This is a genomic window from Paenibacillus alginolyticus DSM 5050 = NBRC 15375 (genome assembly GCF_000422905.1).
In the GTDB taxonomy this organism is placed as follows: Bacteria; Bacillota; Bacilli; order Paenibacillales; family NBRC-103111; genus Paenibacillus_E; species Paenibacillus_E alginolyticus.
In genome coordinates, this window is record NZ_KE383949.1 from 1 (window position 1) to 57671 (window position 57671).

The 57671-nt window shown below is 46.0% G+C and carries 61 protein-coding genes (1 of these 61 running past the window's edge); 36 read left to right on the top strand and 25 right to left on the bottom strand.

Going from position 1 to position 57671, the window contains the following annotated elements:
- On the top strand, nt 1–279 hold a 279-nt coding region (locus G519_RS46860; RefSeq protein WP_036635700.1), incomplete at its 5' end, for a transposase.
- 129 nt (nt 280–408) lie between these two features.
- On the opposite strand, the gene G519_RS0139215 is transcribed toward G519_RS46860, so the two are convergent.
- Both G519_RS0139215 and G519_RS0139220 read right to left on the bottom strand, forming a co-directional pair.
- Complete coding sequence (locus G519_RS0139215; RefSeq protein WP_244280367.1) at nt 409–1077, bottom strand: DNA-binding response regulator; 669 nt, start codon at nt 1075–1077, stop codon at nt 409–411.
- Nucleotides 1078–1395: 318 nt separating this feature from the next.
- On the bottom strand, nt 1396–2679 hold the full coding sequence (locus G519_RS0139220) for an NAD(P)-binding domain-containing protein (RefSeq protein WP_029199169.1): 1284 nt from the start codon (nt 2677–2679) through the stop codon (nt 1396–1398).
- 205 nt (nt 2680–2884) lie between these two features.
- Here G519_RS0139220 and G519_RS0139225 point away from each other — a divergent pair, with 205 nt between their 5' ends.
- From G519_RS0139225 to G519_RS46865, 7 genes are all read left to right on the top strand, one after another.
- Nucleotides 2885–4240, top strand: coding sequence for a glucose-6-phosphate isomerase (locus G519_RS0139225; protein WP_029199170.1), 1356 nt, complete (start codon nt 2885–2887; stop codon nt 4238–4240).
- A 167-nt stretch (nt 4241–4407) separates the two neighbouring features.
- Nucleotides 4408–5049 (top strand): YigZ family protein, encoded by a 642-nt coding sequence (locus G519_RS0139230; protein ID WP_029199171.1) that lies wholly within the window; start codon nt 4408–4410, stop codon nt 5047–5049.
- Between the two features lie 64 nt (nt 5050–5113).
- A complete protein-coding gene (locus tag G519_RS0139235; protein WP_029199172.1) occupies nt 5114–5755 on the top strand; it encodes a TetR/AcrR family transcriptional regulator in 642 nt (213 codons plus the stop codon).
- A gap of 112 nt (nt 5756–5867) precedes the next feature.
- Nucleotides 5868–6092 carry a DUF1128 domain-containing protein gene (locus G519_RS0139240; RefSeq protein ID WP_029199173.1) on the top strand — a complete coding sequence of 75 codons (225 nt, stop codon included), beginning with the start codon at nt 5868–5870 and terminating at the stop codon, nt 6090–6092.
- A 191-nt stretch (nt 6093–6283) separates the two neighbouring features.
- Nucleotides 6284–6589 carry a hypothetical protein gene (locus tag G519_RS0139245; RefSeq protein WP_029199174.1) on the top strand — a complete coding sequence of 102 codons (306 nt, stop codon included), beginning with the start codon at nt 6284–6286 and terminating at the stop codon, nt 6587–6589.
- 149 nt (nt 6590–6738) lie between these two features.
- Complete coding sequence (locus G519_RS0139250; RefSeq protein ID WP_029199175.1) at nt 6739–6981, top strand: spore germination protein; 243 nt, start codon at nt 6739–6741, stop codon at nt 6979–6981.
- 20 nt (nt 6982–7001) lie between these two features.
- A complete protein-coding gene (locus tag G519_RS46865; protein ID WP_036635704.1) occupies nt 7002–7262 on the top strand; it encodes a hypothetical protein in 261 nt (86 codons plus the stop codon).
- Nucleotides 7263–7283: 21 nt separating this feature from the next.
- On the opposite strand, the gene G519_RS46870 is transcribed toward G519_RS46865, so the two are convergent.
- The 7 genes from G519_RS46870 to G519_RS46880 form a co-directional block, all read right to left on the bottom strand.
- Entirely contained in the window at nt 7284–7619 is a 336-nt protein-coding gene (locus tag G519_RS46870) for a hypothetical protein (protein WP_064743636.1), read from the bottom strand.
- A gap of 26 nt (nt 7620–7645) precedes the next feature.
- Complete coding sequence (locus tag G519_RS48320) at nt 7646–8203, bottom strand: hypothetical protein (RefSeq protein WP_051254143.1); 558 nt, start codon at nt 8201–8203, stop codon at nt 7646–7648.
- Between the two features lie 8 nt (nt 8204–8211).
- Nucleotides 8212–8430 carry a hypothetical protein gene (locus tag G519_RS0139270; protein ID WP_029199176.1) on the bottom strand — a complete coding sequence of 73 codons (219 nt, stop codon included), beginning with the start codon at nt 8428–8430 and terminating at the stop codon, nt 8212–8214.
- Between the two features lie 210 nt (nt 8431–8640).
- The gene (locus G519_RS0139275; RefSeq protein WP_029199177.1) at nt 8641–9084 is read right to left on the bottom strand and encodes an Hsp20/alpha crystallin family protein; all 444 of its coding nucleotides are present in this window, start codon (nt 9082–9084) and stop codon (nt 8641–8643) included.
- 99 nt (nt 9085–9183) lie between these two features.
- Entirely contained in the window at nt 9184–9477 is a 294-nt protein-coding gene (locus G519_RS0139280; RefSeq protein WP_029199178.1) for an alpha/beta-type small acid-soluble spore protein, read from the bottom strand.
- Between the two features lie 20 nt (nt 9478–9497).
- Complete coding sequence (locus tag G519_RS0139285) at nt 9498–9944, bottom strand: GtrA family protein (protein ID WP_029199179.1); 447 nt, start codon at nt 9942–9944, stop codon at nt 9498–9500.
- Between the two features lie 7 nt (nt 9945–9951).
- Complete coding sequence (locus tag G519_RS46880; protein WP_127527879.1) at nt 9952–10959, bottom strand: glycosyltransferase family 2 protein; 1008 nt, start codon at nt 10957–10959, stop codon at nt 9952–9954.
- A 216-nt stretch (nt 10960–11175) separates the two neighbouring features.
- Here G519_RS46880 and G519_RS0139295 point away from each other — a divergent pair, with 216 nt between their 5' ends.
- Nucleotides 11176–12444, top strand: a complete 1269-nt coding sequence (locus G519_RS0139295) for a mannosyltransferase family protein (protein WP_161632992.1) — start codon at nt 11176–11178, stop codon at nt 12442–12444.
- A 361-nt stretch (nt 12445–12805) separates the two neighbouring features.
- Here the strand turns inward: G519_RS0139295 and G519_RS0139300 are convergent, their stop codons facing one another.
- Nucleotides 12806–13411, bottom strand: coding sequence for a DUF2087 domain-containing protein (locus tag G519_RS0139300; protein WP_029199181.1), 606 nt, complete (start codon nt 13409–13411; stop codon nt 12806–12808).
- Between the two features lie 211 nt (nt 13412–13622).
- On the opposite strand from G519_RS0139300, the gene G519_RS0139305 reads away from it, so the two are divergent.
- Nucleotides 13623–14261, top strand: a complete 639-nt coding sequence (locus tag G519_RS0139305) for a futalosine hydrolase (protein ID WP_036635707.1) — start codon at nt 13623–13625, stop codon at nt 14259–14261.
- 1 nt (nt 14262) lies between these two features.
- Nucleotides 14263–15147 carry a 1,4-dihydroxy-6-naphthoate synthase gene (locus G519_RS0139310; RefSeq protein ID WP_029199183.1) on the top strand — a complete coding sequence of 295 codons (885 nt, stop codon included), beginning with the start codon at nt 14263–14265 and terminating at the stop codon, nt 15145–15147.
- 455 nt (nt 15148–15602) lie between these two features.
- Here the strand turns inward: G519_RS0139310 and G519_RS0139315 are convergent, their stop codons facing one another.
- The gene (locus G519_RS0139315; RefSeq protein ID WP_029199184.1) at nt 15603–16559 is read right to left on the bottom strand and encodes a D-2-hydroxyacid dehydrogenase; all 957 of its coding nucleotides are present in this window, start codon (nt 16557–16559) and stop codon (nt 15603–15605) included.
- Nucleotides 16560–16581: 22 nt separating this feature from the next.
- On the bottom strand, nt 16582–17592 hold the full coding sequence (locus tag G519_RS46885; protein WP_036635710.1) for an RluA family pseudouridine synthase: 1011 nt from the start codon (nt 17590–17592) through the stop codon (nt 16582–16584).
- A 252-nt stretch (nt 17593–17844) separates the two neighbouring features.
- Between G519_RS46885 and G519_RS46890 the strand changes: the two genes are divergently transcribed.
- The gene (locus G519_RS46890) at nt 17845–18069 is read left to right on the top strand and encodes a hypothetical protein (protein WP_036635713.1); all 225 of its coding nucleotides are present in this window, start codon (nt 17845–17847) and stop codon (nt 18067–18069) included.
- Between the two features lie 92 nt (nt 18070–18161).
- Nucleotides 18162–19925, top strand: coding sequence for a B12-binding domain-containing radical SAM protein (locus tag G519_RS0139330; RefSeq protein WP_029199185.1), 1764 nt, complete (start codon nt 18162–18164; stop codon nt 19923–19925).
- Between the two features lie 46 nt (nt 19926–19971).
- Here the strand turns inward: G519_RS0139330 and G519_RS0139335 are convergent, their stop codons facing one another.
- Nucleotides 19972–20352: a c-type cytochrome gene (locus tag G519_RS0139335; RefSeq protein WP_029199186.1), complete on the bottom strand. Its 381-nt coding sequence runs from the start codon at nt 20350–20352 to the stop codon at nt 19972–19974.
- A gap of 154 nt (nt 20353–20506) precedes the next feature.
- Here G519_RS0139335 and G519_RS0139340 point away from each other — a divergent pair, with 154 nt between their 5' ends.
- The 5 genes from G519_RS0139340 to G519_RS0139360 all read left to right on the top strand — a co-directional run bounded on the left by G519_RS0139340 (nt 20507) and on the right by G519_RS0139360 (nt 25804).
- Complete coding sequence (locus G519_RS0139340; protein WP_029199187.1) at nt 20507–21274, top strand: gluconate 2-dehydrogenase subunit 3 family protein; 768 nt, start codon at nt 20507–20509, stop codon at nt 21272–21274.
- A gap of 36 nt (nt 21275–21310) precedes the next feature.
- Entirely contained in the window at nt 21311–23032 is a 1722-nt protein-coding gene (locus tag G519_RS0139345; RefSeq protein WP_029199188.1) for a GMC family oxidoreductase, read from the top strand.
- 40 nt (nt 23033–23072) lie between these two features.
- Complete coding sequence (gene tatC / locus G519_RS0139350) at nt 23073–23801, top strand: twin-arginine translocase subunit TatC (protein ID WP_029199189.1); 729 nt, start codon at nt 23073–23075, stop codon at nt 23799–23801.
- Between the two features lie 37 nt (nt 23802–23838).
- On the top strand, nt 23839–24036 hold the full coding sequence (locus G519_RS0139355; protein ID WP_029199190.1) for a twin-arginine translocase TatA/TatE family subunit: 198 nt from the start codon (nt 23839–23841) through the stop codon (nt 24034–24036).
- Between the two features lie 268 nt (nt 24037–24304).
- Nucleotides 24305–25804 carry an IMP dehydrogenase gene (locus G519_RS0139360; protein ID WP_029199191.1) on the top strand — a complete coding sequence of 500 codons (1500 nt, stop codon included), beginning with the start codon at nt 24305–24307 and terminating at the stop codon, nt 25802–25804.
- A gap of 501 nt (nt 25805–26305) precedes the next feature.
- On the opposite strand, the gene G519_RS0139365 is transcribed toward G519_RS0139360, so the two are convergent.
- From G519_RS0139365 to G519_RS50985, 3 genes are all read right to left on the bottom strand, one after another.
- Complete coding sequence (locus G519_RS0139365) at nt 26306–27271, bottom strand: type I phosphomannose isomerase catalytic subunit (protein ID WP_029199192.1); 966 nt, start codon at nt 27269–27271, stop codon at nt 26306–26308.
- Nucleotides 27272–27347: 76 nt separating this feature from the next.
- Entirely contained in the window at nt 27348–27926 is a 579-nt protein-coding gene (locus tag G519_RS0139370; RefSeq protein ID WP_029199193.1) for a class I SAM-dependent methyltransferase, read from the bottom strand.
- A 30-nt stretch (nt 27927–27956) separates the two neighbouring features.
- Nucleotides 27957–28274 (bottom strand): c-type cytochrome, encoded by a 318-nt coding sequence (locus tag G519_RS50985; protein ID WP_064743640.1) that lies wholly within the window; start codon nt 28272–28274, stop codon nt 27957–27959.
- Between the two features lie 88 nt (nt 28275–28362).
- Between G519_RS50985 and G519_RS50990 the strand changes: the two genes are divergently transcribed.
- Nucleotides 28363–28545, top strand: a complete 183-nt coding sequence (locus G519_RS50990; protein WP_127527883.1) for a hypothetical protein — start codon at nt 28363–28365, stop codon at nt 28543–28545.
- 96 nt (nt 28546–28641) lie between these two features.
- On the opposite strand, the gene G519_RS0139380 is transcribed toward G519_RS50990, so the two are convergent.
- Entirely contained in the window at nt 28642–29607 is a 966-nt protein-coding gene (locus G519_RS0139380; protein WP_029199194.1) for a TIGR01212 family radical SAM protein, read from the bottom strand.
- A gap of 103 nt (nt 29608–29710) precedes the next feature.
- Here G519_RS0139380 and G519_RS0139385 point away from each other — a divergent pair, with 103 nt between their 5' ends.
- The 3 genes from G519_RS0139385 to trmB all read left to right on the top strand — a co-directional run bounded on the left by G519_RS0139385 (nt 29711) and on the right by trmB (nt 31428).
- Nucleotides 29711–30286 (top strand): WGxxGxxG-CTERM domain-containing protein, encoded by a 576-nt coding sequence (locus G519_RS0139385; RefSeq protein WP_244280368.1) that lies wholly within the window; start codon nt 29711–29713, stop codon nt 30284–30286.
- A gap of 134 nt (nt 30287–30420) precedes the next feature.
- The gene (locus G519_RS51520) at nt 30421–30621 is read left to right on the top strand and encodes a hypothetical protein (protein ID WP_029199196.1); all 201 of its coding nucleotides are present in this window, start codon (nt 30421–30423) and stop codon (nt 30619–30621) included.
- 75 nt (nt 30622–30696) lie between these two features.
- A complete protein-coding gene (gene trmB / locus G519_RS0139395) occupies nt 30697–31428 on the top strand; it encodes a tRNA (guanosine(46)-N7)-methyltransferase TrmB (protein ID WP_029199197.1) in 732 nt (243 codons plus the stop codon).
- 87 nt (nt 31429–31515) lie between these two features.
- Here the strand turns inward: trmB and G519_RS0139400 are convergent, their stop codons facing one another.
- On the bottom strand, nt 31516–32646 hold the full coding sequence (locus tag G519_RS0139400) for a UDP-N-acetylglucosamine--LPS N-acetylglucosamine transferase (protein ID WP_029199198.1): 1131 nt from the start codon (nt 32644–32646) through the stop codon (nt 31516–31518).
- A 4-nt stretch (nt 32647–32650) separates the two neighbouring features.
- The gene (locus tag G519_RS0139405; RefSeq protein WP_029199199.1) at nt 32651–33178 is read right to left on the bottom strand and encodes a phosphatase PAP2 family protein; all 528 of its coding nucleotides are present in this window, start codon (nt 33176–33178) and stop codon (nt 32651–32653) included.
- A 195-nt stretch (nt 33179–33373) separates the two neighbouring features.
- Here G519_RS0139405 and G519_RS0139410 point away from each other — a divergent pair, with 195 nt between their 5' ends.
- From G519_RS0139410 to G519_RS0139455, 10 genes are all read left to right on the top strand, one after another.
- Nucleotides 33374–34552 (top strand): glycosyltransferase family 4 protein, encoded by a 1179-nt coding sequence (locus G519_RS0139410; protein WP_029199200.1) that lies wholly within the window; start codon nt 33374–33376, stop codon nt 34550–34552.
- Nucleotides 34553–34901: 349 nt separating this feature from the next.
- The gene (locus G519_RS0139415) at nt 34902–36137 is read left to right on the top strand and encodes a glycosyltransferase family 2 protein (RefSeq protein ID WP_029199201.1); all 1236 of its coding nucleotides are present in this window, start codon (nt 34902–34904) and stop codon (nt 36135–36137) included.
- 227 nt (nt 36138–36364) lie between these two features.
- Nucleotides 36365–36865 (top strand): translation initiation factor IF-3, encoded by a 501-nt coding sequence (gene infC / locus G519_RS0139420; protein WP_029199202.1) that lies wholly within the window; start codon nt 36365–36367, stop codon nt 36863–36865.
- A 33-nt stretch (nt 36866–36898) separates the two neighbouring features.
- The gene (rpmI, locus tag G519_RS0139425; protein WP_029199203.1) at nt 36899–37102 is read left to right on the top strand and encodes a 50S ribosomal protein L35; all 204 of its coding nucleotides are present in this window, start codon (nt 36899–36901) and stop codon (nt 37100–37102) included.
- 40 nt (nt 37103–37142) lie between these two features.
- Nucleotides 37143–37502: a 50S ribosomal protein L20 gene (gene rplT / locus G519_RS0139430; protein ID WP_029199204.1), complete on the top strand. Its 360-nt coding sequence runs from the start codon at nt 37143–37145 to the stop codon at nt 37500–37502.
- A gap of 682 nt (nt 37503–38184) precedes the next feature.
- Nucleotides 38185–39930: a biosynthetic-type acetolactate synthase large subunit gene (ilvB, locus tag G519_RS0139435; protein WP_029199205.1), complete on the top strand. Its 1746-nt coding sequence runs from the start codon at nt 38185–38187 to the stop codon at nt 39928–39930.
- On the top strand, nt 39927–40418 hold the full coding sequence (ilvN, locus tag G519_RS0139440) for an acetolactate synthase small subunit (RefSeq protein ID WP_029199206.1): 492 nt from the start codon (nt 39927–39929) through the stop codon (nt 40416–40418). Before ilvB ends, ilvN begins: the two co-directional genes overlap by 4 nt.
- A gap of 151 nt (nt 40419–40569) precedes the next feature.
- Nucleotides 40570–41562, top strand: a complete 993-nt coding sequence (gene ilvC / locus G519_RS0139445) for a ketol-acid reductoisomerase (protein ID WP_029199207.1) — start codon at nt 40570–40572, stop codon at nt 41560–41562.
- Nucleotides 41563–41923: 361 nt separating this feature from the next.
- A complete protein-coding gene (locus G519_RS0139450) occupies nt 41924–43471 on the top strand; it encodes a 2-isopropylmalate synthase (protein ID WP_029199208.1) in 1548 nt (515 codons plus the stop codon).
- A 96-nt stretch (nt 43472–43567) separates the two neighbouring features.
- The gene (locus tag G519_RS0139455; RefSeq protein ID WP_029199209.1) at nt 43568–44764 is read left to right on the top strand and encodes an aminotransferase-like domain-containing protein; all 1197 of its coding nucleotides are present in this window, start codon (nt 43568–43570) and stop codon (nt 44762–44764) included.
- 229 nt (nt 44765–44993) lie between these two features.
- Here the strand turns inward: G519_RS0139455 and G519_RS0139460 are convergent, their stop codons facing one another.
- The 6 genes from G519_RS0139460 to G519_RS0139485 all read right to left on the bottom strand — a co-directional run bounded on the left by G519_RS0139460 (nt 44994) and on the right by G519_RS0139485 (nt 54095).
- Nucleotides 44994–47513, bottom strand: coding sequence for a beta-mannosidase (locus tag G519_RS0139460; RefSeq protein ID WP_029199210.1), 2520 nt, complete (start codon nt 47511–47513; stop codon nt 44994–44996).
- A 30-nt stretch (nt 47514–47543) separates the two neighbouring features.
- Entirely contained in the window at nt 47544–49124 is a 1581-nt protein-coding gene (locus G519_RS0139465) for a response regulator (protein WP_029199211.1), read from the bottom strand.
- Entirely contained in the window at nt 49105–50871 is a 1767-nt protein-coding gene (locus tag G519_RS0139470; protein WP_029199212.1) for a cache domain-containing sensor histidine kinase, read from the bottom strand. The genes G519_RS0139465 and G519_RS0139470 overlap by 20 nt, the downstream gene beginning before the upstream one ends.
- A gap of 38 nt (nt 50872–50909) precedes the next feature.
- A complete protein-coding gene (locus G519_RS0139475) occupies nt 50910–51788 on the bottom strand; it encodes a carbohydrate ABC transporter permease (RefSeq protein ID WP_029199213.1) in 879 nt (292 codons plus the stop codon).
- Between the two features lie 19 nt (nt 51789–51807).
- Entirely contained in the window at nt 51808–52683 is an 876-nt protein-coding gene (locus G519_RS0139480; protein ID WP_029199214.1) for a carbohydrate ABC transporter permease, read from the bottom strand.
- A gap of 80 nt (nt 52684–52763) precedes the next feature.
- Nucleotides 52764–54095, bottom strand: a complete 1332-nt coding sequence (locus tag G519_RS0139485; protein ID WP_029199215.1) for an extracellular solute-binding protein — start codon at nt 54093–54095, stop codon at nt 52764–52766.
- A gap of 141 nt (nt 54096–54236) precedes the next feature.
- Here G519_RS0139485 and G519_RS51525 point away from each other — a divergent pair, with 141 nt between their 5' ends.
- The 4 genes from G519_RS51525 to G519_RS0139505 form a co-directional block, all read left to right on the top strand.
- Nucleotides 54237–54527: a hypothetical protein gene (locus G519_RS51525; protein WP_029199216.1), complete on the top strand. Its 291-nt coding sequence runs from the start codon at nt 54237–54239 to the stop codon at nt 54525–54527.
- A gap of 77 nt (nt 54528–54604) precedes the next feature.
- Nucleotides 54605–55432, top strand: coding sequence for a VanW family protein (locus tag G519_RS46900; RefSeq protein ID WP_036635726.1), 828 nt, complete (start codon nt 54605–54607; stop codon nt 55430–55432).
- A gap of 171 nt (nt 55433–55603) precedes the next feature.
- Complete coding sequence (locus G519_RS0139500; RefSeq protein ID WP_029199217.1) at nt 55604–57139, top strand: spore germination protein; 1536 nt, start codon at nt 55604–55606, stop codon at nt 57137–57139.
- On the top strand, nt 57136–57671 hold the 5' portion of the coding sequence (locus tag G519_RS0139505; RefSeq protein ID WP_029199218.1) for a GerAB/ArcD/ProY family transporter. The gene runs 565 nt beyond the window's last position; only the first 536 of its 1101 coding nucleotides appear in the window; the start codon lies at nt 57136–57138; its stop codon lies beyond the right edge, outside the window. The genes G519_RS0139500 and G519_RS0139505 overlap by 4 nt, the downstream gene beginning before the upstream one ends.

Genomic DNA, 57671 nt, shown 5'->3' on the forward strand with positions numbered 1-57671 from the left:
TGCAAGAAAGTGATAAAAATTAAAGTATCCGATAATCGCCGCAAGTACACGTTTCCAGCACGGGGTAGTGAAGCCCATGAGAAACTGTATGATCAACGAACAGCTGTTGAACGTGTATTTGCCTATCTCAAAGGACAGTTCCAACTTGATAATGTTCGTCATCGTGGAGGTAAAAAAGCCAAAATGAATATGGAGCTAGCCTGCTTACTTTATACATCCTGTAAACTTTCAGTTGATCGAATTAACCAAGCAATGAATACCCCTCAGCTTTCTGCTTAATTTTTTTGAAAAGTACCGATTCAAATTGGAGAAGCAGATTCTCAAATAAATTACATTGTGAAACGTACTCCTAAAGGCTTCTATTTTGAGGAACCGAGCTATTTTGGCCATCAACGTCTCTAAATTAGCCTAAACGAACAATTTCCGCCCTGCAGGATCCAGAATGTAAGAGCGAATTCTCTGCTCGCCACTGGCTGGCATTATTATGCCTTTGCTGTGTAGGCTATGAAGCCACTTTCGTGCATGCTCAACACGGATGCCAAGATGATCAGCCACTACCTGCGGTTTAAGCGGATCGATGGTACTTGCGGCCAGCCGAGTGATTTCTTTTTTTCGATGTGTAAGTGAAATAAGTTGAGTTTGATCGCCATACCATCGCGCCATTATGTTGAGGACGACTTGTTGGCAGCGTCCCGGATGCTGGGTGATATCATCGAGTGAGAACCGAAAAACCTTCCACTCGTCCAGAACCAACTGATTCTGCCGCATTAAATTGTCCCCGAAACGGGAGCGGTCAATGTCTCTCGCATGTGGACCATACCCGTCGATCTCGAAACAAATTCGATGCGGAGGACGGAGATAAACAAAGTCGAAGAACCTTGTGTTGTCTTGAAAATCCCTTACTTCATACTCGGGATGTAGATGGCGAAAATGTCCAATGAGCGGCCACCAGATATGATGCATAAATTGTTTTTCAGCATAGCCATGCCCCTCCTTTAATCGGCGCAGGCGCTCTCCTGAACGTTTCTCCTCATGGAATCTTACAAAGTTTTCATGCTCTTTTACAAACTCCATCATTCCAACCTCCGACTATAAAGTGTTTTTTCTTATTTTCTCGCTATGTTCAACTTTGATAATTTAAGCTGAGCTGTGGTATGGCCTGGCCTGGCCTGGCATGGTGTAGTTTTGTGTTGTAGTGCAGTGCAGTTTGGTCTAACGTGGTGTGTGAAGTGAAATGAAATGAAATGAAGTTCTGCACCTCCCTGGAAAATAAAAATACCGCCTCTCCCAAAAGGGAAAGACGGCATGTTCTTCACGCGTCGCGTAAATCTATATCACTAATTCTTTAATGTATAATTAATTTTACTTTAATGTATTATCACTTTTACGGTTCTCCTACAAAGCATACTGAATATGATCCTCAATATACTGCTCCAGCTTAATCCGCACATAAGGCGGCAACGCTGAAAGCATGCAGCCATAACGGAAGTTGCGGCCTTCGGACTCGATGCGAATCACGCGCGCAGTGATTGGCGGCAGATCCGCTTCCTGCGGGAAGTGGATGACGATGAACATGTCCGGCGCAAGCGGGGCGGCAGATGTAATCTGCAGTCCGCTCTCGGACAAGTCGAAGAGGGTGCCGTCGATGTTTTGGCCGGAGAAGGAACCTTCCTGCTCCCATTGGTAGATGGACAGCTTCAGGCTAATGTCCAGCTTCACGCGCGTGTTCCGGCGGCGTTCGCGGCCAGAAAGCGGCGATGCCGGCTTCTCTTTAGCAACGACAGGCTCACTAGGCCTGACGACCCTCTCACCCATCCATTCTTCATAACACTGAATGACGGAACTCAAATCATCTTCACCGAGGCCTTTGCTTAGGCCGATTTGGAATAAGTTGGAAGCCGATTGCAGCATAGGAGTCGGGAGTTGGAACTTGCCCGTGATTTCCTGAGCAAGCTGCAGATCCTTCAGCATCAGCTTCAGGGAGAATTGATTGCTGAAATCGCGATCGATAATCTTATCGCCTTTCAGTTCAACCATCTTGCTGTTCGCTCCACCGGAGCGAACGATTTCTAAGAATTGAGCAGGGTTTACACCTGCTTTAGTTGCAATCGATAAGCCTTCGGCTAAGCCGGCTAAATTAATGCCCACCATCGTGTTGTGGGCAAGCTTTGCGTACGAACCGGAACCGCTCGGACCGAGGTAAAGTGCTTTGCTGCCAAGTGCGAGGAATACATCCTGATGCTCGTCGAACACTTCTTGGCTGCCGCCGACCATGAAAGTAAGCGTACCTGCTTCGGCAGAAGGTTTACTGCCAGTGACAGGTGCGTCGAGGAAGTCGACGAAATGCGCTGCGAGCTCCTCGGCCAGCTTTTTACTTGTTTGTGGGGCTACGGTACTGGAATCAATAATCGTCAGAGCGGGATGAATGCCACTCAGAATGCCTTGCTCACTATAGAACGTTTCAAGTAGTGAAGCGTCATTGCTAAGCATTGTAATCAGAACATCTGAGCTGCGAGCTACCTCAGATGGGGTCAAACCCACTTCAGCACCAAGATGGGCCAGCTCGTCCGCTTTTTCAGCAGTCCGATTATATACAGTTACCATAAAACCTTTTTGAATAAGGTTAGCAGCCATGGGTTTGCCCATAGTGCCAAGTCCAATAAAGCCGATACGTTTCATGATCCTTCACCTCTAGATTCATTTTATCATGGGTATTATAACCTGTGAATTACTTTATATGAATCTTTGGTCGGAGACCAAAGTCTCTCCGCTTACGCGATCGCTCATCGTTGAATATCATTCAATATAGGATCGCTTACTTGCTTTTGGACAGGCAAATAAGTATGCTAGGAAAAGGAAAAAAATAGAGATGGAGGCGAACATAGTGAGTAAGAAAATACAATTTGATTACAGTAAAGCACTATCCTTTTTATCCCAGCATGAGGTTGATTATTTGGCGGCTCAAGTAGAGCTTGCGCATGAACAACTGCATAACAAAACAGGTGCAGGCTCCGATTATTTAGGATGGGTTGATCTTCCTGAGAATTATAATCGTGAGGAGTTTGCTCGTATTCAGGCTTCCGCTAAACAAATTCAATCCGACTCCGAGGCGCTAGTTGTTATCGGTATCGGTGGTTCCTATTTAGGCGCGCGCGCGGCGCTGGAAATGTTGTCTCATTCTTTCTATAATATTTTGCCAAAAGATAAACGTAAGACGCCTGAGATTTATTTCGTGGGAAATAACATCAGCTCTACCTATGTTACGCATTTGCTTCAACTGCTTGAAGGCAAAGATTTCTCCGTGAACGTGATCTCGAAGTCCGGTACAACAACCGAGCCAGCGATTGCTTTCCGTATTTTCCGTGAATTGTTAGAAAAGAAATATGGCAAAGAAGCTGCGCGCAAACGTATCTATGCTACAACGGATCAAGCGAAAGGTGCGCTCAAAACACTCGCTACAGCAGAAGGTTACGAAACTTTTGTCATTCCAGATGATGTAGGTGGACGTTATTCGGTATTAACAGCTGTTGGTTTATTGCCAATCGCGACAGCAGGCATTGATGTGGAAGCGATTATGAAAGGCGCGGCGGATGCGCAGCACGAGTTCTCTAATCCGAAGTTGAGCGAGAATCAAGCTTATCAATATGCTGCCGTTCGAAATTCGCTCTACCGCAAAGGGAAAACAATCGAAATTCTCGTCAACTACGAGCCTTCCCTGCATTTCGTATCGGAATGGTGGAAGCAGCTGTTCGGTGAAAGCGAAGGCAAAGATTACAAAGGTATTTATCCAGCATCGGTAGACTTCTCGACGGATCTGCACTCCATGGGTCAGTTCGTTCAAGATGGCAACCGGATTCTGTTCGAAACGGTCATTCAAGTAGATCAAGTGGCTGATCATATTACAATTGGTACAGATCCTGATGATTTGGATGGACTCAACTTCCTGAGCGGGAAAACGATGGATTTCGTGAATAAAAAAGCTTTCCAAGGCACGATGCTTGCTCACACGGACGGTAACGTACCGAACCTGATCGTAACGCTGCCGGATATGACGCCTTACTCCTTCGGATATATGGTGTATTTCTTCGAAAAAGCATGCGGTATCAGCGGTTACCTGATGGGTGTGAATCCTTTTGACCAACCAGGTGTTGAAGCTTATAAAAAGAACATGTTTGCCCTCTTAGGCAAACCGGGTTACGAAAAGGAAAAAGCCGAGCTGGAAGCACGCTTGCAGAATTAATTCATAATGCCAAGCAGAAAAACGATCAATCCTATCGGATTGGTCGTTTTTTCCATGGATAATTTCCATTATTTGTGTGGTAAATTTTCTTTCTATATTGTCGAAGTCAAAGGATGTGTGTAGAATATAATGAAACAGATGTTTCCTTCTACCAAGAAAGGTCGGCTATGCTAGCACATTTCAAAACTATCCAATCGTACGGATCGTCGGAAATCATCATCAAGAAGTCGCGTTTCATCGGTCATGCCAAACCGGTAGAGTCAGAAGAAGAAGCTACCCTATTTATTGAAGCTATCAAGAAGGAACACAGGTCGGCAACACATAACTGCAGCGCCTATGTCATCGGAGAAAGGGATCAGATTCAGAAGCAATCTGATGATGGGGAGCCGAGTGGTACAGCAGGAAAGCCGATTCTGGAAGTGATTAAGCATCAAGGACTTAAGAATATCGTTGTTGTCGTTACCCGTTATTTCGGCGGCATTATGCTTGGCGCGGGCGGACTCATTCGGGCTTATACGGATGGAGCCGTGGTAGGCATTGAAGCAGGACAGCCAATTTATAAAGTCAATCATCAGCAAGTGCTGATTGAGGTGGATTATACGTGGTATGGCAAACTCGAGAACGAACTAAGAAGTCAGGGGATGCTCCTAGGGGACATTCAGTTTACGGATAAAGTGACTGTAGCATGTTATCCTTTGGCAGCGGCAGCGGAAGCATTTATCAACTGGGCAACAGATTTTACACAAGGTCAAGGCATTGTTATTGCAGGAGAGAACGAATACTTGGTTCATAAGAGCTTGCCGGAATAGGCAGGCTCGGGACTTTGAGAGGCACAACTAATTTCATAGAAGCTAAGGATGCGGAGGGATAGGAATGGCTAGGAAAGCAGTCGCGCAAGAGCTTAGCAGAGAACGTATACTTGCGGAAGCGCGGGAATTATTCGCTACTTTCGGTTATCGCGCTTTAACGATGCGCAGCATCGCAAAAGCAATGGGGTACAGCCATGGTGCGTTATATTACCATTTTAATGAGAAAGCTGAACTGTTTTATGCGTTAATTAAGGAAGATTTCTCCGAATTAGTACAGCGTCAGCGGGAAATGATTGTTCGTGAGCAAGGGTTTAGCGTGAATCTGCTTCAAAAGTTGATGATGGAGTTCGTGCGATTTGGTTTGAATAATCCACATCATTACGAAATGATGTTCATGATTAACGAGCCAGAGCTGCAGCAATATTCGCGTACCGAGCAAGCCCAATCTCTGGAAATGTTTGCTATCGTCATTCGTCAAGTGATGGCCGACCAACCGGGAGCCGAGAGCAGGAAGTTTACACTTCCATGGAATTTGTTTATGTCCTTACATGGCCTAATTTCGTATTGCATTCAGTTTAAACAATCCTATGAGGAAGCGCGGAAACTGGCTGAAGAGCATATCCGCCTCATCTGTGTCAGCTTGGATTTAGATTCCTATGAACAGCAGCGTCCGCGTGTGACACTTGTTAATACAGAATCTGCATAAATCAGTAAATGGATTTCATTTTACAACATCCGATAAGTGCTTTAGAATAACAAAAGGGGAGCTTGCTCCTTAATGTGGCACAAGCGCTTAGAGGAAGGAAGAACATAAAGCTATGGATTTGAACATTTGGTCGGAAGAAAACGTGGAATATATGTTTGAAGAAATTAAGAGAAAGCTGCGCATGGCTACCGGTGGGTCGATTAAAGCCTCGAACGTCAAACAGGAAGTATATGAGGACTTGAAGGACTTGTACGACTTGGTCATCAGCAAAGATAATTTCAGTATTAGCGAAATTGATGCGATTACCACAGAGCTTGGTAAAATTCGTAAAGCATAAGCACTTTTTGCCCATAAAATTGTCGTTATCTTGGCCTTAGTGCTGGAGATGCGGCAATTTTTTTGCGTTGAACGGTAGGAGGACAACTGCGTATTTTTACCGGAGAGTGGACAGCTATCCAAGCGATGTGACTTAAACATCCGTACACTGTAGAGCAATGTATCTCAATTGGTTGAAGGAGGTGGACGTTTGTGGCATCAAAAATTCGTAAAGACGACGTTCGGAAATTGGTCGGGAAAAATATCGTGGCTCTTAAGAAAGACGGAACTCAAGTAACTGGTAAATTGGTGCGGATCAGCGGTAACACGTTGATTGTTGCTCCGCAAAAAGGCAAAAAAGTTCAAGTAAAAGCGATTATTCCATTGGTTTTGTTTGATCTGTTAGCGATTGGCACAGCACCTTATGCTTATGGTGGATTTGGATACGGTGGTGGCTTTGGTTATGGCGGTGGCTTTGGTTATGGTGGTGGCTTCGGTGGTCCAGGATTCTTCTGGTAAAGGAGGACTCTTTCCCAATTTGGGAAAGGGTCTTTTTTTTTTGGAACCATTTCAGCTCTGGATGAATAGGCTAAGATACATCTCCGGCCAAAGTCCGTCAAGCTGGGCTGAAGAAGCTGAAAGTTATCCAAGGACAGGGAGTGAGCAGTGTGCCGAGTTCCATCGTTTTTAACATGATTAATATAAATAGTCAAAATACGAATGCCACCGTCGGGATCGGTGAGAATGCGCAATCCAGCTGGGATTCACACAGCAAAAACAATTACGGGACGGGTCAATTTATCGGAAATACCTTCTCCGCCAATATTGTTAATTTCATCTTTGACAACGATTTTATTGATGCACCAATTAATGATCAGGATTTTAAACCAGCTGTTACTAATCAAGTATAGTTGAATGGTGGGTGAATGTCGTGCTGAAATTACCGTGCCCGCTAGAGCCTCCGCTCATTGAATTTGATTCTATCCATGTTAATTCCATAGCCGATGCATCCGGTATTTTTATCGGCACCAACATACAAGTAAATTGGTCTACAAGTGGGAAAGCAAACAATGGCCTTGGAGAGATAAACGGTGATCATAATTACGTGCTTTATAATATCAACACGGTTTATGACAATGACATCATCGATGCCCCTTATACCAAAGGGGACTTGATCATTGGCCGTGTATAAAAAGAATGCTCCGCAGCTGCTCTAATCAGCAGTTTGTGGAGCATTTGTCGTATCTTCAGCCTGCGGGCTGACGGGAGCAGGGGTAAAGCCGGACGTCTGAGCCTGGTTGGCAATCATGTCCTGCAGCCACTCGGGTGTTTCGTTATCTCCGATGTTGAGCATATCAAGGAAATCGGAATCGTTGAGCATAGAGCGGGTTCCAACTAACTGATTGTTGTCGCCTTCGACAGCGCCAAAGCCTTGAACCGTTTTCTGATTGCTTTGAAAATCGGTCGGCCAATTATTGCCCATATTGAGACAGGACGCGCTTTGTACCGATCCGATGCGGATGGAGCCGATAATGAATGTTGGGGACATGAAGGAGGACACCTTGTATCACCTCTTTATGAATTAGACTGCGGTGGTGTGTATTTATAACCGGTCGAGGTTCGCTCTGTTTTCGAAGCGGCAGCAGCCTGTGAAGCAGCATCTACACCTTCAGTGGAAGTACGAGAGCTAGCGGTTTTACTTTCTTTTGACACATTTGCACGTTTAAAAGCTTCATCAACCGGTACACTTTTCTCACTTGGCTTGGCAGCGAAATTGTTACCTAGATTCAATGAACCGCTCAGTTCCTTAATATCGAGATGATCCAGCCGAAAGGTTAAGTTTTCTAAAACGGGTTGATGGATATGCAGGGTATCAATATGTATCTTCGGGTGTTTGGCCGTAAGATCAGCCAATTCTTCTTCCAATTTGCGAAGACGCCGTTCTAATTGCTGAACGTGTTGATCCTGGGGAGATATGGCTCCAGTTTTAACTTCTGGTTTAGCGGCAGGACTAGCTCCAGAACTAGCTTCAGTTCTAACCTCAGCTCTGGCTGGGGTTGATGTTTTAGCATTAGCTGTACCTCTAGTTGGCTGCGTTTTGGGCGGGGCCGATTTCTTTTTTTGAAACCACATGGGTAATCTCAGCTCTCTCGTGTAGATGGTTTAACATCAAAGGTGTCGCCATCTTGGACAGTATGCTTGCCACCCAGAATAATATTATGCTCCCCGCTTATTTCCCCAAGCCCTTGATTAAGCTTCTCGGAATGACGCTTTCCGATGATCCGATTCGTACCCCTGTTCACACTGGATGTTTCCGCGATTCCATCGATGTGTATAGATTGAAATTGTATGCGCACCACAGTAATCCCTCCAATCCTGCATTTCCGAACGCTCTCTTTTATTTATATGGGGACAAAGGAAGATTCATTTCTCTTTTCGGTAAAGATTCATTTTTGAATATAAAAAAGATTACCGACCAATCGGCGAGAAAGGCCGTTTAGAGGGTAATCTTTATTTGGTTCGTAACCATCAACCATGACGAATGTAAGCTAAACTCCTGATTTTGCTCATTACGTGAACTGTATAGGAATAACTTTCTCTCCATCCGGAGGAGCAAGCGGGATTCGAATGATGAGCAAACCGTTGTGATATTGCGCCCGCATTAGATCGGTCATCGCATTGCCGGGTAGGCGGAAAACTCTCTCGAATGCACCGAAATATCGCTCAGACAACCGCATTTGTTCATCGAGTACTTGGTAGGGCCGAACGAGCATCCCGCGCATAAGTAAGGATTGGTCACGGAAAGAAAGCTGAATCTGCTCGGGTGAAGACAATCCGGGAACTTCAGCCACAACAACGAGTTCCTGCGGTGTCTCATACATATCAACTCTTGGCCCGGTTAGCGGGATGATACTGGCAATATCGTGCCAGAATTCGGGGCCCAGCACATCGCCAGCTTGCGCCGACAGCCCTTTCCAATCGGGCTTAGGCGTTCGGTTGCCTGGGGGATTCATCGGCCATCATCACCTGACTTCTACATAGAAAGTAGCGCTGCGAGCAGCTTGCTACTAGTTTATGTACACCCGCGGCGGAATATGGCTGTCTCTCATGACCTATCGCTGCGGTGGCCGCTGATTCGCAAGCTGCTGCTGCGCCATGCGCACGAGCTCACGCACCATAGCCCCGCCAATCGGACCGCCGACCTTGCCAGCGTCTTCTGAGCTAAGCTGCCCGTTGTAGCCTTGCTGAAGGGGAACGCCAAGCGTTCGGGCTACTTCATATTTGACGAGATCAGGTCGTTCTGGGTTGACATTATACCCCTGATTCTTCATGACTTGCGCCTTGAGCAGTCCCAGGCCGTGTTCCGATCCGGGCACGATGGCCCGGTTGCTTCTTCTTCGTGCCATTAGGCATCACCTCTTGGTGATTAGGATACCCCAGGGTTGTCCGTGACATGAGTTCGGAATGTAAAATATTTATGTCCCAAATAATTTCCAATCGTATAAAAGCCATTACCAACCAAAATAGCAGCATTGTGCAGAAAATCTGTCCGCACGGATGGCAGGAAAGAGCTTGCTGCTTCTGCAAGTACCCAACTTAACCCATAAGAGACGCCATAACAGCTCAAAATAACAACAGCAAATTTCCACCAACTGCTGCCGACGCTAACGTTGGAACGAAACGTAAATGTACGATTCAGCGTGTAGCTAACAATAGCGCCTATGGTATTTCCTGCGAAAGTAGATATCCAATAATTGAGGTGAAGCAGATTAAAGAAAGCAAAGCTGGCTGACAGACCGACCAACGTATTGAACAGACCGACAAGTAAGAAGCGCGCGAAGCTGCTAGTCAACAAAGCTTTTATCCGTTTCATTGAATCATCACCGGCTGGAGCTTACTTGATTGGATGGCGTATGGACTAATTCGTGATCCCGTCCAGTTGCTGTCAAATCCTTCTCGATGACGAAAAGCGGACGGTGCTTCACTTCTTTATATATTTTGCCTATGTATTCACCAATTAAGCCGAGCGCGAGAAGCTGAACGCCGCCAATGAACCAAACCGAAAGAACAAGCGATGTCCAACCGGTAACGTTCGCTCCGAGAATTTTGCCTACAATGGCATATAATCCGGCAACGACACTCAACGCGAATAGAAGGAAACCCATGATAGTGACGAAGCGAATAGGGGTTACACTGAACGACGTGATGCCATCGAAGGCGAATGCGAGCATTTTGCGAAGCGGATATTTGGATTCTCCGGCAAAACGTTCTTTACGGTCATAATAGACCTGAGTGGAGGGGAAGCCGAGTAGAGGCACCATACCGCGAAGAAATAAATTAACCTCTTGAAATTTCTCCAAATTTTCGAGGGTACGCTTGCTCATCAAGCGGAAATCCGCATGATTGTAGTGAAGTTTGACACCAAGCGAATTCATGAGCCTATAGAAACCCTGGGCCGTAACTCGCTTGAAAAACGTATCCGTCGAGCGATCCTGTCGGATGCCGTAAACGATATCGTAGCCTTCGTGGAATTTGACGATAAACTCGCGAATGACACTCGTGTCGTCTTGCAGATCTGCATCGATGGAAACGACGCAGTCCGAATAGGTCTTGGCTTTCATAAGCCCGGCAAGCAAAGCGCTTTGATGGCCTGCATTTCTTGCAAGCTTAAGACCAGTAATCAAAGGACTGGAGTCGTGGAAGCTCTCAATAAGCGTCCAAGTTGCATCCTTGCTGCCATCGTCGACAAACAGCACCGTGCTTGTGGTGGCGATTAATTTATCCGAGATGAGAGTTTGTAACACAGTGGTAAGTTGGAATACTGTTTCTGGGAGTACTTCTTCTTCGTTATAGCAGGGGACCACAATGGTCAATACGGGATGAACCACAATTCTCGTCTCCATTCTGCAAAGAGGATTGAAAGGATGATATGGCTTTCATTATATCGTAATGTATGTAAAATATTAATTTTTTAACGAAAATTAAACATTTTTAACTTACAAACGTCCTTATTAATAGTTCTTTACGAATCCTTAACTTGGTAAAACAGGGGTAATCAGGTAAATTTACAGGAAAGATATATGATGTTCGGATTGGAGAGATGGATGATGGAACCACTGCAAGAGAAAGTGCCAAAAAGAAGGAAGGTCAATGTGATACTGTCGATTGTCTTGCTTGTCCTATTTTCTCGGGCACTCATGCTATTTACTGGATATATCGGGATGAATTTGTTCACTAAGTCTTCTCAGGTGCCGATGTATATGCAGAATGTGCCAGGCACCTTGTCCAAGTGGACGCTGAAGCTTCCTGGGGAACTAGCTTCTACGGAGAAGCTGAAGTTAGAGGATTTTATCAAGTTTGATACGTATTCTTACTTAAAAATAGCCACACAAGGCTATGATAAGTTTCGGATGGACGAACCTCATACAGCTGCGAATTGGGTGTTTTTTCCATTGTTCCCGCTGATGATATTCTTGCTTGGTAAAATATTTTGGTTTGAACCTGCAATAGTCGGTATGATCGTTTCGAATCTATGTTTGCTTGGCGCCTTAATTTATATCTATTTTATTGCTCTGCAGCGGGGATTCAGTGAACGTCAGGCGGGAACTGTGCTGCTGCTAATAGTGATTTACCCATCGTCGCTTTACTATACCCTACCGTATACAGAGAGTCTATTTCTGCTGTTATCGGCAGCTTCCATCTATTATGCAGGCAGCAAACAGTATGCACTCGCCTTTATAGCTGCCAGCTTATCTACCGTAACTAGGGTACCAGGGTTTATTAACCTTGCATTTGTGATGGGTTCCGTGTTTATGGACGAAGGGTTCAAATGGACCTGGCGTTATCTGAAATGGTCGTTATACAGCCTATTATCACTTATCCCAATAGGTATATATCTCCTACATATGCGAATCGTCACCGGTGATTTCTTGGCTCCTTTTCATGAGCAGAGCTTGCACTGGTTCCGCTATACAACAATACCATTTATCAATTATGTTCGTTATTTGAAAAAGCCTTACTTCTCTACACCTGATGGCTGGGATAACGGCTTCATTGCTTTTACCGTATCGACAGCTGTATTTGTCGTTTTTTTGAGTTACCTCTTTGCTCATTTAAAAAAGCTTATGACAAATAAGCATGAGCTTCTATTTTTCGTTTATGGCTTGCTGCTCATTGTCATCCCATTTTCAAGTCAACCTTTATTTCTCGTAAGCGTCGTACGCTATATGATGGTGAGTATACCGTTTTATTTTTACTTAGTGAAGTTGACCGAAAAGTGGGAAAATGCTCGAATTTTCTATATGATGCTGTTTATGATACTACAGGTTTTCGAGACGATTGGCTTTTTTAATGGGTACTATTTTGTTATCTAAAAGGGTTGAATAACGAAAAGCGGCCGGATCACGAATCATCGTCCCAGCCGCTTATTACTTTTATTACCATCCAAATCCGAAAGTACAAAGCACGATAACCAAAAGGACGTATAAAACGAGGACAATAGAAGTGTTTGAATAAGGTACAGCAGGACCGCAACCACAACTCATTTCAATCCCTCCCTTCACAAAATTACTATATGTCATTCAACTAGAGGGCGTATGGATGAATGTCCTGATTCTGACATTAAAATCGGGTAACGTGTCCAGGAATACGTTTCTTTTAAAAGAATAAGGCTAGGAAGGCAAGGACGAGTTCTTAAGTCGTGTAATCGACTGGGAACCGTCCTTTTTTTTAGAATTAGGATAAGTTCTCCCATTTGGCCCACATCTCCGTTGGATTGAGTTCGTATATCTCGTTATCGCGAAACATGAACTGGTGCATAATGAATTCTCGTCGAATCGTTGCGAAATCAGGATGGTAATTCTTAATGAAGGCATTCAGTTCCTTCTCTGTGTAGGTTCGTCCTTGTTCAAGCTGCTCGACTAGATGTTCTAGGACGATAAGTTTTTTCTTGAGCTGGGCAGGGATATGCTTGAGTTTGCCATCTAAGGTTATAAAGTTTCGAATGACAGATTGCTTGAGGTTCTGATTACGATCTTCATCTTTCATAGGATCGATCTCTCCTTTCTTGTTTTTGAAAATGAGCTCAGCCGTCGCGGTGGCATTACTGCGAATGAAATATTCATTCAAAGCGAAGTAAATCGTGTTCTTGTCTCTACGTTCATTGATGAGGCTGGCCTCGCGAAGCTTGGAGGCGTGATGGGTAATCGTTGCTGGGGTAACACCTAGTTTCTCGGCAAGAACTTGACCGTTCAGCTCTCCATCGGCTAGTAAAATGAGCATACGTATACGTGTTGCGTCGGCAAGTGCCTTGTGATAGGTAATGATTTTATCTAATTGCATGGCGGGTACACCTCCTTAAAAGGATATCTAATTCGATGATTATCTAATTAGATAATAATTAAAACAGATGGAATTGTCAATACAATGGAATCGATCGAGAAAGTGTTGGTCTTGTTGGTCATACCTCGAAAGTTTCCTATTTGATCATGGGTCATGTAAAATAATCGTATATAAGAATGGATATTGATCATAGAAGGGGATTGGAACGACGATGCGTGTACTTGTAATGACAGCTGTAGCTCCTGAAAGAGATGCAGTCCAGCGCGGCCTTGGTCATGATAGCAGATTTGAATTTGCCTTAGCTGGCGTTGGGCTTGCAGCAGCAGCAGTGAATGGAGCGATAGAGCTTGCGAAAGCTGAATATGATTTGGTTATTATCGCCGGTATTGCCGGCGGATTTGTAGGGAAAGCGGAGATAGGCTCGCTTGTTGTGGCGAGTGAGATCATAGGCGCTGACCTTGGCGTGGAGCTGCTGGATGGCTTCAGCAGCTTGGACGAGCTTGGCTTCGGCTCGACACGAGTCGGTGTTGCCGCGGATGTGGCCGAGCGAGTGACAGCGGCGTTGTTAGCCGCTGGTTTGCAGGCGCAGATGGCGCCAGTGCTCACGGTGGCAACCGCCACCGGGACGGCAGCGACAGCGGCTGCGCTGGCTGCGCGTGTGCCTGGAGCCGCTGCCGAAGCCATGGAAGGCTTCGGCATTGCGACAGCTGCGCAGCAGCGCGGCGTGCCAGTGTTGGAGATTCGCGCGATCTCCAACGCGATCGGTCCTCGCGACCGAGACGCTTGGCGTATCGGTGATGCCTTTAAGGCTTTAGAAGCAGCAAGTTCAGTCCTAGCGGAGGTGCTTTAAAATGAAGATTGCGTATTCACCTTGTCCAAATGATACATTTGTTTTTCATGCTTGGGCGCATGGGTTAATCCCAGGCGCCCCCGAGCTGGATGTCTTATATGCCGACATCGACATTACGAACAAGCTTGCTGCTGAAGGCAGCGGGCCGGATGTCCTCAAGATCTCTTACGCAGCACTGCCATGGGTGCTAAAGGACTACGCCCTGCTCCCCTGCGGCGGCGCTTTGGGCAGAGGCTGCGGACCGTTGGTGCTGACGAAGATCAGCGGAGCAGTGGGAACAGCGGAGACAGAGGGAACAATTGCGACAGCGGGAACAATGCCAGACCCGGCTATGCTCAGCGGCCGCCGGGTCGCTGTGCCGAGCGAGCGCTCAACCGCGTACTTACTGTTCCGCCTCTGGGCGGCACAGAACGTTCCAGGCGGCGTTGGTGAAATCGTGGTCATGCCGTTCCACGAGATCATGCCTGCCGTGCGGGACGGCCTCATCGATGCCGGCCTTGTCATTCATGAAGCGCGCTTTACTTACCCGTCTTACGGGTTAGCGCTTCTCACAGACCTGGGCAGTTGGTGGGAGTCGGACACCAACCTGCCGATCCCGCTGGGCGCCATCATTGCACGGCGCTCCATGGATCTTGAGGCGCTTGCAGGCTGGGCCCGCGCCTCTGTCGAATATGCGTGGGCACATCCGGAAGCATCGCGCGACTACGTCATGGCGCACGCGCAGGAGATGGATCCACAGGTCGCTGAGGCGCACATCGACCTGTACGTGAACGAATTCACCGCTGATCTAGGTGAAAGCGGCTATGGCGCCGTCTTGACCTTGCTCCAGCGGGCTGCGGAGGAAGGGCTTGTGCCGCAGATGGATTATGCGGCCCTGCTTAAATAATAGCTCAAGCGAAAAACCGCTTAAGTGCACTAGCACTTAAGCGGCGAAAATACCGAGGCTGTGGATACCCGCAGCCCACATAGATTTGAACGTTGAAAGACCACCGTTTTGGGAGTGAACCCAAACACGGTGGTCTTTCGTCCCTAAGGCTGATTTCATTCATGTTCGCAGGTGCGCGAGAGCATGTCAGCTCAGCTGGTTTTCCCAGTTCAAGCCCCGTAGCGATGTTTTTCATCGCTAAAGTCTGCATGAGCAGGAAATGTGCTACGTTAGCGATATAAAACATCCTTAAAACTGCCGTCCCCAAGTGAAATAGCCTAATTTGCTCGCCATAGCGATGTTTTTCATTGTTAAAGTGTGTATGAAGAGGAAATGTGCTCAGTTAGCGCTGTAAAACATCGCTAAATCAACCGTCCACACTCACTCACTCGCTCAACCACGCACTCACCCCAACACTACCCAATCACATTCACCGGACGCCCATCCAGATAAGCACGCACGTTACCAATCGCCGTATCCATCAGTCTTGCTCGTGCTTCTTTAGTAGCCCACGCAATATGCGGGGTAATAATCACATTTCTCGCGTGCAGCAAAGGATTGTCCGGCTGAGGCGGTTCTATGGTCAGCACATCTAGACCGGCTCCTGCAAGTCTGCCTTCGTTCAAAGCATGAGCGACATCTTTCTCATTGAGAAGACCGCCTCGTGCAGTATTAATGATAATAGCCGTCGGTTTCATCTGAGCGATCCGTGCAGCATCTATCAACTGATTCGTTGCCGGTGTCAGCGGGCAGTGAAGACTAATGACATCTGAGCGCTGCAGCAGCTCGTCGATTTGCACCCACTCCATGCCCTCAACAGGTTGAGGGACATTTCTTCCGCTGCCAGTCGCGATAACCTTCATTCCCATCGCCTGCGCAATTAACGCGGTTTGTTTGCCGATTTGTCCCAGGCCAATCAGTCCCATGGTTTTGCCGCTTAACTCGACGAGCGGAGAGCGGCTGTAGCTGAAATCAATGGACCCAACCCAATCCCCATTAAGCACGCTGTCACTATGCTGCTGCACCCGATGGCAAAACTCCAATAACAAAGCAAAGACCAGCTGAGCAACAGAATGAGTACTGTAAGCAGGAACGTTAGAGACAATAATGCCATTTTCCTTGGCTGCCTGAATATCAACGATATTGTATCCGGTCGCAAGTACGCCGATATAGCGAAGCTTAGGCAATTGTTGAATCGTTTGAGCGGATAGCGGGGTCTTATTCGTCAAAACAATCTCTGCATCAGCAGCACGTTCAAGGATCTGTGACTCAGCAGTTCGATCATAGACAACAAGCTCGCCGAGTGAATCTAATCCGCTCCAGATCAGATCGCCGGGATTTAGTGTGTAGCCATCAAGTACAACGATTTGCATCTCTTATCGCTCCTCATGCCAATTATTTCTTCGCAGGCAACTCTTTAAATGGATTCAAAAACACCTTCGGAATATGCGTCTCAAATCGCAGCAGCTGACCCGTTGTCGGATGCAAAAAGGCAAGCACACGAGCATGAAGTCCAAGACGGTCGATTTCCTTCGTTTTTGAACCGTACTTCTTATCGCCAACAACGGGGTGGCCGATGTCCTGCATATGAACGCGAATTTGATTTTTGCGGCCGGTCTCGAGATTAACCTCTAACAGCGAAAAGCTCCGGTTCGCTTGCAGTGTTTTATAATGAGTAACTGCGTGCTGTCCATCGTTCGGATACGGCGTCGAAAACATTTTAAGCGACTTCGTATGCTCTTTGAGCCATGAGGAAATGGTCCCTTCGGGCTTTTTCACCATGCCTTCAACCAGGGCAACATAAGTGCGCTCTTTGACACTTTCCTGCCAAGTGTTCTGCAGGTGCTGCTGAGCCTTCTCGTTTTTGGCAAACATCATCACGCCGGATGTATCTCGATCCAGTCTATGTACAACGAAAATCCGAGCCTTCGGATCGTGGTTTCGAACATGGGCCGTGAGCTGGCGATAGGCCGTAATCTCATTTTCTTTGGTATTTGTCGCGATAGATAATAGCCCGGCATCCTTTTGAATGACAATCACATCTTCATCTTCATGCAAAATGCTCATGCCAGCTAGGGGGATATCTTCGACGATTTTATCCTTGTTAATGGTGACCGTTTGTTCTGGCTGCAAGGGATAGTTGTAAGCTGTTACGGCTTTGCCATTCACTGCGACTTGTCCACGGGCAAGTATGGCTTTTACCGAATTACGGCCCAAACTCGAAAGCTTTTCTATTAAAAAAGGTAGTAGCTCAGAGGACTCCTTTACGGTGTACTGGCGAGTACTCATCTCTTGGTTTCCTTTTGACGGAGTAGGATTCTGGCTCGGACTCTTAGTTTGCTTGAATTTGGGATTCTGGTTCTGGCTTTTATTTGGACCTTGAAACTTACCTGGCTTCTTTTGCATAAAAAAGACCTCCTAATGCGATCGCTTACCTTCCGGTCAGATCATTCACCTTACAATATACCACGTTCGCAAAAGCAAAAGAAACGCTGTGAGGGAAGATCCTATATATCGCGCGACTTTCTAGGTACATCCCAAGGGAAAATTACTTATCCGGCATTTGCCCCGGCAGCCTCTGTATGCCCGCCTCCCAAAAAGGGAACACTTCTACTTACATGCTGCAGCACTACATGTGAGAAAAGGTGGGAATTCCTTATGCTTTTATATCAGTTAACGCAATGGTTCGAAGAGCGCACTACCCTGCAAAAGGCTTTACAAAGTGGCCCTGCTGAAAATACCGGTGAATTGCAACAAAGAATGCAAGAAGTCGAAGATCAGCTGTATTCTCATGCCGAAAAGTGGAAAAATGCGATTCAGGAAGCCTCCTATTTGCAGTTCCCTTATGAGAACCCTCAGTTGGATGATGATATGGTTCTTTAGTCTTCTTTGGGAGGGCTTGCCTTTGTATTTCCTCGGTTTTCGTGTAGAATTAGATAGTACGATAAACGAGAACAGAACGAGGTTTTTTTATAATGAAAGTACTTGTATCCACACTTAATGCCAAATTCATTCATACCTCCTTAGCCTTACGCTATCTAAAAGCGTTCTGCGAGAAGGATTTTGACGTTGAAATTACAGAATATACGATCAAAGACCCTGTCATGAACGTCGTTTCGGACATTTATCAAAAGGCCCCGGATGTATTGGGTTTTTCTTGTTATATTTGGAACATTGAAGAAACGATAACGATTATTAAAATGATCAAAAAGATTCGGCCAGATCTCCTGATCATGCTTGGCGGTCCAGAGGTCTCTTATGATACCGAATACTGGATGAATCGCATTCCTGAGGTCGATTTCATTGTGATGGGCGAAGGGGAAGAGACCTTCCACCAACTGCTGACAGAAATTTCAACGACTCGCAAATATCATTTTGTTTATGGACTGGCCTATCGCAAAGGCGAGGAAGTCGTACTGATGCCGGGCAGACCTAAGCTGAAGCTGGATGATATCCCGTCTCCGCACCGTTTTGCAGAGGATGTGCCGAGTCTGGCTAATCGCGTTGTGTATTTCGAGACGAGCCGTGGCTGCCCCTTCTCCTGTCAATTCTGCCTGTCGAGTATTGAGGTTGGTGTGCGGTATTTTGATATAGAACGTACCAAGTCAGACCTCCTGTACTTAATCGATTCCGGCGCGAAGCTAATCAAGTTCGTGGATCGGACGTTTAATATTAAGCGTGATTATGCGATGGAAATCTTTGAATTCCTCATTGCCAATCATCGCGGCACCGTGTTTCAATTTGAGATTACTGCGGATATCATGCGTCCTGAGGTACTCGATTACCTAGCTGAGAATGCCCCTCCGGGTACATTCCGCTTTGAGATCGGGGTCCAATCTACGAATGATACAACCAATGATTTGGTGCAGCGCAGGCAAAATTTCTTTAAGCTGAGCCGTACGGTATCTAAGGTGAAAAATAGCCTGAAAATCGATCAGCATCTCGATCTGATAGCCGGCTTGCCGGAAGAGGATTATAACTCGTTCCGCAAGACGTTTAACGATGTCTTTGAACTAGGACCGGAAGAGCTGCAGCTCGGTTTCCTGAAAATGCTGCGCGGCACGGGGATGCGCAATGACGCGCATAAATACGGCTATGTTTACATGGACCACGCGCCTTACGAGATTCTCGGCAATGACATTCTGCCATTCACTGATTTGATTCGTATCAAACGGGTGGAGGATGTGCTCGAGAAATATTGGAACGCTCACCGTATGGATCATACAGTCAAATATTTAATCGCCAAAGAATTCGCTTCTGCGTTTGACTTCTTTCAAGAGTTCGGCGACTTCTGGGAAAGCCGCGGTTGGCAGAAGATTGGGCATCAGCTCGAGGATCTGTTTACCCGCTTGCGCGATTTCCTGATGCATCGTGAAACCAAAAACATGCACGTGATTGAAGGCTTGATGAAACTGGATTATTTCCTGGGTCATAAATATAAGCCGCGCAAAATCTGGTGGGACTTCACCCTGGAGAAGTCCGAGCAGAATGCCTACCTGAGGCTCCTGGCTGAGCAGCCTGAGCTCGTCAGCGGCGACTTCCAGAGTCTCCGCATCAATGAAAAAGATCTCCACAAGCACGCGATGCTTGAGGTATTGCCTTTCGCTTTGCAGACGTATCTGCAGAGCGGAGAGATCGACGAAAACAGCAAAGAGCTGCTTGTTGTGCACTTCCCGCCGGACGCGCAGCAGCCGGCTAGCTACTACACCATGCCGCTGCGCCAATTGGCGACAACATAAAAAAGCTTCGCTTTCCTTCTCGGAGAGCGAAGCTTTTTTGCATCCATTATTTCTTGTCTGCAAGCCAAATAGCTAGAGAGCTGATTTCATCATCCGTAAGCTTCCCTTTGAAGCTGGGCATCGCGCCTTTGCCATTCGTTATAATCGTTGCAAGCTCGTCCTTGGAACGCTTACTGCCTTCTTTCTGTAAATTAGGTCCTACTGCACCCTCAAGGTTAACACCATGGCAACTCACGCAGCTTTGTTTAAAAACAGCTTGGGCGTCGACTTTGGTTGTTGCCCCGCTGCTAGTTGCTGCTGGGGTTCCTGTTGCCGTTGGGGTTCCTGTAGCTGCTGGAGTCCCCGTTGTTGCCGGAGGTGTCGTCTTCCCACAGGCAGCTAGGGAGAAGGCTAACAATAGAAAGAGGCATAGAAATGATTTGTTCAACTGCATCATTCTCCTTCTTTTATTTCATTCGAGTTCTGTCACTACATTTCCCGAATTCGCTACTTTTCATGCAATCGGAATAATTAATGAACAGGTCGCTCATCCTATCCATAACAACCAATTTATACTAAAAACTCCAAGGAGGAATGAGAAATTGGCGGATAAAAACAAAGTAAGCTCTCCAGATCATTCACGGCGTCGTTTTTTGAAATATACCGGGACTGCTATTGGCGGTGTAGTAGTGGGGGGCGTAGTCGGCAGTGCGTTTTCGGGAGGATTTGGAAAAAAACAGGCGGCTCCTGCACCAGCACCATCTACAGCGCCACAAACTGCAGCAGATTACAATCAAGCCCCTATGTTTTTCAATCAAGCGCAGCTTCAGTTGACGGAAGCAGCGGCTGAGCGTATTTTTCCCAAAGATGAAAATGGGCCGGGAGCGACAGATTTGGGCGTCGTTTTTTATATTGACCATCAATTGGCCAGTCCATGGGGAGTGAATTCACGTGAGTATCGGACAGGTCCTTTTATAAAAGGGGAAGTGACACAGGGGGATTACCAAAGCATCAATCGCCACGAGTTATTCACGATGGGACTTCAAAGTATGGAAGAGACTAGCAAAACCAAATATTCCAAATCCTTTATTGATTTGACACCGGAGGAGAAGGACGCGATTCTGACATCCATGGAAAAAGGCGAGATCATGGTCATAAACGGAATAACGGGCAAAACGTTCTTCAATCTGTTCTGCAGGCTGACCATGGAGGGCGTTTACTGCGATCCACTGTATGGGGGTAACAAGAACATGTTGGGATGGAAGATGCGTAAATATCCAGGTAATCAGATGACTTACGCCAGTATTATGGAGAAGGATCAGTTCGTGGTCATGGATCCGCGTAGTTTGCATGATCATTTCGCACATTAGTGACAACATAAATACAAGTGAGAAAGGAAGGAGCATATGGCTACAAAAATGCCGAAAGTTCCCGTTGTGATTGTTGGAATGGGATGGGTCGGAGGCATCATTGCCGCGGAATTGACGAAGCAAGGGGTTAAGGTAGTTGGATTGGAACGCGGTAAGCCGCGAAGCACACAGGATTACTACATGGTGCATGATGAGCTGCGCTATGCTCAGCGGCTGGATCTCATGCAAGATCTATCGAAGGAAACGGTGACGTTTCGCAATACGGAGAAAATGACCGCAGTGCCGATGCGTGAACACGGTTCTTTCCTGCTCGGGGAGGGACTTGGCGGAGCAAGCATACACTGGAACGGGCAAACCTATCGGTTCCTTCCTTACGATTTTGAAATTTATAGTAAAACGGTAGAGCGGTATGGAAAACAGAAAATACCGGATGGAATGACCATTCAGGATTGGGGCATTACCTACGATCAATTAGAGCCGTATTTTGACAAATTCGAGAAGATGGCGGGAATTTCCGGCGACCCAGACCAAAACCCTTTGGTTGGTAAGCGCTCGAGCCCTTTTCCTACTAAACCGATGGTGAAAACTCCGGTCTTGAAGCTTTTTGAAGAAGCGACGAAAAAGCTGGGTTATCATCCCTATATGATGCCATCGGCGAATCTGTCGGAACAATATACGAATCCGGATGGGGTCACTCGGGCAGCGTGTCAATACTGTGGCTACTGCGAACGCTTTGGTTGTGAATACGGAGCCAAGGCAGATGCCGTGGTTACTGTACTTCCCGTCGCCCAGAAATCAGGGAATTTTGAGTTGCGTACCTATTCTAATGTTATACAAATTCTCAATGACGGTAAGAAAGCTAGTGGGGTTGTATATATTAACACGATTACGGGAGAACAGTTTGAGCAGCCGGCTGATGTGGTCATTATGGCGAGCTACGTGTTCAATAACATTAAGCTCTTGCTAACTTCGAAGTTGGGCAAGCCTTACGATCCAGCTACCGGCAAAGGAGTTATCGGTAAAAATTATTGCTATCAGACCAACGGTGGCTCAGCCGCGGGATTTTTTGACGATAAGGAATTCAATTTGTATGCCGGTGCAGGATCCCTTGGCATGGAGATTCCTGATTTCAATGGAGATAATTTTGACCACAGCAACCTCAATTTTCTTCATGGCGCAGGAATGCGTATTTCACAGACGGGGCAGCGGCCCATCGCTACCAACTCGGTTCCGAAAGGAACACCGACATGGGGAAAAGACTTCAAGCAAAAGTCACTCAAATATGCGAACAGTGTACTTTCTGTTTCTCCGCAGGGCAGCAGTTTGCCGTGGAAGCATCATTATGTGGACTTGGATCCTACCTATAAAGATGCTTATGGCCTGCAGCTGCCCAGGGTTACTTTCGATTTTGAGGAGCAGGATCGGCAAATGATCAAATTCATGGCTGGCAAGGCAGCCGAAATCATGAAGGAAATGAAGGCTACGACAATTGGCTCATCGGATCAACTTGGACCTTACAATATCGTCCCTTATCAATCTACGCACAATACCGGGGGCGTCATTATGGGGGCAGAACCTGCAACTTCAGCCGTAAATTCCTACTTGCAAATGTGGGATGCTGAAAATGTTTTCGTTGTCGGAGCGTCAGCTTTCGCGCACAACAGCGGCTACAATCCTACGGGTACGATCGGGGCACTTGCTTATCGGGCAGTAGAAGGGATTGCGAAATATTTGAAACAAGGTGGAATGATTGTTTAATCAAGTTAGGGCATAGGACTTTGTTTAATGGGGTGAAGGGATGGAGCAGGAAGATTGGATCTTTCATTTGACTGAAGTCCGCAAACGTTTGCTGATTGTGTTCGCATGGTTTGTGGTTACACTAAGCGTCGGGCTGTATGTTTCGCCTAGAATCCTGCGGTATATGAAATCGCAACCTTTGGTGGGCGAGATAAATTGGAACGTGTTCTCGTTTACGGACGGGTTGATGATCTACATGAAGTGCGCTTTCCTGGTTGCTTTATTGTTCACAGTTCCAGTGCTGCTTTATCAAGTGTGGGCATTCGTTCGTCCTGGTCTTACTGATGCGGAGGCTAAAAGCACCCTTCCCTACATACCGGTGTCATTTGCACTGTTTATTATCGGGGTATCATTCAGCTATTGGGTGGTATTCCCGATGATGATTCGTTTTATGATACGTATGAATCACACAGTCGGCGCTGTGGAAACGTATGGAATCGACCGCTACTTTTCGTTTTTGTTCGAAGTTGTATTCCCCATGGCAATCGCCTTTGAATTGCCCGTAGTCGTTCTATTTCTAACAAGAATCGGTCTGCTGACGCCGCAGCGATTGAAAATGACGAGAAAATACGCCTACGTTGGTTTAGCGATCATAGGCTCATGCATCTCCCCGCCCGATATGATATCTCATCTATCGGTCACGGTGCCATTAATCCTGTTGTTTGAAATTAGTGTAATGGTTGCGGGCTGGCAATGGCGAACCATGCAGGAAAGTCCTGCGAACAGCTGATTTTCAATTAAGCACAAAGAAAAAGAGGATGATGTTCATGTTTAACAATATTGGTGTATCTGGATTAGTGTTAATTCTGGCTATCGCTTTAATCGTGTTCGGTCCGTCTAAGCTGCCGCAGCTTGGGCGAGCGTTCGGAGATACGCTCCGCGAGTTTCGCAACTCTACCCGTAATATCATCGAAGATAATGAGTGTGATCCACTTATCGAAAATGAGGGCAAGAAGCCGCTTTAAGTCCGTCCATCTTTTGAAAAAACGGCTACATGTTAGCGATGCGTGAAATACGCCCGCGAATAGCCGATGTAAAATTGGTTTTTAGGCGTTACAGAGCGAGCGGCCTATAGGTCGCCGTTTTGTAACGCCTTTATTGGTATTTGCTAAAAAAATCCATTGACCACAGGTGAGGTTCAGTGATAAGATTGAAAAAATTTACCCATGGATCCCAGAGCGGAGAGACTTTGAGCTACGCTCAAAGATCCCTATATTAGGAGGAAATCATAAAGTGGCTACGTATTACTTAGAACCATCCCGCACGTTTAGTGAGTTTTTGTTGATTCCTAATCTTACAACGAAGGAATGTACACCGGCGAATGTGAAGCTTAAGACACCATTAGTTAAATTCAATAAAGGCGAGGAGCCTGCGATCTCGCTCAATATCCCGTTTTCATCTGCTGTCATGCAGGCTGTATCCGATCATGGAATGGCGATTGCTTTGGCGCGGAGTGGCGGGATTTCGTTTATTTTTGGCTCGCAATCGATTGAAGAAGAAGCACTGATGGTGCGTAAAGTAAAAGGGTACAAGGCAGGATTTGTCGTTAGCCGCTCCAACTTAACTCCCGAGCATACGCTAAGTGATGTACTGGCGTTAAAAGAGGAAACAGGTCATTCTACAGTTGCCATTACCGACGATGGTACAGCGAATGGAAAATTGCTTGGTATTGTAACGGGGCGTGATTACCGGACAAGTCGTGACCCTCTGGATCGCCAAATCCAACAATTTATGACGCCTTTTGATAAACTGATTTATGGCAAATCAGGAATTACTTTATCGGAAGCAAACAATTTAATTTGGGATCACAAGCTGAATTGTTTACCGATTGTGGATGATAATCAAAAGCTAGACACCCTCGTTTTCCGCAAGGATTATGATGAGCACAAAGAAAATCCGATGGAGCTTTTAGACGGTAACAAAAGCTATATTGTTGGTGCGGGGATTAATACGAAAGACTACAAAGAGAGAGTGCCTGCGCTTGTTGAAGCGGGAGTAGACATTCTGGTCATCGATTCTTCAGATGGTTATAGTGAGTGGCAGCGGGAAACGGTTCAGTATGTGAAAGAGAATTTCAATGTGAAGATCGGTGCAGGTAATGTTGTAGACCGTGAAGGGTTCCTTTATCTGGTGGAATCAGGAGCGGACTTCATTAAAGTCGGCATCGGCGGAGGGTCTATCTGTATCACTCGGGAGCAAAAAGGAATTGGTCGCGGACAAGCCTCTTCCCTCATGGAAGTTGTTGAAGCTAGAGACCAATACTTCAAAGAAACAGGTACCTACATTCCAATTTGTTCCGATGGTGGTATCGTACATGACTACCATATTACATTAGCCTTGGCTATGGGCGCTGACTTTGTCATGCTGGGCCGATATTTCGCACGTTTCGATGAGAGCCCGACCAGAAAGCTGAAAGTTGGAAACAACTTTGTGAAAGAATACTGGGGAGAAGGTTCCAATCGTGCCCGCAACTGGCAGCGTTATGATACGGGCGGCAAAAACAAGCTCTTGTTTGAAGAAGGCGTCGATTCCTATGTTCCATATGCTGGAAGCCTACAGGAGAACCTGGACAAGACGCTTGGCAAAATAAAGTCAACGATGTGCAACTGTGGATCATTAAGCTTGGATGAGCTGAAGAGCAAAGCGAGAATTGCGCTCGTTTCCGCAACCAGCCTCGTTGAAGGCGGAGCGCACGACGTTATTTTAAAAGAGAGCAGCTTATCTGAAGAATAATAGCTGGAAATAGAAAAGGCTCTCCACAATCATCTTAGAGATGATAAGTGGAGAGCCTTTTTGGAATGAACCATCATATAGCTTACTGCTCCAAGTAAACAATATATCAGCAAAATGCCCCCATTCAGACACTCCTGAGTAGTATGTGCCTTCTCATTTAGATGCAAATAGTGCATCTAATATCGGCCTTGTCACCAGTTTCAGGAAATTAGATGTATTAAGTGCATCTAATTTCCGCATATTCCACCAAAATGGAGTATATTCGTCGAATTAGATGTACTTTTTACATGTATTCTCATGGAATTTAGCATATTGGCTAGATTAGATGCACTTTTTACATCTAATCTGATGAGAGATAGGTACCAATTCAAGTAAGCCCCAAACTGATCTCCACGCCAGTTGGTGTTTCCCAACGTGAAAGCTCATATGCATCTTAGGCATAACAAAAAAACGCCCCTTATTCATCAAAAGATGAGTGGGACGTTCTTCATCGAACAACAATTAAGGCAAGTAGCTGCGAATAACCGTCATGCTGCCTTCAAGTGCATAGCTGCCAAGATCGGCTGGAAGCAGGAAGCAATCACCAGGCTTCGTGGAGATGCTGCCATCTGCCCACTGGAGGGTTCCGTTACCGTCTGCAATAACGAGGATGACGAAGCTTTCAGGAGAAGTGCTTAGCTCCCATTTCGGTCCTACTAGGCCTTTTTCCACGGTGAAGAATGGTGACTCGGCAAGTGTTAACCAAGTGCCAGCTTTATTCAAATCTGTTTTCATTCGAGTGGAGCCGGAGCCTTCATACGCGATAACGTTGAGCGAATCTTCAATATGAAGATCACGAGGCTTACCATCGAGTCCGGGACGATTATAATCGTACAAACGATAGGTCGTATCGGAATTTTGCTGAATTTCGGCAACTAGGACGCCAGCGCCAAGCGCATGAACAGTTCCTGCAGGGATGTAAAAGGAATCACCGGCTTCAACAGGGACTTCCTGTAAGCAGTCCAAAATGCGGTTCTCAGCTATTGCTTGAGCTAAGTTTTCGCGTGTAACGCCTTCTTGCATGCCATATATAATTTTGGCGCCGGGCTTGGCATCAAGGATGTACCACATCTCAGTTTTGCCGAGCTCGCCGGCAGCCAAATTCTTGTAATGATCATTCGGATGTACTTGTACGGAAAGGTCGTCTTCGCAATCCAATAACTTGATGAGTAGTGGGAAACGGCCGTTTTTTTCGGAAAATCCTTTTGTGCCGAATAACGTTTTGCCGTATTTTTCGCGAATTTCGTCTAGACCAAGTCCTGCTAATTCGCCATTAATCACCTTCGTCGTTCCATTCGGGTGATCGCCAATCATCCAGCCTTCGCCAATAGCGCCTTCTGGAAGCTGAAAACCAAACTTTTCTAGGGCTCTTCCACCCCAGACACGTTCTTTCATTTCAGGTTGAAATTGAAGCGGGTATGATTTCACAAACTATCCCTACTTTCTTCTCTAAATTTCTCCTACAAAATAATGCCGATGCACTCTCTAGCATTATAACATGCGTCTATCTTTTTTCTAGAGCTAAGAGATAGGGAGCATGCTGGCTGGTATTCATGAATTGGTACCGCAGCACCTGAAAGGCTGCAAGAGGAAGGTGCTGGGCCCAGCTTTCGACGGCCGCAGCTTCTTCCGAGCCTCCATCGTGCCCGCTGTAGAGCACGATGGTTACGATACCGCCTTTGCGGAGCAGGCGGAGGGCAGCCTCGAGAGCAGGAATCGTCGATTCCTGCTTCGTAATCGTTGCGGGATCGGCGCCGGGCAGATAGCCGAGATTGAATGTGACCGCGGCGACCTTGCCGTGGCGGTCTTGCGGCACAGCTGCCTCCATGAGCGCATGGCTGCATAGGCTCATGTGCACGCAAGAAGATGCGTCTGGAAGTTCTTTCTCCAGACGCATCTTTGTTTGATCCAACGCTTGCTGCTGGATATCGAAGCCATACACGCTGCCGCGGGGTCCTACCAGCTTAGCTAAGAACAGGGCATCGACGCCGTTGCCGAGGGTCGCGTCGACGACGGTATCACCCGGCTGAGCCCGCTGATTAATTAATTGATGAGCAAAACTTAGTACGGAAACAAAACCCATGTGATGAAAGCCTCCATGCTGCTTATACGATCATTTTTTGTCTGCTAGCCATGCGGCTAGCACTTCGATTTCTTCGGATTTCAATGCGCTTTTGAAAGGTGGCATATCGCCTTTACCTCCGAGGATCTGCGTGACGATCTCATCCTTGGTTTTGCGCGAACCGACCTTCGTCAGGTTCGGCCCGAAGTCGCCTGCAAGCCCTGCCCCGTGGCAGGACATGCAGTTGTCCTTGTACAGCACCTGCGCCTGCGCTGCGGTGCTGGTGCCGCCATCCGGCTTAGCGGATGGGGAAGGCGCCGCGCTAGCCGACGCTGGTGTTGCGGCCGGCGCCGCAGCCGTCTCTTTCACGGCCGGCTTCGCCGTAGCCGCCTCTTTCACTGCTGGCGTCGCAGCCGCAGCAGTCGGCTTCGCTGTCGCCGCTGCGCTCGGCTGCGGCGTGCTGCTTGCCGCCGGCTGTACCGTAGCGGCCGCAGGTGTTGCCGTCGCCGCAGCAACAGGCGGCGCACTCACTCCCGCCGTCGGTGTTGAAGACGGCGCCACTACCACTGTACTCACTGGTGTCGCTGGCGCCCCTCCGCATCCAGCCACAATTAACATCATCCCAACAATGGCTGCTTGAGCTCGTTTCATCATCATGATCATCCATCTCCTTTAGTCATTCTACCTATATAAAGGAAACGGATAATAATCTATTTGGGTTTTATGGTTTTTATATTTAACCTTGGTCGGCTTTACCCTTCCAAAGTTTACCTTGCCAAGTATTTCTTTCTTTCAAAAGACTATCAAAAGCGTTCAGTACTTCCCATTTTTTGAGGCTCCACATCGGACCAATCAGAAGATCGCGGGGAGCATCTCCAGTAAGACGGTGGACAATCATTTCCGGTGGAAGAAATTCAAGTGTATCTACGATAAGCTTCACATACTCGTCTTTTTCCAGGAACTGAAGCAAGCCGGCTTCGTATTGTTTCACCATAGGTGTTTTACGCATTAAATGAAGTAAATGGATTTTAATGCCCTGAACATCCATTTGAGCGACGGCTCGCCCAGTGTCCAGCATCATTTCGTGCGTCTCCCCAGGTAATCCATAAATAATGTGTGCACAGGTGCGGATATTATGCTTTCGAAGCTTGGCAACCGCATCCAGATAGCATTGTGTGTCATGAGCACGATTGATGAGTTCAGAGGTTGATTCGTGGACAGTTTGAAGGCCCATTTCGACCCATAGATAGGTACGTTCATTCAACTCCGCCAAGTATTCAATAACATCATCCGGTAAACAATCCGGTCTGGTCGCAATGGATAAACCTACAACGCCTGGCTGCTTTAAAATAACTTCATAATATTCCCGCAGTTCTTCCACGGGGGCATACGTATTCGTATAAGCCTGGAAGTAGCCGATGTATTTGGCTTCCGGCCATTTCTGATGCTGGAGATCTCGAATCTTATTAAATTGGGTAACCAGATCATCGCGGCGGCTTCCAGCAAAATCACCTGACCCCCGCGCGCTGCAAAATGTGCAACCCCCGGTAGCGATATTGCCATCACGATTAGGACAAGTAAAACCTGCATCCAGCATGACTTTAAAAACCTTCACGCCGAAAGCTTCACGCATTTCATAATTCCATGTATGGAAACGTTTGTCCCCCCATAATTGAGGCGACTCCTGAATAATTGTAGACATTTGGTTGCTCCTTTCTTTCCAATCTAATTGTAGCGAAATTGAAGCATGAAAGCGACCCCTGCCTTTCCAAGAAGTTCCCCGTTAAAAGGGAGCCATACGGAGCATGATAACTTTGCATAACTATTACATGCCGAAAGGGGATTTGAAACAAGTGAAAAAGTTTCGTACAATTACTTTGGCGGTAGCTTTGACAACAGCATTAAGCTTTGGGGCAACTAGTGCGCTGGCTAACACAATGATGGGGACAACGCCAAGTGCTACACCAGGAACTACGGGGACAGGAACTACGACAACATCGGGATATACAGGAAGTAATTATGACGCTACGGTAGGGACCACTGGTACGACTGGTACTACAGGTACTACAGGTACTACAGGTACTACTGGTACTACAGTTACTGGCCCCTACACGGGTTATGGTACAGGCACAGGTTCCTATTCCGGGACAGGAACGGGTTCTGGTGTTATTAGTCACATCAATCAATATAGTAACAATATGATGGACCGTATGAGTACTAAGGGTACACACACTGGGAATTATGACACTTCATCTTATCGAACTTACGCGACTACAACGACAGATGGCAATCGTATGAACTGGGGATGGCTTGGCCTATTAGGTCTGTTGGGCTTATCTGGCCTTAGAGGAAAAGACAAAAGAAGAGATGAAGTTAGATAAATAGATATTAGCTAAATGCGCCTTCCAAGTTGGGAGGCGTTTTTCTTTGTGGTTAGAATGATCTGCCATTCATAAATAGCATCATCATAACGAAAGCTATCCTTAATAAAGGGAAAGGAAAGCAGGTGAATGAGTTGGTTAAGTTGTCCCTAGCTACCGATACGATATCAGTCGAGTTGACCATTAAAGAAGCATTGGCATTGAGCAGTGGCGTGAAATTCGCTGCAGATCCTAGCATATCAAAGGACGCGCGACGAAAAGTACTGCGGTCCTTGGATCAAAAGCTGTTTCCAGCCACATCGAATACCATTGATTATCATACCCTTGAAGTGTAATTTCCTTTGATTTTTTTCCTTGAATCGTCTATGATTTGTATTCGATAGCTTGTACGTGTAGGAGGCAAAAAGTAGATGCGTTTACGGGGAAGAAAAGGAATTCGAGAAGATATAGAACGTCAAAAGGAACTCGTTGTTTTAAATGCCAAGGAATACAAAGGCAAATGGGCCGAGTTATTCGGCAACAACAACCCGATTCATGCCGAGCTTGGGATGGGCAAAGGGCGCTTCATCAGTGAAATGAGTAAGAAATATCCGAACATTAATTTCATTGGTGTAGATATGTATGACGAGTTGATTCGCAAAGCGAGTGAGAAAGCAAAGAATGCACATGAAATCAAAACGGATGAAGAGTCCGAGTCTACGCTAAGCATTCCGAATTTGAAGCTAATGCTTTTCAATATCGAACATATTGAGGAAGCTTTTGCTGAAGGTGAATTAGAGCGGGTCTATTTGAATTTCAGTGATCCATGGCCGAAGAAAAAGCATGCTCGTAGACGCTTAACGCATCCGGGCTTTGTTGAGAAATATCAACAAATATTAAATGCGAACGGTGAGATTCACTTAAAAACGGACTCACAATCATTGTTCGAATTCTCGCTCAATTCTTTTGCAGATATGGGACTGAGAATGCGAAATATTTCCTTGAACCTGCACGTGGATGGGATTCATCCTGACCATGTTATGACAGAATACGAAACGAAGTTCGCTGGACAAGGGATGAACATTCATCGTTGTGAAGTGGTTATTGGCGAAAAGGTGCTTGCTTCACATCTGGAGCAGCTGAATAAAGCCAAAACGGAATAGGTTTATAAGTACGAAAATTTCACAATAAAAAAGCTAATCTCCACTGCATAATGCGGTAAGAGATTAGCTTTTTTATTTTACCCTAAATCAGCCAAGCAATTGCATGATGACCTCTGAGCAATCGGCTGAAGGCAGGTACATCTTCTTTTTATGATAATTAGAAACGCGCTTTGCCTCTACATCCGTGTAACGGCTAGCCAGCATCGATAACCAGTTCGCAATCGTATCTGCAGATCGGATCGGTTCGCCGAAGCCAAGCTGTGTGAAATAGTGGACATTCTCTTCTTCCTGACCCGGTATCGGATCATAGAACAGCATGGGGATCGACTTTGCTAGTCCTTCTGAGCAGGTCATACCGCCAGGCTTCGTGACGAGCAAATCGGAAGCTTCCATCAGCTTGCCGATTTCTTGGGTGAATCCGAGCAAGTGAATATTGGGATGCTGAAAACGGGGGTCCATCGCCAGCTTTGCCAATGCTTTCTCATTATTGCCTAAGCAAAATATGAATTGGATCCGATCTCTCCATGCTACTAGGTGATCGCTTAGCGAATCGCCGCCGATTAATCCCCAGCCGCCTCCCATAACTAGTACGGTAGGCAGAGCTGCCAGCTGGAATTGCTGTCGAATCATTGCTTTATCGTGAGCCTCACGGAAGCTAGGATGAACTGGAATTCCTGTGATTTCGACTTGAGCAGCTGTGATACCGCGGCCCAGCAGTTTATTTTTGACGTCTTCTGTCGAAACCATATATTTATTTACTTCTCTACTAACCCAAGTCCCATGGACATCGTAATCTGTAATGACCGTGCATAGCGGAATGTCTAACCCGGCTCTTTTCAGTCTAGATACCACAACACTGGGAAAAGGATGTGTGCAGACAATAGCTTGTGGTGCCCACTGCTGGATAATTGCTGCCGTCTGAGCATAAAAAATGCGATGCAAAGCCAATTGCGTTAAGCGGTTGAGTGATTTTTTATATTGAGAGCGGTACAATCGGCCGTAAAGCTTGGGCTGGGAGGTTAGTGTCTTTTTGTAAGCATGAATGATCCATGGTGCTAATGTCGGGTGAAGGAATGATCCTAATTCCAAAACACGTGTCTCAATAGTCGAACATCGCTGCTCTAAACTTACAGCAAGTGCATAAGCCGCTTGCGTATGTCCGGCTCCGAAGCCTTCAGAAAGAATGAGAACCCGTTTTTTACCATGCAAGACATTCATTCGTTTACCCCCAGAAAGCTACTGTCACTAGAGATGCTGTCGTTCCTATTAAACATCCAACGATACAATCGGAAGGATAGTGCAGCCCTAGGTATATTCGTGATAGACCAACGATTAATGCGAGCGGTATAAGGATAAGTCCAAGAGCAGGTACGGCTGTAACAAAAGGGAATATGATCGAGAATATGGCGGTTGTATGCCCGGAAGGAAAGGAATGATCCGTCAACGGGTTTTTGTAAGTAATCGTTTGTGGAAGTACCAGATATGGCCTTAGTCTCGGGTATTTCTTCTTAATAATAGCAACTGGAATATGACTGAGGGTTAAAGCCAGAAGAGCTTGAATCCCTGCTGTACGCAGCGGGCCTTGCCCGAACAATGCAAAACATAAGGATATCGCTATGGAGGCTGTGGCCCCGCCTAAATGTGTGATTTTATTAAAGAAATGATCAAGGAAGAAGTGCTGGATACGTTGATTCACAAAGTGGAATACGCGTGTTTCATGATGCTGAAGCCAGTGTACGACCCTGCTCATGAGTAGTAGCCTCCTTCGCTGTTTGGGTTACTTTCTTAAGACTATTGTAAAGGAGATTTATTAAAGGAAGATTAACGCAGTAATAAATTTTAAGAAACTCAATTTAACGCTCATCTGATCTCCCGATAACAATCCTGTGCTAGCATGATGTGAAATAAGGGAATTAAACGTAAATGTTAAAAGGGGCTGATGAGGTTGAGAGTTGCCTTATTTACAGATACATTCCTGCCAGATGTAAATGGAGTTGCCAAAACACTTGGCAGATGGACGCGGTTTTTGGAATCCAAAGATGTGGCTTGCAAAGTGTTTGCTCCTACTAGTATGACAGAAGGTGACAACGATCCGTTCCGTGTAGAACGTTTTTACAGTATTCCCTTTTTATTGTACCCAGAATGTCGGTTAGCTATCCCAAATCCCCTCAATGTTCGCAAATCCCTCCATGCCTTTCAGCCTACAATCATTCATTGTGCAACCCCTTTCAATTTGGGACTTTTTGGTTTGCACCATGCCCGCAAACACAAAACGCCATTAGTTGCGTCCTATCATACTCACTTTGACCAATACTTAAGTCATTATAAAATACCTTGGGTGGAGCCTACCCTTTGGAAATACATGCAATGGTTCCACCAAAGCTGTCAGAAGGTGTATGTGCCTTCGAAGTCTACCATGGAGCATCTACAAGACAAAGGCTTAAGTCATTTAGAGATTTGGAGCCGCGGTGTCGATGCGGAACGTTTCCAGCCGATTGTCGATCGAAAGTCAGTACTCGGGACATATGGCGTAGATCCTGCAAAGTTCGTTATGCTTTATGTCGGTCGTTTAGCTCCTGAGAAAAGTGTAGAGGTCGCATTAGACAGTTTTCATGCACTGCCGGCTGCAATTCGAGAGGATTGCCATCTAATTATTGCTGGTGACGGACCGTCTTCCAGTATACTGCGCGAATGCTATGGAGGGGATCCGAGAGTTACTTTTACCGGATTCGTTCAGGGGACACAGCTTGCTGAGCTCTATGCGGCTGCAGATGTGTTTATTTTTCCTTCTGCCACAGAGACTTTCGGCAATGTTGTTTTGGAGTCAATGGCTTCTGGTACAACGGTGATTGGAGCTGCTGCTGGCGGGGTACAAGATACTATTGAGCATGAAGTGACGGGATTACTCTGTCCGTCTGGCGACGTAGCTGCTTTCACACAAGCTATCGTAAGATTGTATGAATCACTGGAGACTCGTTATAGACTTGCCTTTGCGGGCAGGGAGTTTGCCTTGCGTCAATCTTGGGATCATATATTTAACCGATTGTTGACCAGCTATGAAGAAGTAGTCTATAGGACATCTGCTAATCCGTCCCAGATGCATGCTAATCGTATGATCCGTTAACAGGGGCAGTGAGCAAAAGTTGTCAGGGAGAGCCCAGGTGAATTATAATAATCCCCGTATCACATGGGGGACAGCTAGTTCGTCTAAATGGTGAACTTTTGGTACACAATAAAATGAAAAACGTTGAAAACAGGACTTTAACGACCTGATTTCAAGCACATACTGCATAGTCTGTGCGCGTTCCGCTCAAATCTCAGAGAAATGGCTTATATTCGTCATTGTGAACTTTGACAAATGAGTGGAAAGAGAGGAAAATCAAGAACGGTTATTCACATGGTACATAAAACTGCGCATACGCGTATAAAAAGATAGCTTGTGTGCATAAACAAAAAAAGGGGGACTTTGCTTCATGCTTGACAAGATTATGCTTACCTTTCAAATTGGCTTGGCCTTGGTCGGTGCGTATCAGTTGTTTTTGACTTTTTTCGGATGGTACCGTCCCAGAAACAAACAGAAATTTGCTCCCCAGAAATCGTTTGCCGTATTGGTCGCCGCTCATAATGAGGAGCAGGTCGTTGGCGCATTGATCGAGAATCTGAAGGCTTTGGATTACCCCAAAGAGCTGTATGACATCTTCGTGATTTGTGATAACTGTACAGACAATACAGCGGATATTGCACGCAGTCATGGTGTTCATGCCATGGAACGCCATAACCCGAACCTGAGAGGGAAAGGTTACGCGATCGAATGGATGCTGAAAGAGCTTTGGAAGCGGGAGCGTCAGTACGACGCTGTTGTCATGTTTGATGCTGACAATCTTTCTAGCCCTGATTACTTGATACACATGAACAATGATCTTTGCTCCGGTTCCAGAGTTATTCAGGCTTATCTGGACAGCAAGAACCCGAATGATTCTTGGGTTACTGGCTCCTATGCGATCTCGTATTACTTTGCAAACCGCTTCTGGCAAATGCCCCGTACGAACTTAGGGCTTGCCAACTACTTGGGCGGCACAGGAATGTGCTTTGAGTCCAAGCTGCTTAAACAGATCGGTTGGGGAGCAACCAGCCTTGTTGAGGATTTGGAGTTCTCCATGCGCTGCATTAAGCTCGGTATCAGGCCGACTTACAACTACGAGGCGATTGTTTATGATGAGAAGCCACTGACGTTTAAAGTATCTGCCAAACAGCGTTTGCGCTGGATGCAAGGACACTTTGATGTGGCCAAGCGTTATTTCTTCCCCCTATTGTGGCAAGGTATCAAAGAAGGCAGCTGGACGAAGATTGACGCGGCTATCTACTCTGCTAACGTATATAACTTCTTTTTCGGTGCGATTATCTCCGTGCTGCTATGGATTAAATCGGTGACTCCGGGCTGGGCAGACGCGCCTATGCTTGCCGATATCAATCCTATTTTCTTTAACACCGTTAGCGTAGCGATTTATGTGCTGCTGCCTATTTCCATGTTGATTGAGAAGGCTCCTGGCAAAGTATATAAATATTTAATTCTATATCCAATATTTATGCTTTCTTGGTGGCCAATTACGTTCTATGCGTTCTTCACGCAAAACAACAAACAATGGAGCCATACGGAACATACACGTGTGATTCGTCTAGACGAAATGAAAAGTAAACAAGTGAGTTGACTTTCTCTGCATGAGATGATATTATATTTCAAGTAAAAGCAGAAGCGCCCGCTTCTCACCTGACCGACACCGTTGGCTGGTTTGAATGAATCGTCATGAATATACAATAGGTTTGTCTGAACCTGTTATTGATGAAGATGTGGGCCACTGCGCCCGCATCTTTTTTTATATTGTTGGAGAGAGCGTTACATTCTTTTTGGAGGTGGAATACTATTAGCAAAGACCATATGATTAATGACGAGATTCGTGTGAAGGAAGTACGCCTGATTGGGGCGGACGGAGAACAACTCGGCATCACGCCGATTCGCGAAGCTCTTCAAATCGCACAAGACGCGAATTTGGATTTGGTAAATGTGGCACCAACGGCGAAGCCGCCAGTATGCCGCATTATGGATTACGGTAAATTCCGTTATGAAACACAGAAGAAAGAAAAAGAAGCTCGCAAGAACCAGAAAATCGTGGATATCAAAGAAATTCGCTTAAGCGCGACAATCGATGAGCACGATTTCCAAACGAAGCTTCGTAATGCCGTTAAGTTTCTTGGCGAAGGCGATAAAGTGAAAGCCAGCGTCCGATTCCGTGGTCGTGAAATAGCGCACTCGGAAATTGGCCGTAGAGTGCTTGAACGTTTAGCTACTGAAACAGCTGACATTTCCTCACAGGAGCGCGCTCCTAAGCTTGAGGGAAGAAGCATGATCATGATCTTAACGCCGAAAGCAACAACCTAGGCGCGTATACTAAATTAGGAGGAACAAAACACCATGCCGAAAATGAAAACACACAGCAGCTTGAAGGGCCGCTTCAAAATTACTGGCACAGGCAAAGTGATGAGATACAAACAAGGTAAAAATCACTTGCTTTCCGGTAAATCTTCACGTACTAAACGTGTTCTTGCAACAAACCCAGTTATGGCTCCAGGCGATGTACGTCGTCTGAAACAACAACTTTCTAACATTAAAGGTTAATATTCGAACATTATTTATACATCCCAGGAGGTAGTTAACAATGGCAAGAGTCAAGGGCGGATTTATTCGCGCTCACCGTCGTAAGAAAATTTTGAAACTAGCAAAAGGTTATTTCGGTTCCAAACACCGCTTATTTAAAACAGCTAAAGAACAAGTAATGAAATCTTTAGTGTATGCTTACCGTGACCGTCGTCAAACGAAACGTAACTTCCGCAGACTGTGGATTACACGTATCAATGCAGGCGCTCGTCAAAACGGCCTTAGCTACAGCAAATTGATGCACGGCCTGAAATTGGCTGGTATCGACATCAACCGCAAAATCTTGGCTGATCTAGCTGTGAATGATTCCAAAGCGTTCAACGATTTGGCAACAGCTGCAAAAGCAAAAGTAAACGCGTAATTGCGTACTTAGAAGCCTGTTCCCTTTAGGGAGCAGGCTTCTTTTTGCATGAAATGAACGCGGTTTACTCTGGAGAATGTTTCGATACCCATGGCAACGGCATAAGTAGTCTGACCAGCCATTTTCGCCCAAGGAACTCGAATGAGAAAATCTCTAAATTTGGGTAAAAGTAACCCCTAATTTTCCTAGATTGGTATTATCTTCACTCACCTGATTTTGTTTTATTCAGTTTGACTATTGACTATTCTTCAGGGGATGCATATAATAATCTCTAAATCATATTATATATGGTGATCTACACTAACGAATCGGCTATGAAGAGGAAGAAGTAATAAGGGCACTTATGCGCAGAGAGCGTTGGACTTGCTGAAACCATCGCCTTAATCCCTTACGTACGAAGTCACCTCGGAGCTGTTTTCCTGAAACATGCGTACAGACGCAGGTAATAGGGGAAATCGGAAGAGCACACGTTATCGTGCTGAGGGTATTGTTCTTCATGAGCATACCTGCTAAGGCTATGTGCTGTGAGGCGCGTAGCAAATTTGGGTGGTACCACGGAAGCTTGAACCCCTTTCGTCCCGTTTACACATTACGTGCGTGTATGGGATGAACAGGGGTTTTTCTTATTGTCTAAGAAAGCTCGCCGAATGACATGGACTTACTTTTTGAGAGGAGGATCACAATGAATGTTCAAACTGAACCAAAGAAGTCAAAAGAAGAATTGATTGAGAAGCTTATGAAGCCGGACCTGATTACAGGCTCCGAAATTCTGCTCCGAAGCTTGTTGCTGGAGGGTGTGGACTGCGTCTTTGGATATCCGGGCGGCGCTGTTTTGTACATCTACGATGCAATGCATGGTTTTGATGATTTTAACCACTTATTGACTAGACATGAGCAAGGAGCCATTCACGCAGCTGATGGATATGCACGTTCCACAGGTAAAGTTGGCGTATGTATCGCAACTTCCGGACCGGGGGCAACGAACCTCGTCACAGGAATAGCTACAGCTTACATGGATTCCGTTCCGCTCGTCGTCATCACAGGGAACGTAGCAACCAACTTCATTGGTACGGATGCTTTCCAAGAGGCTGATATTACGGGTATTACGATGCCTATTACCAAACACAGCTATTTGGTTAGAGACGTAAACGATCTGCCGCGCATCATTCATGAAGCGTTCCATATAGCGAACTCAGGTCGTAAAGGTCCGGTTCTCATTGACATTCCTAAGGATGTCTCCGCTAATAAAACGATATTTAAACCCGCAACGGATGTAAATATCCGCGGTTACAACCCAACGGTGCAACCGAATAAACTGCAAGTGGATAAGCTGATCAAAGCTATCGAAGAAGCAGAACGTCCGGTCATTATAGCAGGCGGCGGTGTTGTATACGCAGACGCATCCAAAGAATTAATCGAGTTCGTCAATAAAACGCAGATTCCGGTTGCAACGACCTTGCTCGGATTAAGCGGCTTCCCAAGCGCACATGAGCTATGGCTCGGAATGCCAGGGATGCACGGGACGTTCACAGCGAACACAGCCATTCAGAATGCGGATCTTTTGATTTCTATCGGTTCCCGATTCGATGACCGTGTGACGATGAATTTGAACGGTTTTGCTCCAAAAGTGAAGAAAATCGCTCACATTGACGTTGATCCTGCGGAAATTGGCAAGAACGTGAAGACCGATATTCCATGTGTTGGCGACGTGAAAGCTGTTCTGGAATATGCGAACACCAAAGCAAAGTCTGCCAATAGCGAAGCTTGGATTGCAGAACTTCAGGAAAGCAAAGAGAAGTTCCCGCTGAAATACGGCAATACCGAGACGGAACTGAAGCCGCAATTCGTTATCGAAATGATTAGTGAGACGACGAAAGGCGAAGCGATTGTTACCACAGACGTCGGACAGCATCAGATGTGGGCTGCGCAATTCTATCGCTTCAAGAACCCGCGTTCCTTGGTTACTTCAGGTGGTCTTGGTACAATGGGCTTCGGCTTCCCATCCGCGATTGGTGCTCAAATGGGGAACCCGGATAAACTCGTTGTATCCATTAATGGCGACGGCGGCGTTCAAATGTGTGCGCAAGAGCTTGCGATCTGTGCGATTAACAACATTCCGGTGAAGGTTGTTATTATTAACAACCAAGTGCTGGGCATGGTTCGCCAATGGCAGGAGATCATTTATGATAACCGTTATAGCCACATTGATTTGGCTGGCAGCCCTGATTTCGTGAAACTGGCAGAAGCTTACGGCGTAAAAGGGTTGCGTGCCACGACGAAGGAAGAAGCAAGAAGAGCATGGCAGGAAGCACTCGATACTCCGGGTCCTGTGGTTATTGATTTCGTCGTGCCAAAAGGAGAGAATGTGTTCCCAATGGTTAAAGCGGGCGATACAATTAGTGACATGTTAATGGGGGATTCGGAATGACGACAACTAAACATACAGTTTCCGTACTCGTAAACAACCAGCCTGGTGTCCTGCAGCGTGTATCCGGTTTGTTCGGACGCAGAGGCTTCAATATTGAAAGCATCACTGTAGGGGAGTCCGAAGAACTCGGACTTTCCCGAATGGTTATTGTCACCACAGGGGACGACAACACGCTTGAGCAAATTTCCAAGCAATTGTATAAGTTGATTGACGTCATTAAAGTCATCGACCTGAGCTCGAACCCAATGGTTGCCAGAGAACTGGCACTCATTAAAGTAAATGCAGAACCGACTATGCGTCCGGAAATACTCGGGATTGTAGAGACATTCCGCGCAGCGGTTGTAGATATTGGGCCAGCCTCAATTATCGTGCAAGTTGTGGGAGATTCAGATAAAATAGATGCTATGGTCGAATTACTTCGTCCTTATGGCATCCGTGAGCTTTCCCGCACGGGAGTCACAGCGATGATTCGCGGTTCAGTTAAATAAGTCATAAAGCAGTTTGGGTAAAGAGGTAAAGCCTCCTTGAGTGGGGCTTTCAGCGGTATACTCTTTAGCGCTTGAAAAGGGTAAACCGTTGAAACACCCACTCAAGGGGTAGACAATACGGATTCATCATATCAAAGGAGGATTTATTCGAATGGCAGTTACTACTTACTATGAAAAAGATGCAGACTTAGCGGTACTTAAAGGTAAAACGATTGCAGTGGTTGGTTATGGTTCCCAAGGGCACGCACAAGCACAAAACTTGCGTGACAGCGGATTGAACGTTATTATCGGACTTCGTGAAGGTCGTTCATGGAATTCTGCAAAAAATGATGGTTTCGAAGTTGTTTCCGTTGAAGAAGCAGCAAGACGCGCTGACGTGATCCAAATCTTGATGCCGGATGAAACACAAGCTCGCGTTTACCGTGAGTCCATTCAACCGAACATGAAAAAAGGCGCAGCGATCATGTTCTCCCATGGTTTCAACATCCATTTCGGACAAATCGTAGCTCCTGAAGGTACAGATGTATTCTTAGTAGCTCCTAAATCCCCTGGTCACATGGTACGTCGTACGTATGTTGAAGGCTTTGGTGTTCCTGGATTGATCGCAATCGAGAAAGACGCTACTGGCAACGCAAAAGCAATCGGTCTTGCTTATGCAAAAGGTATCGGCTGTACACGTGCAGGCGTTATCGAAACTTCTTTCCGTGAAGAAACAGAAACCGATTTGTTCGGTGAGCAAGCTGTTCTTTGTGGCGGTGCTTCTGAACTGGTTAAAGCAGGTTTCGAAACATTGGTTGAAGCTGGTTATGCACCTGAAATGGCTTACTTCGAGTGTTTGCACGAGCTTAAATTGATCGTTGATATGATGTATGAAGGCGGACTTGCTTCCATGCGCAGCTCCATCTCCAACACAGCTGAATACGGTGACTATGTAACTGGACCTCGTATTATCACAGCTGAAACGAAAAAAGCAATGAAAGAAGTACTTTCCGATATCCAACAAGGTAAATTCGCTCGCGACTTCATCTTGGAAAACCAATCCAACTTTGCTTTCATGAACGCAACTCGCCGCAATGAAGCACAGCACCCAATCGAAGTCGTTGGTTCCCAACTTCGCGAAATGATGCACTGGATCAAAAAGTAATCATAAGTACTTATTTATAGCAAAACCTTCCACAGGGAGTGATTGAGGAGAATTTCCCAATCACTCCCTGTGAATACTATAAAGACGAGTAAAGATTTATATCTAAATCTTTAAAAACTCCTTCGAAATGCCCAGTGGAGGGCTCAGTGTTTGTCGGAGAAGCGTAGCGTTCGTATTTGAAAACGTGTCCCTACCTTTTGTTTATTCAGATGAGGGGACACGTTTTCAAGAAACGATCGGAGATAAATGCTGAAGACCGGAACGGTCAGTAGTTAGAATTAGGTTTTAATCAATTTAATAGAAATCTCAGTAAAAGCTTACGAAGTAAGTTTTCTATCGAAAACTCTTAGGAGGTGACATGGTGCGCAAAATCTACATCTTTGATACAACGCTTAGAGACGGAGAGCAATCGCCGGGTGTGAACCTGAACACGCAGGAGAAAGTCGAGATCGCGCTGCAGCTTGAGAAGCTTGGCGTTGATCGTATGGAGGCTGGTTTCCCAGCCGCATCGCCAGGTGATTTGGCTGGTGTGAATGCCGTTGCAAGAGCCGTCAGGAATGCCTCAGTTATCGGTTTGTCCCGCTCGAAGGAGAGTGACATCGAGGCCGTCCGTGAAGCGCTACAAGGCGCTCAGGATCCGTGTATTCATTTATTCCTAGCGACGTCTCCTATTCATCGCCAGCATAAGCTGAAGATGGAGAAACACCAAGTACTGGAAACAGCCGAAGCAGCGATTAAATATGCGAAGAAGTATTTCAGCAAAATCGAGTTTTCTCTCGAAGATGCAGGACGCACTGAGCTGGATTTCATCGCTGAAGTAACAGCAATGGCTATTCGCGCTGGCGCTTCCGTCGTGAATATTCCGGATACAGTCGGCTTTATGACGCCGTACGACTACGGCAATATTTTCAAAATGCTGAAGGAGACCGTGCCAGGCATTGAGAAGATTCAGCTGAGCGCGCACTGCCATGACGACCTCGGAATGGCTACAGCTAACGCGCTAGCGGCGGTACTTAATGGTGCCGATCAAATCGAAGGCACCATTAACGGGATCGGCGAGCGAGCGGGCAACACCTCAATCGAGGAAGTTGTCATGGCGCTCGAGACGCGCCAGGACTTCTACCAAGCGAAAACTTCGCTTGTGCTGAAAGAGATCTACCGCACCAGCCGTTTGGTCAGCAAGCTGACCGGCATGGTGGTGCCAGGCAATAAAGCGATCGTCGGCGCCAACGCGTTCGCCCATGAGTCCGGCATCCATCAGGATGGGATGCTCAAAGAGAAAACGACTTACGAGATTATTTCCCCTGAGACCATCGGTGTCAAGGAAAGTAAGCTCGTGATGGGTAAACACTCCGGACGTCATGCATTCCGTGAGAAGCTCATCGATCTCGGCTATGACCTTGGAGACGAGCAAGTGAACGCGGCTTTCGCCAAGTTCAAAGATTTGGCAGATCGCAAGAAGCAGGTTGAAGACGAAGATATTCGTGCATTGATCGAAGAAAAATTGATCGAGACGCCGGAAATTTTCGCGCTTGGTACGCTTCAGGTTGCTTATGGCAACCAGATGACACCAACGGCAACCGTGCATGTTCGCTTCCAGGACGGCACCGAAGTGGCGGAAAGCGCAGTTGGTAACGGCTCAGTTGATGCGATTTACAATGCAATTGATAAAGCAACGAAGGAAGATGTTGAGCTGGACGACTACTCCATCAAATCCGTATCCCACGGCAAAGATGCACTAGGCGAGGTTCACGTTGTTCTTAAGCAAAACGATGTATCCGTTCAAGGTCGCGGTATTTCAACGGATATTCTGGAAGCAAGCGCCAAAGCGTATTTGGACGCTGTGAACAGGCTCATTGATAAACGCAAAACCCCAACAAGCAACAGAAGCAACGTTACGTTGATTTAATAACTTTGAGTCCACGGCACCACCCAGATAAGCACCTCACCTCCAAGCCTAACGAGGAGGGGTGCTTTCTACAAATGCGAAAGGATGCGTCCATTTATGAAATATCGATTTTCTAAGTCGCTGGAAGGTTTCTCATCCTCGGCGGTAAGAGAAATTCTCAAGCTGACACAAGGCAGTTCGATTATTTCTTTTGCCGGCGGATTGCCTGCTGAAGAGTTTTTTCCTTTGGACGCGGTTGCTGATGCGTTTCAAAGAGTGATTGGCGGCGGGAAGTCAGCGCTGCAATATGGTTTGACTGAGGGCTACAAGCCACTTCGTGAATCCTTATGCAAGCGGATGGCTGCTAAGAATATGCAAGTAACACCTGACGAGATGCTGCTGACGACGGGTTCTCAACAAGCGATTGATCTTATGACGCGTGTTTACATTGATGAAGGCGATGTCATTCTTGTTGAAAGCCCAACGTATTTGGCGGCGATTCAAGTGTTTCAAGCCAAAGGCGCTAAGATTTATTCGGTTGATAGCGATAAAGACGGTATGATTCTTGAAGATCTGTCGGCCAAAATTGCCAAGCACAATCCGAAGATGGTTTATGTCATTCCGACCTTCTCCAACCCGGCAGGCCGTGCATGGAGCTTGGAACGCCGTCAAGGCTTATTGGATATTTGCCGCGGCGCGGAAGTCCTTATTCTGGAAGATGATCCGTATGGGGAAATTCAGTTTGACGAAAGCGAAACCTATCCAACGATCTTCTCACTAGGTGGCAAAGCTGAAGGAGGGAATGTTGTTTACACCAGCACATTCTCCAAAACCGTCGCGCCTGCCTTCCGAACAGGATGGGTAATGGGCGACGAAACCATTATTCGCCAAATTGCTCGTTTTAAGCAATCTGCGGATCTGCACTCCAGCACGATTGATCAGCAAACGCTGTATCATTTGCTTGAGCACTTTGATCTCGACGCACATATCTCCTTAATTCGTGAGCAATATTTGGATCGGATGAAATTCATGTCTGGTCTGCTGAAAGAATTAAACTGGCCTGGACTGAAGTGGGAAGAACCGAAGGGCGGCATGTTCATTTGGGTGGAGCTGCCGGCGAATATTCGTGCAGAGGATTTGCTGAAAATCGCGGTAAAAGAAGGTGTAGCGTTTGTTCCAGGATCCACATTCTACGCCGAAAATCCACAATACAACACAATGCGCCTGAATTACACGCATACGGATCGTGAGATTACGATTCTCGGTATGCAGAAATTAGCTAAGGCTATGGAATCATATCTACAAAATGCATAGAAGATAGCGCACCTTCTTGCGAATTGGTCGTCCAAGACCATCAGCTTGAGGGTGCTTTTTTTGTTGTCTATATTGGAAATCCAGAATCGAAAAAGCCGCCTAATACCAGGTATCCACTGGGATTTGGCGGCTTCTTATTCGTTTTGGAGCCATAATGTTGTACAAAATACAACTTTCTGCTTCGGGAAGTCACCACTGTTTAGTTCCATAGAAGTGGCACTTGTCCTGCCTACAAATTCATTGCACTCACGTTCAGCTCTTTCAATGAAACTTTACTACCAGCAGGGTCACTGATGTGAACGGTAACTTGTTCACCAGCCAGCAAGTCGAAGAAATTATCGCTGAAGCGGATATTTCCTTGTGGCAGATCGATCTTCACCATACGCGCGTGGGTGCCGTTTGCGGTGATTTGAACGGTTTGCGCAGTTTCATCCACATTCACCCTTAGCGTGGTAGGAGGGAGCTTGAGATCCTTCTGGTCGCGCAGGTAGATCAGGTTGTCCGGTGCTGCCCAGTCAGTTGTGCTTAGCTTCACAACGACCTGATCCGCCGAAGCGCCCTGCAAAATATCCGTTTCATTCAAGCTGCCAAGATGCAAAGCTTCATTCGGCTTCACCTGAGCATCGAAAGCATGGCTGAACAGCAGCTCACCTGAGAAGTTAAACACAGACAGCAATACTTGCCCTTGCAGAGAGCTAAGTGTATCGTTCACTGCCCAGACATGCAGCGGCTGGCCCGGTTCATGGTCGATCGAAAGGAGCAGCGGATGATAGAACTTTTTCGCATAGTAAAAGGATGCTTTCGGAAGCAGTTCATAGTCGATCAGTGACCAACTGGTACCTGGCCAGCTATCGTTGAGCTGCCAGACTAGCGATCCGCTTGTGCGGTGCTTGTTGCGACGGTAATGCTCAATACCGTACTTCAAGCCCTCGGCTTGGGTCAGCATAGAGAAGTTCATGTACTCCTCGATGTTGGACGGAATACCGGTATAGCCTTCCATGAGCAGGATACCCTTCTGATGGTTCGTATCTTTATTGCGATACGCCATCTCTACGCTATTCCAGTAGAATTGGCCGTCAGGGATGTTTTTCTCGAGTGTATAGCGATTGGCCGAAGCATGCATTCCGAATTCGCTGCTGAACAGGGTGTAGTCCTTTTTGTAATTTTTGAATGTGACGCCTTCGATGCTGTAATCCAGCAAAGGCACATCGCCGAATTGGCGAGGGTACACGGAGCCATGCCACACCTGCCAGTTATGGCGGTCGCCGACATCCGGATCGTTCGCGTCATTCCCGCCGAAAGGAGAAGATGGCCAATAAGCACGACTGTCATCGAGGAGCTCAAGTGCTTCTGGAATTAGTTCATGGTAGATGACTTCACCGTAGAACGGGCATGTAATATCGCCACCGGCGGATTTCATATCATACAGCCAGTCGATTTCGTTGTTTCCGCACCACAAGGCAAGGGATGTATAATTGCGTAAACGCTTAATGTTATAGATGACTTCTTTACGGACATTTTCCAAAAAATCTCGGTTAAAATCAGGGAAGAGTGCATTGGCGAAGGCGAAGTCCTGCCAAACGAGTACACCGCGCTTGTCGCATTCCTCGAAAAACACATCTTTCTCATAAATACCGCCTGCCCAAATGCGCAGCATGTTCATATTCGAGTTAACGGAGAGATCAATCAGATCGCGATATCGCAGATCAGGAATACTTCCGATGAAGTGATCGGCCGGAATCCAATTGGCACCCTTGGCGAATATTTTGACGCCATTGAGGATAAAAGCAAACGCATGTTGACCGTGTTGATCTTTGAGTTCGAGCTCAATCGTTCTTATGCCAAATGGCTTCTTATAGAGATCGACAAGCTCTCCATCCGCATATAGAAGCACCTCTAATTCGTACAAATAAGGCTTGCCCAAGTCATGCGTCCACCATAATTGAGGGTTTACTACTTCCATTGTAAATGTGTTTGTTTTCGATCTGCCTGGCCCATTTACCATCCCATGCACGGATGTAACGACACGGCCATCTTCTGCTAATAAACGGACTTCGCACTCAAGCTCTGCATTTTTTCGGAAAGCAATGACATCGGCATCGAGCTTAATGGAGGCAGCAGACTCATTCACTGCTACTGTCCTTGCAAAGACACTATCCAGCTTAGCGAGGCGCTTACGCTCGATATGAACCTTTCCCCAGATGCCTACCGTTACCATCCGCGGGCCCCAGTCCCAGCCAAAATTCATTGCGGCTTTACGCAGCCAAGGGCGCTCCTTCGTATAGGAAGACCATTGGAACAGCTCTTTATCCCGATTGTGCAAATATAACGGATCAAATTTGACCGCGATCGTATTTTTACCTTCGACAAGTACTCGGGTGACATCGAACGTGTGGCCCATTAGCATATTGTTGGTGGTGCCAATTTTCTTGCCATTCACATAGATGGTGGCGAATGTATCGAGGCCCTCAAAGGTCAGCTCATGCTTCTCTTCAGGATCTTCATTCAGATCATAATTGAACGCATAGCGATACCACCATTCCTTCTGCTCGATCCAGCGGCTTTTTGCATCGTTATGGCCGAAATAGGGATTGTCGATGAGCCCACGATCGATTAAAGCTGAATGCACATCACCAGGTACTTGTACTGTAATCCAGAAGCGGTCGTCCAGTCCAGCAGCCGCTACTTCCAGCGGTCTCGCCTGTCCAACCTCGAATTGTTGAAGTCTCCATAAACCTGATAGTTCCATGTAAGATCTCTCCCTTTGCTTCATTGCACCTTACGGTTTAGGTGTCTGTCCCAGATGCTGGGTAGCTTCTTCTCTGAACTCGCTTGGTGTTTTTCCTGTGAATTTCTTGAATACTTGACTGAAATATTTAATATCTTCAAAGCCAACTACACCTGCAATTTCAGCAATTTTAGCAGGGGAAACCGTAAGGATTTCCATGGCTCGGCCTATTTTTTGTCTGGTCACATAATCACCGAATGTCATACCGGCTTCTTTTTTAAACACTTCACTCAAATGATTAGGGTGCAAATGGACGAATTTCGCCACTTGCTGCAAGCCTACATCGTTGCCTAGATTTTGCTGAATATAAGCCATGGCTTTCTGTGTATGTGTAGCTTGACCTCCGGCAAGGCGATGGTGATATAGTTCCATGAGAGCAAGCAAATGTTGAAATAGCACATCCTTGAATATAGTACCGCGGTTGATGACAAGCGGACTGATCTGTTCGTCGATGTTTCCGCCACGGCCTGTAGCGGTTAACACGCGTTCCAGCCACCGATGGGCAGAGAGCGCAGCCGAGCGAATCATCGACTGGAGCGATTCAATTGTCATCTGGGGATCATCGAGCTCTGGCTGCATATATCGCTGAACCCAGCCTTTCAGCGCGATAGAATCATCCTCAAGCAAGATAGCAGAGAGCTCGAGCTCTTCTTCATGCGTACAAACTGTTTTGCCGCCTTTGCGCAGGGCGATATCCGAGTAATCAAGTATGGATTTCTCCAATATTGGTTTATAGCTAAAGGCATAATCAGCTGTAGTATACGATTTATGCAAATCTTCTGCCTGATGAACCATCTCCCCGAGAGACAACCAAACTTTGCATTTCAGTAACTGTTCAATTTTATTCAAAGCTGTGGAAGGATATATGTTGAGCTCGGCGCCTTGTTCTTTGCGAATGCCAACGACAATTCGTTGTTTATAAATCAACGTCTCACATTTCAATAGCTCATGTAGCATGTTATCCACAGCGAATAAAAGAAGAGACATCGCAGCTGTTGATTCACCCCAACCTTCAGCGGTGATTACGTAAATTTGAAGCTTGCTTTCGCCAGCATTCTTCGAAGGAAATAAGTGTGGCAAGTACTCAGACAGCAGGGCAGAATCAACGGCGGTCGTTTCACCACCAATAATCCATTGTTCAAATAGACGATTGCGAATCTCTTTATTTTTGTACTGATCTTGATTGTGATGTTTCCACTTTTCTTCGATTCTTTGCTTGACCTGCAGGACTGTCTTCATAATTTCTTCAGGACGGCTTGTTTTCAGCAAATAGTCACTGACCCCTTGTCGGATCGCCTGCTGCATAAAAACGAAATCATCATATCCCGAAAGAATGATGGTTTCGATTTCCGGTATAATTTCTTTTGCTTTCTCCGCAAGCTGCAGGCCGTTCATATGCTTCATGCGAATGTCCGTCAACAGAATGTGAGGATGCTCTTCCGGTAAGCGCCGAAGTGCTTCTTCCGCAGAAGCTGCCGGTTGAAGAAGTTCGATGCCAATTTCTTTCCACTTGATGACTTTCGCCAAACCCGTACGAATAATGACTTCATCGTCAACGATCATGATTCTCATGGAAATCCTCCAATATTGGAATGGAAAAAGAAACACAAGTGCCAGTATTTAATTTGCTCTCGATGATAAGCCCAGATTCCATCCCGTAATGCAATAGCAGCCGTTCATGTACATTGCGCATACCGTAGCTGGCATCGGAGGCAGGCAGCCCCTTCTGAGGGTTCAGACTTTCCCTTACCGTTTTTAATTGATCCTCGGACATACCGATTCCATCATCCATGATCTTGAAGCTCATTAAACTGCCTTTTTGTTCGGCATAGATAGAAATGATGCCTTTCGCTTCTTTCTTCTGTATGCCATGAATCATCGCATTCTCAACAAGAGGTTGGAGCAATAGCTTCAACATATACGTGTCATTCAACCTTGCATCAATCGTAAAGTCGACTTCGAATTCATCGGGGAAACGAATGGCTTGGACCTGCACATAGTTACGTATATGCGCAAGTTCTTGAGAGACGGTGCAATATTCCTTGCCTTTGTTTAAACTGAAACGAAGGAAATCACTCAGGGCACCGACCATTTCGGCGATACGATTTTCTTCGGTCAGAAGAGCAATCCAATGAATGGATGAAAGTGTATTGTACAGGAAATGTGGATTAATTTGAGCCTGCAGCGCCCGCATGTCGGCTTCTTTCTTGCGTGTTTCATCGTGAATGAGCTGCGTTTTGAGTGCCTCGATGTGCGTGCCGAGCATGTTGTAGCTTTGTGCGAGTCGACCAATCTCATCCCTTGAATCAGCCGGATATTGCGGCAAGGGCTCACTTGGATTGACTTTGGTTAGCAGACGGGTCAAGGCGCGAAGCGGATTGGTAACCCTTTGGATCACAAACAAGGTAAGTACAATGTTAGTGAGCACAGCAAGTACAACAGCTACGCCAGTTAATTGCAGAATGTACCGATTCTGAGCACTATATAATTCGGAAGGGATAACGCCGATTAAGGTCCAGCCGATGGAGGGCTCTCGGTAGTAAAGAATATTCTGTTTGTCGTTCCCCTTGCCGAAGGTCCATTCGCCGGATGTTCCGGTTTTGATGTGCGCGCTCACGCCTGGAAACAACGTTTCGACAGGCCCGGCGAGCCAGCTTTTATCCGTGGCTGACATAATCTCATTCCGACTGTTAAGTAAGGCAACCTTTCCGTGTCCTTCAGCCAGCTGCGGTTCGGACCATATTCGGGATAACACTTGTTCATCTAATGTTATCGAAAGCCAACCGAGTGTCTGATAGTTGTTATAGCTTCGCAAAGGGCGGATGAAGGAAAAGACCTGCCGATCACCCAAATAAGTTTCGATGTGATAGAGGTTTGTCCACATTTTATCCGAAATCTGTTCAATATCTATTTGTTGATTGAGATCGGTTTTATAGATGGTTGATGTTGCAAGCGGTTCGCTGGCAATCGAATTTTTGGGATATATTGTAATATTTGAAATATAGTCTTTGGAGTAAACAAGATTGGTCATGAGGCCGAGAATTTGGGCTCGTGTCTCATCGGGTTTCTTCATATAAGCTTGAACATCGCTTTGCCCAATTAAAAAGAGGGACATATTCTCAACGTCTTTCAATATAAAACGGAATTTGGCATCCATCTGAGCGAGTGTGTCCAGACCTGCCTGTTGAGCTTTCTCTTCCGTAATGTTGGAAGAAATGGTGAAGGCGAACGTACCAAGAAACAACAAGGGGATTAATGTCGTAACGAGCATAATCACAGATAGCTTGCGCCTTAACGAGTAGCCAAACCATTTGATCATCTCCAGATTTCCTCCTTCATTGTCTTCTTAGTCGTAGATTAGCCTTTCACAGCTCCGGCTGTCATGCCCTTCATGACTTGTTCTTGGAATGCCAAGTACACAGCAACAGTAGGGATAACGGCAATGGTCATGGCAGCTAGTGTTAAACCGTAATCCGTTTGATAGCCGTCAGCAAAGTTCGCGATACTGAGGGGCAATGTTTTTAAGCTGCTTTTGCTAATAAAAACAAGGGCGAACGAGAAATCGTTCCAGAAGTGCAGGAAGCTCAGAATAATGACGGTCGATAAGGCGGGTAAGGAAATTGGCAGCATAATGCGCCAAAATACACCCCAAAGTCGTGTGCCATCTATATAAGCAGCTTCTTCAATTTCTTTGGGTACAGAAGCCAAGTAGGCTGTAAGTACGAAAATGGCCGTCGGTAAAGCGAAGGCTGTGTATGGCAGAATGAGTGCCCAATACGAGTTCAGTAGGCCCACTTGCTTCATAAGAATGAAGAGAGGAACCAAAGTACTGTGGATAGGGATCAGCATACCGATGACGAAGAACGTTAATATAATGGCCTTGAAACGAAACTTAATTCTGGCCAGCACATAGGCGGCTAGTGAGCTGACGAATAGCGTAAGAGCGAGTGAAACCAAGGAAACTATAACAGAGTTAAGAAAGGCAGTCCCCATTTTGGAAGATTTCCAAGCGGTGACGTAGTTTGAGAATTGCCATGAAGCTGGCAGTCCGAACGGACTGTTGAAGAATTCTGCGTTCGTTTTGAAAGAGGATAAGACCAACCAGAGCAGCGGATATAACGTTAAAATAGCATAAAGTGTCAAGAACGTCCAAAGTGCGCCTTGTTTCCATGCTCCAAATGAAAAGTTTCGTCTTGATGATCTTGCTTGTGTCGATTGTGCAGCAAGGGGTTGCATGCTCACATTCCTCCTTTCTTTATGCTTTCGTTTTGCCATTGGTGATCCATTGGCTTAAACCAATAAAGATGAGACTGATCAGGACGATGGACGTTGAAATGGCGCTCCCGAATCCGTAACGATAAGAGGAGAAGGTCGAGTTATACATATACGTAGCGAGTAATTCGGTTCCGTGCGCCGGACCGCCCTTCGTCATAACATAGACTAAATCGAAGGATTTCAAGCTGCCGGAAATACATAAAATAATTGCGATTTGCACAGTCGTCCAGATCATCGGCAGTGTAATGGAGATGAGCTTACGCGTGCCTTCTGCGCCATCAATTTGGGCGGCATCGTGAATCTCGCCGGGAATATTTTGAAAGGCTGAAATGAAAATAATGAGATACAATCCTACGAAACTCCAGATCAGTGGAGGTGCCAGTGCGAAGATGGCAATTTTCGTATCGGATAACCATTGCAGTTTCCAGCTCTCTAGACCAAGCTTGTCGAGTAGGAAATTAAGAATCCCGATCTGCGGATGATAAATATATTGCCAGATCATCCCGATGACGACCGATGACAGAACCATAGGAACAAAAACGGCTGAGCGGATGAAACGTTGAAGCGCATTGCTTTTATGAAGCAGGATGGCTAGCACGAGAGCGATTGGAAGTTGACCGAATACTGATACAACCAAGAAAATAAGGTTGTTCTTCATGGCTCTCCAGAAAATGGGGTCATGGATAATCTCCACATAATTTTTCAGCCCAATATATTTCGCTGCACCAATCCCTTTCCAATCAAAGAAACTATAGTACGTAGACCAGATGACAGGGACAAAAACAAATAAAGCATAGACCAGAATAGCAGGTGTAAGACTTAGTACAACAAATCTGCGGACATAGGATGCATTCATCATTCTCACTTCCTTTACGGATGAAAGTATCTAGCCCTGCCACACAGGTGGAGGGCTGGATACCGGTATTATAGGATATCTTATTTGCCGAGTGCGGCTGCTTGAGTATCTTGAAGCTTCTTGGCAATAGCCTCTGGATTTCCGCCCATGAGCAACTCTTGCAGGCCATTGTTAATAACTTCTACAGCTGCGGAGCTTAATTTGGCATCGTAAACTGGCGTGATTTTCGTTTTCTTCATCAACTCATTCAATTCAACGAAAAGCGGATGCGCTTTGCTTGGATCGAGATCAATTTTGTAACTGACTAATGTAGAGCTGTTAAGCGTTGCTTGTTGACCTTCAGGTCCGGATAAGGCGTACAATAATTTGAGTGCAGCTTCTTTCTTCGCTCCTGTTAATTTTTTGCTAACGCCTAGGCCGGTTCCAACAACGCCTGATGTGGATTGAGCTTCGCCTTTACCACCGGCAACAGGAGGCAGCAGCGTTACGTGCGTGTTAGCCAATACATCTTTTGGTGTATTTTGAACAACGTCAGCCATCGCCCAACCGCCGTCAATAAACATCGCGGCTTTACCTTGGAAATAGAGCTGTCTCATTTGATTCTGATCAATGCTGTTAAATCCATCTTGGAAAGCTTTGGCATCACCAAGCGACTTCAGTGTTTTCAAGGATTGAATGAATTCAGGATCTGTGAACTTCGCTCCATCTTGTTTCGCAGCTTTGAGGAACCAATCGCTACCTGTTGTCCGATCAGCAATCGCACTGAAAATGGTGGATTGTACAGCCCAATTCGCCTTATTACCAAGAGCAATAGGGATGATTTTATTATCGTTAAACGTTTTGATCGCCGCGTTCAGCTCGTCCCACGTTTTGGGAACTTGTACGTGGTATTGATCAAAAAGAGCTTTGTTGTAATAAATGAAGGAAGTAGGAGATAAGTTCATAGGTACGGAATAGATTTTACCGTCAACCGTGTAGCCATCGAGTGCGTTCGGGATGAAATTGCCTTTCCACTCAGGCTTGCTGTCTAGAAACTCATTGATCGGTTGCAATAGGTTGCCGCTAACAAATTCCTTCGTCATCGCATCAGGCCACATCACGAACAAATCCGGCATTTCATTAGCCGCGGCTACGGTCTTCAACCGTGTTTTGAGGCCATCAGTTGGAAGCCCTTCGATTTCAAGCTCGATATCGGCGTTTTGTGCTTTGAAATCATCGAGAATTTTACGCATAGCTAGTGCTTTAGCGTCTTGTCCTGACCAGTTGTGCCAGATGGAAAGCTTAACTTTTTCCTTGGAGCCGTTTGCTGCTGTTGCAGCTGGCTTGTCTGCAGCTTTTTCACCACCGCCACATCCGGCTAGCAGCACTGTACTTGCTAATAATACAGCAGAAATTTGAGTGAATTTTTTCATGGTAGACCTCCTGTTTGTGTATCTATTGTATATTTTACGGATTTTGATTGATTTAGTAAGGTGAACAGGATAAGGAACAGGGTAGAAAATCATCGGATAATTGACTTGGAATATATTTCAAATTATGATAAAAGGAGGACGATGGGAAGGGTAGGTGACTTCATGTTGATACAGATTTCCAATTATTTGTTCATGGGTTCTTTATTATTGCTTATTGTAACTTGTATTGCAAAAGGTGCGTTGAGCCAGGGATTTACTAGTGTAACTGGTTTGGGTGGAACTAGCGGGTCAGCCACAGATTTGAATATGGAGCATAATCAAAAGAAACATTTTCAATTTCAAGATTCATTGGTTGGCAGGATCGTCAGGTCTTATTTCTTTTGGATTTCAGTTTCTGGTATTATCATTTCCATGGTTATTTCAAAGCTCTAAGCACATATAAAAGCCGTCAAGTTAGTGAACTACTACTGGCATTGGCGGTTTTTGCTCAAGTTGAAGGAGGCGATTCTTTGCTTAAACCAATCAACCGAAGCCGAGCTAGAATATACCTGGGTAAAAAAGTGTATCGACTTAAAAGGTATCTTCAGTGGTATTTGGACGGTAAGACCTATGCCAAGACGAAGCAAGCGGAGCCTCTCCCTTATCTCCTATTTTCACATAAAACGCCACTCCTTAGACAGCTGAAGGATGTAGAAATGTGGCTTCAATATAATAAAGTGATCAATCTAAGGATCGCAGCCAAGCAGTTAAACGGTGTCATTGTGAAGCCAGGAGAAACATTCTCCTATTGGCGGTTAATTGGCAGTACGACACGGCGAAAAGGCTATCAGGACGGTATGGTGCTTTTTCACGGGAAGGTGCAGGCGGGGGTTGGAGGTGGGCTGTGCCAGCTCTCTAATTTAATCTACTGGATGACACTGCACTCGCCGCTTACCGTAACGGAAAGGTACCGTCATAGCTATGATGTGTTTCCGGATGCGGGTAGGAGCCAGCCTTTTGGCACAGGAGCTACTTGTTTCTACAATTATCTGGATCTTCAAATTCGTAACGATACCAACGAGGAATTTCAACTTATTATTCGCATCACGGATGCGCATCTGGTGGGGGAATGGCGATCTGTAAGGCCCGCGATCCATACGTTTGAGATCTATGAGAAGAAGCACTGGATCACGCGTGAATACTGGGGCGGTTATGTCAGACATAATGAAATTTACCGAAGAGTGCTGAACGTGGAACGGGAAGTTGTACGTGATGAATGGGTAACCGAGAATCATGCGATTATGATGTATGAGCCACTGTTGACAGAAGGAACTTCGTCAGTGAGTGAAGGCATTTAACTACTTTTATGGAGCGTCCGTCATGGTCTTGCTTTGTTCATATTTCCCAGCCATTTGGATCATACATCCAAATGGCTTCTTTGTATCTGTTTGCATCACGTTGGTAAACGAATAATTATACCCAATTATGGGAAACTTTTGATTACATGATTCAAGAACGGTGGTGCAAGGATGGGAACGATCCGGAGATGGTTAAATGGAATAAGATCAGCTCCAACCCAGAAATTAACTGATCCATTTAATCCAACGATCTCAGGGAGTCTTGAGAATAACTTACAGACGCTGAGCACCATGTTTAGCCATGCCCCGGATCTGGTTACTCGTCGGTTTCAATTAAGATCAGGGGAGAATGCCGTAATTATTTATTTGGAAGGGCTCATTGATAAATCGGCGATTAATAATAACATCTTAAAGCCGCTCATGTATGAAATCAATTCGGTAAACGACATTTGGAACTCTTCCACTACGATTGCAAAAACAGAGATTGTAATCTTATGGTCCCGAATTGAAGAAACGATTTTTCAAGGCCAAAGCGTTCTATTTATTGATGGGCAAGAGCGTTCGCTTGTTTTATGTACGCAAGGATGGCCTCAGAGAGCGATTAAAGAGCCGCAAATTGAATCGACACTAAAGGGATCACACCAAGGATTTGTCGAGACATCGGGGCAGAATATTGCCTTAATCAGGCGCTATCTTCCCAATCGTGAACTGAAAATAAAAGAATATGCCGTTGGTTCTCGGGGAAATACAAGAGTTTCGATCATGTTTCTTGATGATGTTGTACAACCAGATTTAGTGAAAGAAATGGAGGACCGTCTCCTGCAAATTAATGTGGATGCCATTTTAAATACGGGAGAATTGGCAGAATATATAGAAGATCATCCAATCAGTTTGTTTCCACAGTTAATCATGACGGAACGGCCGGATTCTGCTGCAGCCCATATTTTGCAAGGGAGAATAGTCATCGTTGTCGATCATTCACCGAGTGTGATTGTGGCTCCTGTAACCTTTACGGCATTCTTTCAGAGTGTAGATGATTACAGCAATCGCTGGCTCATAGCCACTTTTCTGCGTTTATTACGCTATCTGGCATTAATTACGACAATATCTTTATCTGCTGTGTATATAGCCGTTGTTTCGTTTCATTATGAAGTGCTTCCTTTGGATTTGTTGGTATCAATTGGGGAATCCAGAGAAAAGGTACCTTTTCCTCCGATCGTAGAGGCACTTCTCATGGAAGTAGCCCTTGAGATGTTAAGGGAAGCGGGGTTGCGTCTTCCAGGCCCTATTGGGCAAACGATAGGTGTCGTAGGGGGTATTGTCATCGGTCAGGCGGCCGTGCAAGCGGGAATTGTGAGTAATATTATGGTGATTATCGTTGCCATTACGGCTATTTCCTCTTTTATTATCCCTGATTATGATATGTCCTCCTCGCTGCGGCTGCTTCGGTTTCCAATGATGTTTCTGGCTGCTGTGTTCGGTATGATCGGCATTGTGATTGGGATGATGATTCTAGGGGCTCACCTGATCTCGATGGAATCATTTGGCATATCCTATGGAAGTCCGGTTGCCCCAATCCGACTGTCGGATTGGAAAGACGTATGGATCCGAGCCCCTATGTGGAAAATGAAAAAACGTCCAGTCTCAACCGATCCAATTCAACTTAAAAGACAGGGAACAAACAGAGAAGGTGAAGACCAAGCATGAGGAAGTATTCGTTTAATCAGATCTCTTTGACACAATACATTTTTATTATATTTGAAACGCAAGTGGGGATTGGTGTCTTATCCCTTCCCCGTGATTTAGCTAAAACTGGCGGTACCGATGGATGGATATCCATCTTACTGGGTTGGATGTTGTCCTTGATATTAAGTTTAGTAGTTATCCAAATTATGGGCAAAAACCCCGAATATACATTATTAGAGCTTTTATCTCAATATTTTGGCAAGTGGGTGGGTAAAAGTTTATCTGTTATTTGGATTCTGTATGCGGCATATGCAGCAAGCGTAGTTATGTTTTCTACGATCAATATGATAAAGCTCTGGATCGTACCGGAAGTACGTGACTTTATCTTAATGATCTTGTTTATAATCCCCATCTATATCATCACAAAGCAGGGAATAAGAGTGATCGGAATCTTTGCTGAGATCGTTTTTATTGTCTCTTTGTGGATGCCGTTCTTATTGTTGTATGCATTTAAAGATTCCCATTGGCTTTTCCTTCTTCCAATCGGTAAAGA

Coding starts and splice junctions, on each gene's coding strand:
- G519_RS0139215 (WP_244280367.1), bottom strand. CDS start 1,077: ATGATGGAGTTTGTAAAAGAGCATGAAAACTTTGTAAGATTCCATGAG.
- G519_RS0139220 (WP_029199169.1), bottom strand. CDS start 2,679: ATGAAACGTATCGGCTTTATTGGACTTGGCACTATGGGCAAACCCATG.
- G519_RS0139230 (WP_029199171.1), top strand. CDS start 4,408: ATGCTAGCACATTTCAAAACTATCCAATCGTACGGATCGTCGGAAATC.
- G519_RS0139235 (WP_029199172.1), top strand. CDS start 5,114: ATGGCTAGGAAAGCAGTCGCGCAAGAGCTTAGCAGAGAACGTATACTT.
- G519_RS0139240 (WP_029199173.1), top strand. CDS start 5,868: ATGGATTTGAACATTTGGTCGGAAGAAAACGTGGAATATATGTTTGAA.
- G519_RS46870 (WP_064743636.1), bottom strand. CDS start 7,619: ATGTCCCCAACATTCATTATCGGCTCCATCCGCATCGGATCGGTACAA.
- G519_RS48320 (WP_051254143.1), bottom strand. CDS start 8,203: ATGTGGTTTCAAAAAAAGAAATCGGCCCCGCCCAAAACGCAGCCAACT.
- G519_RS0139275 (WP_029199177.1), bottom strand. CDS start 9,084: ATGAATCCCCCAGGCAACCGAACGCCTAAGCCCGATTGGAAAGGGCTG.
- G519_RS0139280 (WP_029199178.1), bottom strand. CDS start 9,477: ATGGCACGAAGAAGAAGCAACCGGGCCATCGTGCCCGGATCGGAACAC.
- G519_RS0139285 (WP_029199179.1), bottom strand. CDS start 9,944: ATGAAACGGATAAAAGCTTTGTTGACTAGCAGCTTCGCGCGCTTCTTA.
- G519_RS0139295 (WP_161632992.1), top strand. CDS start 11,176: ATGATGGAACCACTGCAAGAGAAAGTGCCAAAAAGAAGGAAGGTCAAT.
- G519_RS0139300 (WP_029199181.1), bottom strand. CDS start 13,411: ATGCAATTAGATAAAATCATTACCTATCACAAGGCACTTGCCGACGCA.
- G519_RS0139305 (WP_036635707.1), top strand. CDS start 13,623: ATGCGTGTACTTGTAATGACAGCTGTAGCTCCTGAAAGAGATGCAGTC.
- G519_RS0139310 (WP_029199183.1), top strand. CDS start 14,263: ATGAAGATTGCGTATTCACCTTGTCCAAATGATACATTTGTTTTTCAT.
- G519_RS0139315 (WP_029199184.1), bottom strand. CDS start 16,559: ATGCAAATCGTTGTACTTGATGGCTACACACTAAATCCCGGCGATCTG.
- G519_RS46885 (WP_036635710.1), bottom strand. CDS start 17,592: ATGCAAAAGAAGCCAGGTAAGTTTCAAGGTCCAAATAAAAGCCAGAAC.
- G519_RS46890 (WP_036635713.1), top strand. CDS start 17,845: ATGCTTTTATATCAGTTAACGCAATGGTTCGAAGAGCGCACTACCCTG.
- G519_RS0139330 (WP_029199185.1), top strand. CDS start 18,162: ATGAAAGTACTTGTATCCACACTTAATGCCAAATTCATTCATACCTCC.
- G519_RS0139345 (WP_029199188.1), top strand. CDS start 21,311: ATGGCTACAAAAATGCCGAAAGTTCCCGTTGTGATTGTTGGAATGGGA.
- tatC (WP_029199189.1), top strand. CDS start 23,073: ATGGAGCAGGAAGATTGGATCTTTCATTTGACTGAAGTCCGCAAACGT.
- G519_RS0139355 (WP_029199190.1), top strand. CDS start 23,839: ATGTTTAACAATATTGGTGTATCTGGATTAGTGTTAATTCTGGCTATC.
- G519_RS0139370 (WP_029199193.1), bottom strand. CDS start 27,926: ATGGGTTTTGTTTCCGTACTAAGTTTTGCTCATCAATTAATTAATCAG.
- G519_RS0139380 (WP_029199194.1), bottom strand. CDS start 29,607: ATGTCTACAATTATTCAGGAGTCGCCTCAATTATGGGGGGACAAACGT.
- G519_RS0139385 (WP_244280368.1), top strand. CDS start 29,711: ATGATAACTTTGCATAACTATTACATGCCGAAAGGGGATTTGAAACAA.
- trmB (WP_029199197.1), top strand. CDS start 30,697: ATGCGTTTACGGGGAAGAAAAGGAATTCGAGAAGATATAGAACGTCAA.
- G519_RS0139400 (WP_029199198.1), bottom strand. CDS start 32,646: ATGAATGTCTTGCATGGTAAAAAACGGGTTCTCATTCTTTCTGAAGGC.
- G519_RS0139405 (WP_029199199.1), bottom strand. CDS start 33,178: ATGAGCAGGGTCGTACACTGGCTTCAGCATCATGAAACACGCGTATTC.
- G519_RS0139415 (WP_029199201.1), top strand. CDS start 34,902: ATGCTTGACAAGATTATGCTTACCTTTCAAATTGGCTTGGCCTTGGTC.
- infC (WP_029199202.1), top strand. CDS start 36,365: ATGATTAATGACGAGATTCGTGTGAAGGAAGTACGCCTGATTGGGGCG.
- rpmI (WP_029199203.1), top strand. CDS start 36,899: ATGCCGAAAATGAAAACACACAGCAGCTTGAAGGGCCGCTTCAAAATT.
- rplT (WP_029199204.1), top strand. CDS start 37,143: ATGGCAAGAGTCAAGGGCGGATTTATTCGCGCTCACCGTCGTAAGAAA.
- ilvB (WP_029199205.1), top strand. CDS start 38,185: ATGAATGTTCAAACTGAACCAAAGAAGTCAAAAGAAGAATTGATTGAG.
- ilvN (WP_029199206.1), top strand. CDS start 39,927: ATGACGACAACTAAACATACAGTTTCCGTACTCGTAAACAACCAGCCT.
- ilvC (WP_029199207.1), top strand. CDS start 40,570: ATGGCAGTTACTACTTACTATGAAAAAGATGCAGACTTAGCGGTACTT.
- G519_RS0139455 (WP_029199209.1), top strand. CDS start 43,568: ATGAAATATCGATTTTCTAAGTCGCTGGAAGGTTTCTCATCCTCGGCG.
- G519_RS0139460 (WP_029199210.1), bottom strand. CDS start 47,513: ATGGAACTATCAGGTTTATGGAGACTTCAACAATTCGAGGTTGGACAG.
- G519_RS0139465 (WP_029199211.1), bottom strand. CDS start 49,124: ATGAGAATCATGATCGTTGACGATGAAGTCATTATTCGTACGGGTTTG.
- G519_RS0139470 (WP_029199212.1), bottom strand. CDS start 50,871: ATGATCAAATGGTTTGGCTACTCGTTAAGGCGCAAGCTATCTGTGATT.
- G519_RS0139475 (WP_029199213.1), bottom strand. CDS start 51,788: ATGCAACCCCTTGCTGCACAATCGACACAAGCAAGATCATCAAGACGA.
- G519_RS0139480 (WP_029199214.1), bottom strand. CDS start 52,683: ATGAATGCATCCTATGTCCGCAGATTTGTTGTACTAAGTCTTACACCT.
- G519_RS0139485 (WP_029199215.1), bottom strand. CDS start 54,095: ATGAAAAAATTCACTCAAATTTCTGCTGTATTATTAGCAAGTACAGTG.
- G519_RS51525 (WP_029199216.1), top strand. CDS start 54,237: ATGGGAAGGGTAGGTGACTTCATGTTGATACAGATTTCCAATTATTTG.
- G519_RS0139500 (WP_029199217.1), top strand. CDS start 55,604: ATGGGAACGATCCGGAGATGGTTAAATGGAATAAGATCAGCTCCAACC.